The sequence below is a fragment of the Acidovorax sp. GW101-11A03 genome, from assembly GCF_059424825.1.
Map to the genome: position 1 here is coordinate 1 of NZ_JBWKZU010000046.1, position 43,561 is coordinate 43,561.

Below are 43,561 nucleotides of genomic sequence, written 5' to 3' on the forward strand. Positions count from 1 at the left end.
CCCTGGCCCATGCAGCGCCGGATGTACCCCCCGAGAAGTACACCGAGCTGGGCAACCGCTACCGCTTTCACTACATCCAGCACCAGGACGACCTGAGCCTGTTCGAGGGCGTGCTGCCTCTGCTGAACGACCTGCGCGAGCGTGGCCACCTGTTGGCCGTGGCCACCGGCAAAAGCCGGCGCGGGCTGGATGAGGCGCTGCATTCGGTGGATTTGCGCGGTGTGTTCGACGGCTCCCGCACCGCCGACCAGACCGCTGGCAAGCCCCATCCGCTGATGCTGCAGGAGCTGATGGCCGAATTTGACGTGGTGCCCGAGCGCCTCTTGATGATTGGCGACACCACCCACGACCTGCAGATGGCGGTCAACGCGGGCTGTGCGAGCGTGGGGGTGAGCTATGGCGCCCACGAGCCCGATGCCTTCCACGCGCTGAACCCGCTGTCGGTGGTGCATTCGGTGCGCGAGCTGCACGACTGGCTGCTGCAGCATGGCTGAGAAGGTGTGAACGAATCCGCCATGTCCACGCCCCCCGAACAATCCCTTCCCCTGTGCAACAGCGCCGACCTGGTCGATGGTGGCCGGGCGGTGGCATTTGATGTGCGTTATGCGGGGCAGACCTGCCGCGCCTTTGCCATCCGCTACCGGGGCGTGCCCCATGCCTACCTCAACCGCTGCACCCATGTGGCGATGGAGATGGACTACCAGGAAGGCCATTTTTTTGATGACACCGGCCAATGGCTGCTGTGCTCCACCCATGGGGCGGCCTACCTGCCCCACACGGGCCAGTGTGCCGGCGGCCCCTGCCGGGGCGGGCTGGTGAAAATTGCTTTGTCAGAAAGCGATGGTGTGGTGCACTGGCATACTGCCCACCACCTGCAGCCCGTGGAGTTCTAGACAATCCAGATGGAAAGCCTGGACTCACGCCATCTGCCACCCGCCGCCTGTGTGGGGGCGCCGGCCGCAGTGGTGCAGTGCCCAGGACACAAGACATGACCGACCCCCAATCGCCCGGACCCTCGGGCTTTGACCCCAAAAGCAACCCCGCGCCCGACCTGTGGGCGCAAGCAGCTACAAATTCAGGAGCATCTGTGAGCGACCCATCGCGTGAACCTGGCTGGGAACGCGCCACGCTGGAAAAGCTGGCCTTCTCCGCCCTCCAAGAACAACGCAGCGCCCGCCGCTGGAAGATCTTCTTCCGCCTGGCCTGGCTGGTGTTGATTGCCGCCGTCGCCTTCACGGCGCTGCGCCAGGCATCGCCCAGCGCCAGCAAAAGCACGCCCCACACGGCGGTGGTGGACATCAAGGGCGAGATCGCCAGCGGCGCCGAGGCCAGCGCCGAATTTGTCGTGGCCGCCATGCGCAGCGCGCTCGAAGACGAAGGCTCGCAGGCGCTGGTGCTGCTCATCAACTCGCCCGGTGGCAGCCCGGTGCAGGCGGGCATCATCAACGACGAGATCATTCGCCTCAAGGCCAAGCACAACAAGCCGATCTACGCCGTGGTCGAGGAAACCTGCGCCTCGGCGGCCTACTACATTGCCGCAGCCGCCGACGACATCTATGTGGACAAGGCCAGCATCGTGGGCAGCATTGGCGTGCTGATGGACGGTTTTGGCTTCACTGGCACCATGGAAAAGCTGGGCGTGGAGCGTCGCCTGCTCACTGCGGGAGAGAACAAGGGTTTCCTTGACCCCTTCAGCCCGCAGACCGAAAAGCAGCGCGCCTACGCGCAGACCATGCTCGACCAGATCCACCAGCAGTTCATCGCCGTGGTGAAAGCAGGCCGGGGCGACCGACTCAAGACCACGCCCGACACCTTCAGCGGCCTGTTCTGGACCGGCCAGCAGGCCGTGGAAATGGGCCTGGCCGACAAGCTGGGCAACCTGGACTACGTGGCGCGCGAAGTGGTCAAAGCCGAAGACATCATCGACTACACCCGCCGCGACAACGTGGCCGAGCGCCTGGTCAAGCGATTTGGTGCTGCGATTGGTGTGGGTGCGGTGAGGTCACTGTCACTGGCGGGCCCTCAGCTGCGCTGACCGCCTCCCACCCGGCCTGGTGGCCGATGGCAGAAAAAATGCCCCGGATGGAGTTTCCATTCGGGGCATTTTGCGTATGGGTTGCTGGTCTGGGTGGCACGGACGGCGTCTTCAGCTGTCTACCCCACCCGCCTTGCGCTGGCGTGATCCGTCTTCCAGGATGGCGTCGTCTGCAGTCAGCTTGCCGGTGTCATCCCACTGCTTGCGCGCCGTGAGCCGGGTGCGCCCTCGGCCGTCGGGGTCGGAATACTGCTCTTCCAGCGCCAGGCGGCCGTTGTCGTGGAAGGCCTGCTGGGTGCCCACAGGCCACTGGTCGGCGTTGAGCTGCTCGCGCCGGGCCAGTTTGCCGTCGTCGCGGTACATCTCGCGCAGCAGGCGGGCGTCCTTGCCGGTGCCGCTCCAGGCGCTGCGCTCGCGCACTGCGCCGTTCAGGTACCAGCGCTCCACCTGCACCTCGCGGCCCTCGGCAAAGCTGCGCTGCTCGATGAGCTGGCCCGACGCGCCATAGCGTTTGGCGCTCAGCAATTGGCCGCGCGTGTCCCGCAGCGTGCGGTCGTCCGGCGCGAAGACACGCTCCTCGCGCAGCACGCTCTTGCCGCCTTCGGTAGTGAAGCTTCTGTGCACCCGCCGGCCGTCCACCACCAGTTGCTGGGCAGAGACGATGCCGTCGGTGGTCCATTCGGTGGCGCTCAACAGTCGGCCCTGGTCGTAGCGCAGTTGCGCCGACCGCGTGCCGCTTTCGGCAAACAGTGGGGTGTCGGCGGCGCCATCAAAACCGCAGAGCTTGCGGTCCTCGGGCAGCACGCTGGTGCGCGGGCACAACAGGCGCGCTGGCTGGCCCTTGCTGGTGTACTCCACGTAAAAAAGCTCCTGCCCCTCGCCGTGAAAGGACACGCGCTCCACCCGGCCTGAGGTATCGAAGCGCCGCACCGCGCCCTGGGTGCGGCCGTTGTCGGCGGTTTCCTCGCGGCGCACCTGGCCGTTGGGCCAGAACTCCGCCACCCGGCCGTGGCTGTTGCCGCGCTCGTTCACGCTGCGTTCGCGCTGCAGGCGGCCTTCGCGGTCGAACATGCGCTCCAGGCCCATGAACTTGCCGTTCTGCAACTGCTGCTCGCGCTGCACATGGCCGGTGTTCTCGTCACGGCAGCGCACCAGGCCGGACTGGCCTGCGGTCTCGGCACCGTTGGAAATATTGATCGCCTTGCCATTCAATTCACAACGAATAATGGCCTCTGCGCTCGTTCCATAAGCGCTGATGGCTATCAAAAATATAGCAAAAGGGTAGGAATGCTTTGCCATGCTAGCGGCCTAGTGCAAACACGACCGGGGTGCGGTTGTCGGGCGGTGCGGGTTGCTGGCGCCATTGCCGCACCAGCTGGCTGTGGATGCGTGCCTCGGGCAGTGTCAGCCCGCTGGCCAGCGCCAGGCGCGTGTGGGGCTGCAGCGTCTGCACCAGGGCTTGCCACAGGGCGGGGTTGCGGTAGGGGGTTTCGATGAACAGCTGGGTCTGGCCCGTGCGCAGCGCGATGCTCTCCAGCTCCTTGATGCGCTGGGTGCGCTCCTGGCCGTCCTGAGGCAGGTAGCCCACAAACGCGAAGTTTTGCCCGTTCAGCCCACTGGCCGCCAGGGCCAGCAGCAGCGACACCGGGCCCACCAGGGGGACAACGGGGATGCCCAGGTCGTGCGCGGCGCGGACCACTGACGAGCCCGGGTCGGCCACAGCAGGCATGCCCGCTTCACTGACCAGGCCGATGTCGTGCCCGTTCAGTGCTGCCGCGAGCAGCGGGCGGGCGTCGAACGGGGCCGAGCCCTTGTCGCCGTGGTCGCCCTTCTTGTGGACTTCGCGCGGCAGCTCGGTGATCTGCTGCTGCTGCAGGGAGGCGGCCAGGGGGTGCAGTGCGTCGATGCGCTTGAGGTAGGCGCGTGTGCTCTTGGCGTTTTCACACACCCAATGGGTCAGGCGTGCGGCCGTCTGCAGCGTGGCTGCGGGCAGGGCGTCCTGCAGCGGGGCCTGGGTGTCGCAGCCAAAGTCGAGGGGGGCGGGGACCAGGTACAGCGTGCCGGTTTTCGCATTCATCGTTGGCCTCCATAGCGCTGCGCAGTGTCCGGTGCCGGAGAAACTGACGCGGTGCAGGCCAGCGCACCCGTGGAGCTGGCTTGGTCAGACCACTGGGTGTGTCTCCTTCCCGAAGGGGAGGGGGAGGGCGCGAAGCGACTCAGGGGGTGCTTCATCACGGCAGCACCAGCCCTGCAGCGCGCAGCATGCGGCAGGTGCGGATCAGCGGCAGGCCAATGAGGGCCGTGGGGTCGTCGCTGTGGATGGCGTCGAGCAGCGCAATGCCCAGGCCTTCGCTTTTGGCGCTGCCCGCGCAGTCGTAGGGCTGCTCGGCGCGCAGGTAGCGCTCGATTTCTTCATCGGACAGGGCGCGGAACCGCACTTCCACGGGGGCCAGTTCCACCTGTTCAAAACCCGTGGCAGCACACACCACGGCCACGGCGGTCTGGAAGACCACGGTCTGGCCGCTCATCTGGCGCAATTGCTGCACGGCGCGTTCGTGCTGGCCCGGCTTGCCCAGGGGCTCTCCCGCGAGGTCGGCCACCTGGTCGGAGCCAATCACCACGGCCCCGGGGTGCTGCTGCGCCACGGCGCGCGCCTTCGCCAGCGCCAGGCGCAGGGCCAGATCGCGCGGGGTTTCGCCGGGCAGGGGGGTTTCGTTCACATCCGGGGCTGCGACCTCGAAAGGCAGGTTCAGCCGCTCTAGCAATTCACGCCGGTAGCGCGAGGTGGAGCCCAATACCAGAGGGCGTTGCTGGGGGGGGGATTGATGCATGCGCCGATTCTCTTACACTGCCGCCATGACCAAGGAATTCTCCCCGCAGCGCCTGGACGTGAAAGCCTTCGCACAGGCGGGCGGTCGGCTGGCGGGCCACGACTCGCTGCTGAAGTACGAACGCCTGGCCCAGGAGGCCAAGGGCCTGCACCCCGACCTGCTGGTGGACTGGGAGGCCGTGGGCGAAGTGCGTACCGCGCTGGGTGGCATGGGGCAGGTGTGGTTGCACATCAAGGTGCGCGCAAGTTTCCCTATGGAATGTCAGCGCTGCATGACCCCCGTGGACGTGCCGCTGGAGGTGGACCGCGAGTTCCGTTTTGTGGCGGACGAAGCCACCGCCGAGGCGCTGGACGACGAGAGCGAGGAAGACCTGCTGGCCCTCAGTCGCGAATTCGACCTGCACGAACTCATCGAGGATGAGCTGCTGATGGCCTTGCCCGTGGTGCCCAAACACGATGAATGCCCCACGGCTGTGCCGCTGGCCTCGTCCGACGATGATTTTGAAGAAGCGAACGCCGAAAAGCCCAATCCTTTTGCCGCGCTCGCCGGGCTGCGCAAGGATCCCAAGGGGTGATTGGCTGACCCAAAAATCATTTGGGTTATAATCGTGGGCTTCACGCGAATCCCATCGTGTCTTTTGGGCTGATCGCGTTTTTACCAACCTACTCAAGATCAGGAGCCATCATGGCCGTTCAGCAAAACAAAAAGTCCCCTTCCAAGCGCGGCATGCACCGCTCGCACAATGCCCTGAACGTGCCAGGCATTGCTGTGGAACCCACCACCGGTGAAACCCACCTGCGTCACCACATCAGCCCCAACGGTTTCTATCGTGGCCGCCAGGTGCTGAAGAACAAGTCTGAAGCCTGATTTCAGCACCCATCAAGGCCCGCAACTACGTCGCGTAGTGCGGGCCTTTGTTTTGACCGTCGTATTTTTCTTCCGGCCCCATCTGCTGGCCGGACAAGTCGCCCATGATCACACTGGCTGTTGACTGCATGGGGGGCGACCATGGCCCCCGCGTCACGCTCGCGGCGTGCCGCCAGTTTCTCGAACACCATCCCGACGCCCGTTTGCTGCTTGTAGGTCTGCCGGCCAGCCTGCAAGCGTTTGCGCACGACCGTGCCGCCATCGTCCCCGCTTCCGAGGTGGTGGCCATGGATGATCCGGTGGAGGTGGCCTTGCGCAAGAAGAAGGACTCTTCGATGCGCGTGGCCATCCAGCAGGTCAAGGACGGCGCGGCATCGGCGGCGGTTTCGGCGGGCAACACCGGCGCGCTGATGGCCATCGCCCGCTATCTCCTCAAGACGCTGGATGGCATTGACCGTCCGGCCATTGCCACCCAGTTGCCCAACGCCACGGGCGGTGCCACCACGGTGCTGGACCTGGGAGCCAACGTGGACTGCTCGGCTGAGCATCTGCTGCAGTTTGCCGTGATGGGGTCGGCGCTGGTGTCGGCCCTTCAGGAGGGCGGGGAGCCCACCGTGGGCTTGCTGAACATTGGTGAAGAGGTCATCAAAGGCAGCGAAGTTATTAAAAAAGCGGGTGAATTGCTGCGATCTGCGGCCAGTTCCGGCGATTTGAATTTCTTTGGCAATGTCGAAGGCAATGACATTTTCAAGGGCACCGTGGACATCGTGGTGTGTGACGGTTTTGTTGGCAATGTCGCGCTCAAGGCCAGCGAGGGTGTGGCCTCGATGATCATTGGAGCGCTCAAGGCTGAGTTTTCTCGCCATATCTTCACGAAAATGGCGGCAATCATCGCTTATCCGATCCTAAAAGCGCTCATGAGGCGCATGGACTACCGTCGATACAACGGCGCGGCGCTGCTGGGCCTGCGCGGACTGGTGTTCAAGAGTCACGGATCGGCCGACGCGATGGCCTTCGAGCAGGCTTTGAACCGGGCGTATGATGCAGCCCGCAACAACCTGCTCGACCGTGTCCGGACCCGGATTGCGCATGCGGCGCCGCTTCTGGTGCCTGCAGATGCCCAGCCCCAGCCTGGCGTTGCGGCGACCGCACAATAATGAGACGTTATTCCCGTATTACCGGCACCGGCAGTTATCTGCCGCCCCGCCGGTTGACCAACGCCGATCTCGTGGCCGAACTGGGCCAGCGCGGCATCGAAACCTCTGACGAATGGATTGTGGAGCGCACCGGCATCCGGGCGCGCCATTTTGCGGCCCCCAATGTGGCCAGCAGCGATCTGGGTGTGGAGGCTGCTCGCAATGCCTTGCAGGCGGCCGGGCTGCAGCCGACGGATATCGACCTGATCATCGTGGCCACGTCCACGCCCGACATGGTGTTCCCTTCCACCGCTTGCATCTTGCAGAACAAGCTGGGGGCCAATGGTTGCCCGGCGTTTGATGTGCAGGCGGTCTGCAGCGGTTTTGTGTACGCGCTGTCGGTGGCAGATGCCATGATCCAGACGGGGGCGGCCAACCGCGCCCTGGTGATCGGCGCCGAGGTTTTCAGCCGCATCCTGGACTTCAATGACCGCACCACCTGCGTGTTGTTTGGTGATGGGGCCGGGGCTGTGGTGCTGGAGGCGTCCGAGACGCCGGGCATCCTGTCGAGCGACCTGCATGCCGATGGCAAACATGTGGGCATTCTGTGTGTGCCGGGCAATGTGTCGGGTGGCCAGGTGCTGGGGGATCCGCTCCTCAAGATGGATGGGCAGGCGGTTTTCAAGCTGGCAGTGGGGGTGCTGGAAAAGGCCGCCCATGCCGCATTGGCCAAGGCCGGGTTGACCGAGGCCGATATCGATTGGCTGATTCCGCACCAGGCCAACATCCGCATCATGCAGGGCACGGCCCGCAAGCTGAAGCTGTCCATGGACAAGGTGGTGGTCACCGTGGACCAGCATGGCAACACGTCTGCGGCGTCCATTCCACTGGCGCTCGACCATGCCGTGCGCTCCGGCCAGGTTCAAAAGGGTCAGACCCTGCTGCTGGAAGGTGTGGGTGGTGGCTTTACCTGGGGCGCTGTGCTCCTGAAGTTGTAGCTATCAGGCCAATGTGGACAGGCGGTAGCGCCAAATTTCTCTCAAATTTCTGGATTTTTTCATGACGTCTTTTGCATTTGTCTTTCCCGGACAAGGCTCCCAGTCCGTGGGCATGCTCGATGGGTGGGGCGACCACCCTGTGGTGGCGCAGACCCTGCAAGAAGCATCGGATGCCCTGGGTGAAGATGTGGGTGTCCTGATCAAAGAGGGCCCTAAGGAGGCGCTGGCGCTGACCACCAACACCCAGCCGGTGATGCTGGTGGCGGGTGTGGCGGCCTGGCGTGTCTGGCGTGCTGAGGGCGGGGCTGCCCCTGTGGCAGTAGCCGGGCATTCGCTGGGCGAGTATTCGGCCCTGGTGGCGGCCGGCGTGCTGACGCTGGCACAGGCGGCTCCGCTGGTGCGGCTGCGCGCTGCGGCCATGCAAGAGGCTGTGCCGGTGGGCACCGGCGCCATGGCCGCCATCCTGGGTATGGAAGCCTCCAAGGTCATCTCCGGGTGTGCCGAGGCGCTGGCATCGTTCGGGCCCGGCACCACCGAGGTCGTCGAGGCTGTCAATTTCAACGACCCTATCCAGACCGTGATCGCCGGAACCAAGGCCGGTGTGGACAAGGCCTGTGAAGTGCTCAAGGCGGCCGGCGCCAAACGTGCGCTGCTGCTGCCGGTGTCGGCCCCTTTCCACTCCAGCCTGATGAAGACCGCAGCGGAAAAGCTGCGTGTGGCGTTGGCTGGCGTGGCACTGGCCGCGCCCCAGATTCCAGTGCTCAACAACGTGGACGTGGCGGTGCAGCAGGACGCGGACGCCATTCGCGACGCGCTTTACCGTCAGGCCTTTGGCCCGGTGCGCTGGGTCGAATGCGTGCAGGCGCTGAAAGGCCGTGGCGTGACGCACATTGTTGAATGTGGCCCTGGCAAGGTGCTGGCGGGCCTGACGAAGCGCATCGACCCCGAACTGGTTGGCGCAGCATTGTTTGACTCGGCCACCCTGGCCGAAACCCGGGAGTTGTTGGCATGACGGAATCGACCCAGACAGCAGTGCAGGCAGCGCAAGTGGCGCTGGTGACCGGTGCATCGCGCGGCATCGGCGCGGCGATTGCCTTGGAGTTGGCTGCGCGTGGCTACCAGGTGGTGGGCACGGCCACCACCGACGAGGGTGCTGCGCGGATCAGTCAAGCGTTGGCGGCCTATCCGGGCTGCCGGGGTGCCAATCTGAATGTGAACGATGTGGCAGCGGTCGAGGCCTTGATGGACTCCATCGTCAAGCAGCAAGGCGGCCTGCACGTGTTGGTGAACAACGCTGGTATTACCCGCGACACCCTGGCCATGCGCATGAAGGACGACGACTGGGATGCGGTGATGGACACCAATCTCAAGGCTGTATTCCGCGTGAGCCGCGCCGCGATCCGTCCGATGATGAAGCAGCGTTTTGGGCGCATCATCAGCATCACCAGCGTGGTGGGTGCATCGGGCAATCCTGGTCAGGCCAACTACGCCGCCGCCAAGGCGGGTGTGGCGGGCATGACGCGCGCACTGGCCCGTGAGCTGGGCAGCCGCAGCATCACCGTGAACTGCGTGGCGCCTGGTTTTATCGAGACCGACATGACCTCCGTGCTGCCCGAAGATCAGCAAAAAGCACTCAATGCGCAGATCCCGCTGGGCCACATGGGCAAGCCTGCGGACGTCGCGCATGCGGTGGCTTACCTGGCTTCGCGCGAAGCAGGCTATGTGACGGGGCAGGAGTTGCACGTCAATGGCGGCATGTACATGTAATTAAGACAAGTTAACGCCGGTTCATCCGGACGGCGGGTCGTTTAGGGGCTTCTCCTTAAGCGGCTAGAATCGCGGATTCATTCACAACCCCCAGAGGGAAACCATGAGCGATATCGAAGCACGCGTCAAAAAAATCATTGCCGAACAACTCGGCGTGGAAGAGTCCCAAGTCACCAATGAAAAGGCCTTCGTGGCAGACCTCGGTGCCGACTCGCTCGACACGGTGGAACTGGTGATGGCTCTGGAAGACGAATTCGGCATCGAGATCCCGGATGAAGACGCCGAGAAGATCACCACGGTGCAAAACGCCATCGACTACGCCAATACCCACCAGAAGGCCTGAGCGGCGCCCTGCGCCTGACTCAAGCGATCAGCAGAAGGTTTTTACGCATGAGCCGTCGTCGCGTTGTCGTGACCGGCCTGGGTTGCGTCAGCCCCGTGGGTAACACGGTGGCCGATTCCTGGGCCAACCTCCTTGCCGGAAAGTCCGGCATTGATCTCATCACCAAGTTCGATGCGTCGAACTTCGCCTGCAAGATCGCGGGAGAGGTCAAAGGTCTTGACCTGGAGTCGTACATCAGCGCCAAGGATGCGCGCGCGATGGACACCTTCATCCACTTCGGCATTGCCGCCGCTGCGCAGGCCGTGCAGGATGCAGGCCTGCCCACGGGCGAGGCGCTCAGTGACGAGTTCGCCACACGCATTGCCTGTGTGATCGGTTCGGGCATTGGCGGCCTCCCGCTGATCGAAGACACCCATGCGGAACTGGCCAGCCGTGGGCCCCGGCGTATCACGCCGTTTTTTGTGCCCGCATCCATCATCAATATGGTGGCTGGTCATGTGTCCATGCGCTTCGGCTTCAAAGGGCCGAATCTGGCTGTGGTGACTGCCTGTACAACGGGCTTGCACTGCATCGGAGAAGCGGGCCGCATGATCGAATACGGGGATGCGGACGTGGTGGTGGCTGGTGGCACAGAGTCCACGGTGTCGCCGCTGGGCATTGGTGGCTTCGCCGCCATGCGCGCCCTGTCCACCCGCAATAATGACCCCCAGACTGCCTCCCGCCCCTGGGACAAGGACCGCGATGGTTTTGTGCTGGGCGAAGGCGCCGGCGTGATGGTGCTGGAAGAGTACGAACACGCCAAGGCCCGTGGCGCCAAGATTTACGCCGAACTCAGTGGCTTTGGCATGAGTGCGGATGCAGGCCACATGACGGCCCCCAACATGGATGGCCCCCGCCGTGCCATGCTCAGCGCCTTGCGCAATGCAGGCGTCAATGCCGACCAGGTGGATTACCTGAATGCGCATGGCACTTCCACTCCGCTGGGCGACATCAACGAGACCAACGCGATCAAGGCGGCCTTGGGTGCACATGCCTACAAGACCGTTGTCAGCTCCACCAAATCCATGACGGGCCATCTGCTCGGTGGTGCCGGGGGGATTGAAAGTGTTTTCACTGTGCTGGCCCTGCACGAGCAGAAGGTGCCTCCCACCATCAATCTGTTCAACCAGGATCCCGAGTGCGATCTCGACTACTGCGCCAACACGGCGCGTGACATGAAGATCGACGTGGCCGTCAAGAACAACTTCGGTTTTGGCGGCACCAACGGCACGCTGGTTTTCAAGCGCATCTGATCCTGCGGACTGCGTTTTCCATCGTGGCATCAATGCCCATGGACGCCATAGGTCGAGCTCGCAGAATGTCCGCCCCTTGTTCCGCAGGGTGGCGGGATGGCGCGTGCTGTGGCGCAGTTACAGCTTGACCTGCATGCCATGATCCGGCCCACACGGCGTGCGCCTGCAGTGTTGTACCCCGTGCGGCGCAGCATGGCCTTGGGCGCCGTTTTGGCGGTGTTGTTGTTTGCGGAGGCTGCGGTGCTGTGGGCCTTGCTCGCGGAAACAGCGACGCTATCCTGGATGTCTGCAAGCACTGCTATTGGCCTTTGGCTGGCGGCTGCGGCAGGTGCGGTGCATTTCTGGCGCCAGCAGTTCGTTGGATCCTTGCGCTGGGACGGGCAGGGGTGGGTTCTGGAAGGCGAGGGGCCTGAAAAAATATTCCGGGCACTTTCTGCACCGCCTGAAGTCCTTCTTGACCTGCAGGCCCATCTTTGGGTGTGTGTGTCTCCCTGGGGGCATCGCCGCACCTGGCTTTGGCTGGAGCGTGCGAGCCAGCCCGAGCGCTGGCTGGACATGCGCCGTGCGGTATATTCGCGCGCCGTACCAGGCGCTGACAACCCTGAAGCAAACGCCCCGGCCACGTCTGTGGGGCGTGAATCCTGAGTATCCATGACTGTAATTTCGCCTTCTCCCTCCGAAGACAGCGATCTCCACCTGGTGGAGCGCACGGTAGCGGGCGATCAGCGCGCTTATGAGTTACTGGTCATCAAGTACCAGCGCCGCATCGAGCGCCTGATAGGGCGGATGGTGCGCGACACCGATCTTGTCCAGGACATTGCCCAGGAGACCTTTATCCGCGCCTACCGGGCGCTGCATCAGTTCCGTGGGGATGCGCAGTTCTACACCTGGCTGTACCGCATTGCCGTCAATACCGCCAAAAAGGCGCTGATGGACATGAAGCGCAACCCGGTCATTTCAGAAAACGCCTTCCGAGGCAGCGAGGATGAGGATGAAACTTCCCGCCTCGGACATGAACTAACCAGCGACGAAACCCCCGAGACCGTTCTGGCCGCCCAAGAAATTGCGCAGGTGGTGAACGCGGCCATGGAGGCATTGCCCGATGACTTGCGCCAGGCGGTGACGCTGCGTGAGATTGAGGGTTTGAGTTACGAAGAGATCGCGGCGGCCATGGGATGCCCCATTGGCACAGTGCGGTCCCGGATTTTTCGGGCGCGCGAGGCTATCTCGGCCAAAGTGCGTCCTCTGCTTGAGAACCAGTCGGGCAAACGGTGGTGAGGTGATGGAATGAACAAGGCTGAAACAGGTATCAATGGACTGGCGGGCGGCTCTGTAGACCAAGGGATGGGCCATCGGGAGCGGCTGTCTGCGCTGGCCGATGGCCAACTTCAGGGTGAAGAGCTGAATGCTGCATTCGCGTACGCGGCGGACGACGAGGAAGGGGCCAAGACCTGGCAGCTGTACCACTTGGTGGGTGATGTGCTGCGTTCGGCGGACCTGGCGCAGCCTGCCAACCCGGCATTCATGGCCCGTTTGCGTGAACAACTGGCCCAGGAGGCGCTGCCTGAGCGCCCCCAGGTCCCGGTCCCCGTGGCAGTGGTTGCGGCCGGGCTGCCCGAGGCCGCCAATGCGTCTGTTTTCCGCTGGAAGATGGTGGCGGGCTTTGCCTCCCTGGCAGCGGTGGCGGCGATAGGTTGGACATCCCTGGCCAGTTTGCAAGGGGTAGGCCCTGCTGGGGCAGGGCCACAGATGGCGGCCGTGCCCGAGCGCAGCAGCCCGGCCCCAGGGGCTCCCGTGGTGGCTGTGGCCGACGCCGATGGGCAGCAGGTGATGCTGCGGGATCCCCGTCTGGATGAATTGCTGGCGGCCCACAAGCAGTTTGGCAGCACTTCGGCACTGCAGATGCCGGCGGGTTTTCTGCGCAATGCCACCTTTGAAACCCCTGGCCGTTGAGTTGGGAATAGGGATGCCTGCTCCAGGCGGTGAGATCGCGTGATGAACACATTGGGAGTGCTGGGCGCTGCTGAAGTCTTTCGCAATCGGTGGCTGATGTGGTGTGGGGCGGTGGTTGTGTGGGGCCTGGTGACATCGGTAGCCTTGGCTGCGGGCCCTGGCGGAGGCAATCCTGCTGCGTCTTCCTCGGAAGCAATATCGGTCCCTGCCGAGCGCGATGTGGCGCAGTGGATTGAGCGCATGCACAGTGCGCCCTGCCGCAAATCCTACGCCGGGGTGTTTGTGGTGATGTCGGCCAACGGGGCCATGTCCAGCTCGCGCATCTGGCACGCCTGCGACGGGCTCCAGCAGATGGAGCGGGTGGAGTCTCTAAGCGGCACGCCGCGCACTGTTTTTCGGCGCAACGATGAGGTGCGTACCTTTTTGCCGCAGGCGCGTGTGGTGCGCACGGATCGGCGCGATGCGGCCGGGCTTTTCCCGCGTGTGCCGGTGGTCAGTGGCACATCCACGGCCCAGTTTTATACCTCTCAGTTGATGGGCCAGGAGCGGGTGGCGGGGTTGGTGTCCGACGTGGTGTGGTTCAAGCCCCTGGATGCCCTGCGCTTTGGCTATCGCCTTTGGGTGGAGCGGGACACCGGGCTGGTGGTGAAGCTGCAAACCCTGGCCTTGGACGGGCGGGTTCTGGAGCAGGCTGCGTTTTCTGAGCTTGACTTGAATGCGTCGGTGCGGGTGGAGCAGCTCTCCCGCTCGATGGATTCGACAACGGGCTACAAGGTGGTCGCCCCCGCCGTTGTGAAGACGACGGCCCAGGCCGAGGGCTGGGTACTGCGGCAGCCGGTGGCGGGGTTCGTGCCTGTCAGTTGCCATCGCCGGGCGGTTTCTGGTGCAGACGATGCACAAAGTGTGCTGCAGTGTCTGTATTCCGATGGACTGGCTTCTGTGTCCTTGTTCCTGGAGTCCTTTGACCCGCAGCGCCACCCGGCGCAATCCCAGGTGTCGGGCATGGGCGCAACGCAGCTCCTGGCGCAGCGGGTGTCGCCGGATACCTGGGTAACCGCTGTCGGCGAGGTGCCCTTGCAGACGCTGCGCCTTTTTGCAGGACAGCTGGAGCGCGCCCGCTGAGCGGCGTCCGTCCTCGCGGGTTGTGAAAGCCCCTTTCTGGCCTTGTTGGCTCATGGAGAGGCGAAGAACCTGGGTCTTTGCCGGGAACCATTTGGCGGCACACTCTTCACAGTCACACCAAGTTGATGGACAGCATTTGCACAATTCACGAAAGGTCGAAGATGCCGAAGTTCGATGGAAGTAAGCTGCGCTCTGTAGCGCTCGCGTGCATGTTTGCAGGGGTGGCCAGCGCTGTGGCGCTGCCTCAGGCGGCGTGGGCCCAGCCAGCGGCCGTTGTCCGGGGGCTGCCGGACTTCACGGAGCTGGTGGACCAGGTGGGGCCGTCGGTGGTCAATATCCGCACGGTCGAAAAAGCATCCTCCCGCGCCGGCGCGAATGGCATGGATGAGGAGATGCTGGAGTTCTTCCGGCGTTTTGGTGTGCCCATTCCCAACCAGCCCCGCCAGCAGCGCCCCCAGAGACCGCAGCAGGAAGAGGAGCAGCAGCCACGGGGTGTCGGTTCCGGTTTCATCCTGACGGCGGACGGGTTTGTCATGACCAACGCCCATGTGGTGGATGGTGCCGATGAGGTCATCGTGACGCTCCCGGACAAGCGCGAGTTCAAGGCCAAGATTGTGGGCGCGGACAAGCGCACGGACGTGGCAGTGGTCAAGATCGAAGCCACGGGCTTGCCTGCGGTGAAGGTGGGAGATGTGAGCCGCCTGCGTGTGGGTGAGTGGGTGATGGCAATCGGCTCCCCTTTTGGGCTGGAGAACACCGTCACGGCGGGCATCGTGAGTGCCAAGCAGCGCGACACGGGGGATTATCTGCCGTTCATCCAGACCGATGTGGCGATCAACCCCGGCAATTCGGGCGGCCCGCTCATCAACATGCGCGGCGAGGTGGTGGGCATCAACAGCCAGATCTATTCCCGCTCAGGTGGCTTCATGGGCATCTCGTTTGCCATCCCCATGGATGAGGCCATGCGGGTGAGCGAGCAGTTGCGCGCATCGGGGCGTGTGACGCGTGGACGCATTGGCGTGCAGATTGGCGCGGTCACCAAAGATGTGGCCGAGTCCATTGGCCTGGGCAAGGCGCAAGGTGCGCTGGTCACGGGTGTCGAGGGCGGGTCGCCCGCCGACAAGGCCGGCGTGGAAGCCGGTGACATAATCACGCGTTTTGACGGCAAGCCCATCGAGAAGGTGGCAGACCTGCCGCGCCTGGTGGGCAATACCAAGCCCGGAAGCAAGAGCACGGTGACGGTGTTCCGTCGGGGAGCATCGCGTGATCTTGGCATCACCATTGCAGAAATCGAACCAGACAAGCCTGCTACCAAGCTGGCCGAGCGCGAGGAAAAGCCCAAGGCTTCTGCAGCCGCGCAACAGTTGGGGCTGTCGGTGACGGAACTGACGGACGCGCAGAAGAAGGAGTTCAAGCTCAAGGGCGGCGTGGTGGTGGCCGCTGCCACCGACGCTGCTGCCCGTGCGGGACTGCGCGAAGGGGACATCATTCTGTCGGTGGCCAATACCGAAATTTCGGGCGTGAAGGAGTTCGAGTCGGTGCTCGCCAAGGCCGACAAGAGCAAGTCCATCAACGTGCTGTACCGGCGCGGTGAGTGGGCCCAGTACGCCCTGATCCGGGCTGGTCGCTGACGCGGTGATGTCGGGAGAGGGCTGCCCAACACCGGGCTGATTCCCCTCTTCCTTGATCGGGCCTTTGGGCGATAGATTTAATTTTCGGCTTTTTTGCGTCGCCCTCGGAAGAGGACTAGATGTTAGCTTTTGCTAACTTTTGGAGAGCCTATCAACCAGATTCGATAGAATAGAGGCTTTCGTTAAACGCTTATCTGCATATTGACTGGCGTCGGGTTCACGATGCGGGATGGTTCTGTGCAATGCACAGCTGATCCACAGCTCACCCACAAGTTGTCCAGCGTTGTTGTTGTGCCAACTGTGAATAAACTGTGTATAAAATCCCTGTTGCAGACCGGCAACTCCCCCTCAGTGCAGTCGGGCGGGCTTTTCCAAGCGGCCTTTTTGCCTACAATGAAGCTCCAACTATCGCAGTTGCCAATGATTGTTGGTTCAGGGCGCGTCGCCACTCGACGCGCCCTTTTTTCTTGTGGGCGCCGTTTTAATTCAATCACTTGACGCTTTCCGTTGATGAATCACATCAGAAATTTTTCCATCATTGCGCACATCGACCATGGCAAGTCGACGCTGGCCGACCGCTTGATCCAGCGGTGTGGAGGGCTTGCGGAACGCGAGATGGAGGCCCAGGTCCTGGACTCGATGGACATCGAAAAAGAGCGTGGGATAACCATCAAGGCGCAGACCGCCGCGCTGCAATACAAGGCGCGTGATGGACAGGTCTACAACCTCAATCTGATCGACACACCGGGCCATGTGGACTTCTCCTACGAGGTCTCTCGTTCGCTCTCTGCATGTGAGGGCGCACTGCTCGTCGTCGATGCATCGCAGGGCGTGGAAGCACAGACCGTGGCCAACTGCTATACCGCGCTGGACCTGGGCGTCGAAGTGTTGCCGGTGCTGAACAAGATGGACCTGCCGCAGGCCGATCCCGAGACTGCCAAGGCCGAGATCGAGGATGTGATCGGCATCGATGCGACGGATGCGATCCCGTGTTCCGCCAAGACCGGCATGGGCATCGACGAGATCCTTGAACTGATCGTTGCCAAGGTGCCCGCGCCCCGGGGCAATCCCGAGGCGCCGTTGCGCGCGATGATCATCGACAGCTGGTTCGATCCCTACGTGGGCGTGGTGATGTTGGTGCGTGTGGTCGATGGTCGTCTGCTCAAGGGCGAGCGCTTCAAGATGATGGCATCGGGAGCCGCCTACAACGCCGATAACCTTGGTGTCTTCACGCCTGCCAATGAATCTCGCGATGCACTGCACGCAGGGGAGGTGGGCTACATCATCGCGGGCATCAAGGAGCTCAAGGCCGCGAAGGTAGGTGACACCATCACGCTGGAAAAGAAGCTGCCCAACAACATGGGGCCAGCCGAGCAGGCGCTGCCGGGCTTCAAGGAAATCCAGCCGCAAGTGTTCGCGGGGCTCTACCCCACGGAAGCCAGCGAGTACGACCAGTTGCGCGACGCGCTGGAGAAGCTCCAGCTCAACGATGCCTCGCTGCACTTCGAGCCCGAGGTGTCGCAGGCGCTGGGCTTCGGCTTCCGTTGCGGCTTCCTGGGCCTCTTGCACATGGAGATTGTGCAGGAGCGCCTGGAGCGCGAGTTCGACCAGGACCTGATCACCACCGCGCCCAGTGTGGTGTACGAAGTGGTCAAGGGCGACGGCGAAGTCATCATGGTCGAGAACCCCTCGAAGATGCCCGACCAGGGCAAGATCCAGGAGATCCGCGAGCCCATCGTCACGGTCCACCTGTACATGCCGCAGGACTATGTGGGCCCGGTGATGACGCTGGCCAACCAGAAGCGGGGTGTGCAGATCAATATGGCTTACCACGGTCGGCAGGTGATGCTCACCTATGAGCTTCCGCTGGGTGAGATCGTGCTCGACTTCTTCGACAAGCTCAAGTCGGTGTCGCGTGGTTACGCGTCGATGGACTATGAGTTCAAGGAGTACCGCGCATCCGATGTGGTGAAGGTGGACATCCTGCTCAACGGCGAGAAGGTCGATGCCCTGTCCATCATCGTGCACCGCAGCCAGTCGGCCTACCGGGGCCGTGCCGTGGCGGCCAAGATGCGCGAGATCATCAGCCGCCAGATGTTCGACGTGGCCATCCAGGCGGCCATTGGTGCCAACATCATCGCGCGCGAAACCATCAAGGCCCTGCGCAAGAACGTGCTGGCCAAGTGCTATGGCGGTGACATCACCCGCAAGCGCAAGCTGCTCGAAAAGCAGAAGGCGGGCAAGAAGCGGATGAAGCAGATCGGTTCGGTCGAGGTGCCGCAAGAAGCATTTCTGGCCATTTTGCAGGTGGAAGATTGATGCAGTTCATGCAAATTCTCACGTCTTTGGTGCTGGCCGGTTTTGCCGGCTATATCGGTGCCTGGTACTTTGGCGCCATCGAGGGCAACTTTGCATTGCTGCTGTTCCTGGCCACGGTGGTTACCGGGGCCTACTGGCTGGCGGAGCGGTTTTACTTTTTGCCAAGCCGCCGTCGCGCAGCGCAAGCGATAGAAGACGCCGCCGTGGCACGCCGCGCCGAGCTGGACCGCATGGGCATCCAGAAGGTGGATGTGGATGTGCAGGAGGCCAAAGGCCAGATCCTCATGCAGCCTTGGTGGCTGGACTGGACCGCCGGGCTTTTCCCCGTGATCGTGGCGGTGTTCTTCCTGCGCTCCTTTCTGTTTGAGCCATTCAAGATTCCGTCCGGATCCATGATTCCGACCCTGCTGGTGGGCGATCTGATCCTGGTGAACAAATTCACCTATGGACTGCGCCTGCCGGTCATCAACACCAAGATCACGGAGGGCAACAAGCCGGAGCGTGGCGATGTGCTGGTGTTCCGTTATCCGCCACAGCCCAGCATGGACTACATCAAGCGGGTGGTGGGCGTGCCCGGGGACGAAGTGGCCTATATCAACAAGCGCCTCACGATCAATGGCAAGGCTGTCGATACGAAAGCACTCCCCGATTTCTTTGAAGAAGATGCGATGCGCTACTTCAAGCAGTTCGAGGAAACACTGGGTGACAAGCCCCACCGCTTGCTGAACAACCCCGATGTGCCTGCTTTTGTGCAGGGCGCCAGCAATTTTGCTTACCGCGAAAACTGCCGCTACAGTGTCGAAGGCGTCGCCTGCAAGGTCCCCGAGGGCCACTATTTCATGATGGGCGACAACCGCGACAACTCGCTGGACTCCCGCTATTGGGGTTTCGTGCCAGAGGGCAACATCGTGGGCAAGGCCTTTTTTGTCTGGATGAATTTCGGTAATCTCAAGCGCATTGGTTCGTTCCACTGACGCGCAGTTGCCGCACACCACATAGTGAGGGGGTTATTTATGAACAAGAGTCGCACCGCAAGCCGTTCGCGCCAGCGTGGCCTGTCTTTTTTCGGCCTGATCTTTATCGGCCTGATCGCAGTGGCTGTGTTTGCCATCGGGGGGCAGTCAGTGCCGATCTTCCTGGAGTACACGTCCGCGAAGAAGGCCATTGAAAAGGCCAAGGTCGAGAGCACGGTGCCCGGCGTGCGGGCTGCCTTTGACCGCGCTGCAGCCATCGACGACATTCGCTCCATCCAGGGCAAGGATCTGGAAGTCACCAAGCGCGGCGACAAGGTCGTGGTGTCGTTCAAGTACGCCCGTGAGATCCCTCTGGCGGGGCCGGCCTATCTGGTCTACCGCTTTGAAGCGCAGACCAACTAGGTGCAGCCCGGTCTTGTAGCGCTGCAGGCTCGCCTGCAGCATGTCTTTTCTGATCCTTCGCTGCTCCAGCGTGCTACCACGCACCGCAGCTTTTCTGCGGACCACAACGAGCGGCTCGAATTTCTGGGCGACTCCGTCCTGAACCTGGCGGTTGCCAGCCTGCTGTACCAGCGGCTGTCGGCCTTGCCCGAGGGTGATCTGTCCCGGGTGCGCGCCAACCTCGTCAAGCAGGACACCTTGCACCAGCTGGCCCTGCGCCTGAAGGTCTCCGAAGTGCTGCGCCTGGGTGAGGGGGAGGCCAAGTCGGGCGGGCAGCAACGCCCGTCTATCCTGGCCGATGCCCTCGAAGCCCTGATTGGCGCGGTGTATCTCGATGCCGGATATGCCCATGCTGAAGCGCTGGTGCACCGACTGTTCGAAGGGGTGGAGATCAACCCCCAGATGCAGGCCGCGTCCAAGGATGCCAAAACCGCGTTGCAGGAGTGGCTCCAGGGCCGCAAAATGAAGCTGCCGCAGTACCGGGTGGTGGCGACCGTGGGCGCGGCCCACCGCCAGACCTTTGACGTCGAGTGCGATATTCCCGAACTGGGCCTGACCGAACGTGGCATCGGTGGCTCGCGCCGGGCCGGCGAGCAGGCGGCAGCTGCCGCCATGCTGGCCACATTGAAAGCAAAGAATTTATGAATGATGCTACTAAAAATGTAGCTGGTGACGAGGGTGCAGAAAGCGCCCCCGTGCAAAACGATCTGGAGGCCATGCTGGCCGCCGCTGCGGTGCCTGCGGCTGTGCCCGGCCAGCGCTGCGGCGTGATCGCCATTGTGGGCAAGCCCAACGTGGGCAAGTCCACGCTGCTCAACGCCCTGGTGGGGCAGAAGATCAGCATCACCTCGCGCAAGGCGCAGACCACGCGCCACCGCATTACGGGCATCCGCACGCGGGAGCAGACGCAGTTCATCTTTGTGGACACGCCGGGTTTCCAGACCCGCCACGCCACCGCGCTCAACAAGTCGCTCAACAAGACCGTGATGGGCGCGATCGGCGATGTGGACCTGATCCTCTTTGTGGTCGAGGCCGGCAACTTCACACTGGCCGATGCCAAGGTGCTGTCCCTGTTCAAGCCTGGCATCCCCACGCTGCTCGTGGCCAACAAGCTCGACATGGTGCACCGCCGGGCCGAGATCGCGCCCTGGCTCAAGAGCATGCAGGAGCGCCACCCGTTTGCCGAGTTTGTGCCCATGTCGGCCAAGAACAAGGGCGACATCGAACGCCTCTTCGGCATCTGCGAAAAGTACCTGCCCGAGCAGGGCTGGTGGTATGCCGAGGACGAGCTGACCGACCGCAGCGAGAAGTTCTTGGCCTCCGAAACCGTGCGCGAAAAGCTCTTCCGCTTCACGGGCGATGAGCTGCCCTACACCTCGACCGTGGTCATCGACAAGTTCGACGAGGAAAAGAGCAAGCAGCACAAGCGCCTCGTAAAGATCGCTGCCACCATCGTGGTCGAGCGCGACAACCACAAGATGATGGTCATTGGCGACAAGGGCGAGCGCCTCAAGCGCATCGGCACCGAGGCCCGCCAGGAGTTGGAAAAACTCATGGATGCCAAGGTGTTCCTCGAACTCTGGGTCAAGGTGCGCTCTGGCTGGGCCGACGACGAAGCGCGTGTGCGCTCCTTCGGCTACGAATGAGCCCCGCCCGGATGATCTGCTGGTCGCCCGACGCGGTGGCCGGTTTTTTCTGACCCCTCTCGCACCACTTCCCAATCAGCACCGTGGCTGCCGCCAAGCGCATTGCCGATGAGCCCGCCTTCGTGCTGCACAGCTACGACTGGAGCGAGTCCAGCCTGATCCTGGAAGTCTTCTGCCGCCGCCACGGGCGTGTGGCCCTGGTGGCCAAGGGCGCGAAGAAGCCCAGCTCCAACTTCCGCCCCGTGCTGCTGCCGCTGCAGCCGCTGCTGCTCACCTACACCCTGGCGGGCGACGGCACGGCCGACATCCACACCCTCAAGGGCGCCGAGTGGGTGGGCGGCCATGTGATGCCCACGGGTGATGCGCTGCTCTCGGGCCTGTACCTCAACGAACTGCTGCTGCGCCTGCTGGCGCGGGCCGATGCGCACACCGCGCTGTTCGACGCCTACGCCGGTGTGGTGCGCGTGCTGGCCAGTGAGCATGGCGACGCGCTGGAGCCCGTGCTGCGCAGCTTTGAATTGCTGCTGCTGCGCGAGATCGGCCTCCTGCCCAGCCTGGATGTGCAGACCATGACGCTGGAGCCGCTGAAGGCCGACGCCCGCTACACGCTGGTGGCCGAAGGCGGTTTGCGGATGGCCTCTGCCGCCGACCGCGCGGCGCTGCCAGGGCGCCAGTGGATCGCCCTGCAGCGCGCGCTGGACGATGACGCTGCCAGCTACACCGCCACGCTGCGCGCCTGTGCCCCCGTCGCGGCGGAACTCAAGCCCCAGCTGCGCACCGTGCTGCAATACCATTGCGGCAGCCCGATGCTGCGCACCCGCCAGCTCATGATCGATCTGCAGGCCCTATGAACCAGCCATCCAACGCTTCGCACCCGACCACCGCCCTCTCGGTCAACGTCAACAAAGTCGCGCTGCTGCGCAACACGCGCCACCTGGGCATCCCCAGCGTCACCCGTGCGGCCGAGCTGTGCCTGCAGGCGGGTGCCCAGGGCATCACCGTGCACCCCCGGCCCGACGAGCGCCATATCCGCAGCCATGACGTGTTCGAGCTGGCCGCGCTGATGAAGGCCTGGCCGGACCGCGAATACAACATCGAAGGCAATCCGTCGCAGAACCTGATGGACTTCATTCGCCAGGTGCGGCCCCACCAGGCCACCTTTGTGCCCGACAGCGAAGACCAGTTCACCAGCGACCATGGCTGGAGCTTTCCGCAAGACGCCGAGCGCCTCACGCCGCTGATCGCGGAATGCAAGGCCTTGGGTGTGCGCGTGAGCCTCTTCATGGACCCGGTACCCGAGCAGATGGCTGCCGCCCGGGCCGTGGGCGCCGACCGGGTGGAGCTGTACACCGAACCCTACGCCGCCGCCTGGGACACGCCGCAGCATGCGGTGGAACTGAAGCGCTACGCCGCCGCCGCGCAGGCCGCGCTGGATGCAGGCCTGGGCGTGAACGCAGGCCATGACCTCAACCGCGACAACCTGGCCGCCTTTGTGCGCGAGGTGCCCGGCGTGCTCGAAGTCTCGATTGGCCATGCCCTCATTGCCGACGCACTGGAGCTGGGCTACACCGCCACGGTCCAGTCCTATCTGGCGTGCATCCAGGCGGGGTTTGCAGGTTCGGCCAATAACTCCTGATTTGATAGCTGCCAAGGCATGATGGACGGGCGGTAGCAACCATTTTTATTCAAAAATTCTCATGATCTACGGCATTGGCACCGACATCTGCGACGTGCGCCGCATCGCCGCCAGTCTGGAGCGCCACGGCGAACGTTTTGCCCAGAAGGTGCTGGCCGATGGCGAGCTGGCCACCTGGCGCGAGCGGAGTGGCCGCTGGCCCGACCGGGGCCTGCGCTACCTGGCCACGCGCTTTTCGGCCAAGGAAGCGTTCAGCAAGGCCATTGGCCTGGGCATGCGCATGCCCATGACCTGGCGCCATTGCGAGGTGGCCAAGCTGCCCACCGGCCAGCCGGTGATCGTGCTGCACGGTGCGCTCAAGGAATGGTTCGAGGCCCGGGGGCTGAAGGCGCACCTGAGCGTGACCGACGAGACCGACTACGCCGCCAGCTTCTGCGTGGTCGAGAAAATTTAAAGAAAATTGGCCTCTGCCGCGCGACAGCTATGCCTTGATAGCTATATTTTTTATAGTAAATTCTGACGGACCCTGATGACTGAACACGCACCCCTGATCCTTGACGTGGCGGGCACCACACTCACCGACGTGGACCGCCGCCGCCTGGCCCACCCGCTAACCGGCGGCGTGATCCTGTTTGCCCGCAACTGGGAAAACCGCGCACAGCTGCTGCAGCTCACCAGCAGCATCAAGGCCGTGCGCGACGACCTGCTCATCTGCGTGGACCACGAAGGCGGCCGCGTGCAGCGCTTTCGCACCGACGGTTTCACCCACCTGCCGTCCATGCGCGCTTTGGGCGAGATGTGGATGGATGACGGCCCCGGTGCCAAGGCGGTGCCCGGCAGCGGCGCGCTGCGCGCCACCAATGCGGCCACGGCGGCGGGCTACGTGCTGGGGGCCGAACTGCGCGCCTGTGGTGTCGATTTCAGCTTCACGCCCGTGCTCGACCTGGACTGGGGCGAAAGCGGTGTGATTGGCGACCGCTCCTTTCACCGCGACCCGCGTGTGGTGGCGCTGCTGGCCAAGAGCCTCATGCACGGCCTGCTGCAGGCGGGCATGGCCAACTGCGGCAAGCATTTCCCGGGTCATGGTTTCGTGAAGGCCGACTCGCACACCGAAGTGCCGGTGGACAAGCGCAGCTTGAAGGCCATTCTGGCCGACGATGCTGCGCCGTACCCCTGGCTCAGCAGCACGCTCACCAGCGTGATGCCCGCCCACGTTATCTACCCCAAGGTGGACAGCCGCCCTGCAGGTTTCTCGCAGCGCTGGCTGCAAGACATCCTGCGCCGCCAGATGCGTTTTGACGGCGCCATCTTCAGCGACGACCTGAGCATGGAAGGGGCGCGCCGCCTCGATGGCCAGGTGGTCAGCTACACCGACGCCGGGATTGCGGCGCTGCAGGCGGGCTGCGACCTGGTGCTGCTGTGCAACCAGAGCCTGGGCGACGGCCAGGCCGTGGACGAACTCATCGATGGCCTGGAAAAGGCCCGGCAGCAGGGCCGCTGGCAGCCCAGCGTGGACAGCGAATCGCGCCGCCTGGCGCTGCTGCCCGAAACCCTGCCCCAGCCCTGGGACGAGCTGATGTACCAGCCGGCCTACCTGCAGGCGCTGGATCTGCTGCCCTGAGGGGGCTGTTCACGGCTGCGGGCGTTGTGCGTGGATTGCGGCCCGCACCATGTGCGCGCCAGCCGCAAGCCTCGGTTGCTAGTTGTCAGTTTTTCACTGCCGTCAGTGCGCCCCGCTGCACTGCGGCTCCTTCCCCGCAGCGTCCAGCAGGCCCCGGATGCAGCGCAATTGCGCTGCCAGCCCGGGGGCCGGGGCTGGAAACACGCCGTCCAGCGCTGCGGTCCCCACCGTCAGACCGGCGGCGCGGCCTGCGACGGCTGCCTCAATCCGTTCAGCCCGGTCAATAGAGCCCGCGATCACCACCGGCTTGTCCACCGCCGCAACCACGCGGTGGATCAGTGCTGGCACGTCACCTGCAAACCGATAGGCCAGCAGGTCCAGCCCATGTACGCCCTCCAGGGCTGCCATGCGTCTTGCGCTGGCCACGATGTCGTCGATGGAGCCGCCCAGCACGCTGGGGTGGCCGGTCACCGCGCCGGGGAACGGGTAGTAGCGGATGGGCGTGCCCCGCAGCAGGGGCAAGACGGCCTCGGGCCGCGTGCCGCCCATGAGTACATCCACCCCCAGTGCTACAGCAGCCTGTGCTGAGGCGGTTTCACTGGCCTCGTCCAGGCTCACCACCTCCAGGTAGCTCACGGCCCCGGCGGCGCGGATGGCGTCGGCCAGTTGCTGCAGGCCGGGCAGCGGCAGGCCCACGTCCTTGAAGCCGATGTGCTGCACGCCAGCGTCCAGCACATCGGGCAAGAGGTCCATGGCGTTGGCGACGGTGCGGTCCTGGCGGGTCAGCATGAAGATGAAGTCGGGGCGCCGGACGGCGGCCGGAGGGAGGAGAAGCGGCTCCGGCGCGGGGGGCGGTGCGCTGGCCGTGGAGGCCATGGACGCCGCGTACTGCAGCGCCTGCACCAGGCTGCTGGCACTGGCCCGGCCGGTTCCTGCAATGTCGAAGGCCGTGCCGTGGTCCACCGAGGTCCGTATGAAAGGCAGGCCCAGGGTGATGTTCACCCCTTGCTCCACGCCCAGGTACTTCACCGGGATCAGGCCCTGGTCGTGGTACTGCGCCACCACCACATCGAAGTCGCCCTGGCGGGCGCGCATGAACACTGTGTCCCCGGGCCAGGGGCCGGATGCATCAATGCCTTCGGCGCGTGCCGCGGCAATGGCGGGCGCAATCACCTGCTGGTCCTGGTCGCCAAACAGCCCGTTCTCTCCCGCATGGGGGTTGAGCCCGGCCACCGCCACGCGCGGGTGGGTCAGCCCCAAGCCCCGGCAGGCGGCGTGGGCGAGTCGGATCGCGCGCAACTCGTTGTCGGGGGTCACGGCGGCAATGGCTTCGCTCAGCGCCACGTGGATGGAGACCAGCACCACCCGCAGTTCCGGGTTGGCGAGCATCATCGCGAAGTCGCGGGTGCCGGTGCGGGCCGCCAGGATCTCGGTGTGCCCGGGGTGGGTGATGCCTGCGGCGCGCAGCGCGAGCTTGTGGATGGGGGCGGTCACGATGCCACGCACACGCCCTGCCAGCGCCAGGTCGATGGCCCGCTGCACATAGGCGTGGGCGGCGGCTCCCGCGCGCGCATCCACCAGGCCGGGTGCTAGGTCGTGGGGCAGGGGCGCCCCGGTGGGCAGAACGGGGATGGCCCCCTGGGCCAGCGCTTGCGTGAGCCCGCCAAAGTTCTCCCCGATGGGCATGACCGGGCAGGATCCTCCCATGGCATCAACCGCCCGTTGCAATGCACCGGCGTCGCCAATCACCACATAGGGCAGGTCAGGGCGGCGGGTGTCTTGCGCCAGCTTGGCGATGATCTCCGGGCCGATGCCCGCCGGGTCGCCCATGGTGATGGCGAAGGGAAGGCTGTTGTGGTCGGGTAGCGGTGGGGGAAGGGAGGGGTGGGTCATGGGCTTGGAATCTCCGTGGTTGGCAGGGTGTGCAATTGCTCAATGCAGCGGCGCAAGGTGTGTGGCTGGCCAAAGCCTCCGGCCTTGGTGGCAAAAGCCAGTGTTCGTGTGGGCAGCTGCAGCGCGCCGTAGGGCACGCCGGGCGCCACTTCGCCCAGCAGGTCGAGGTGGGTCGCCTGCAACACCTCGATCACGCGCCGGGCCGTGTCGCCACCGGTGGCCACCAGCCCGTCCCACTGCGCTGCGCATTGCCCGGCCAGCCACGCTAGCTGCTGTGCAGGCTGGGCCGAGAACCCGGGGGCGGGCGGCGGGGTGTGTCCGGGCGGCGTGGCGCTGGTCAGGCACACAACAGGGTGTGTGGCCAGGGCCTGGGCCAAGATGTTCTGCAGGGCCTGGAGCGCGGCCATGGCCAGGCCAGGCTCGCCCGTTGGGGGCGGGAGGCGCACCACAGGGATGCCTGCGCGCTGCAGTTCCTCCACCTGCCCGCCGTTGGCGGGGTGCAGGCTGCCCACCACCACCAGGGTGCACCGGGGCCGCCCCAGGTGCGGTGGGCTGGTGTGGCGTGCGGGGTGCGCTGAGCATGGGGGCGCCCCGTGGGCGCGGGCGAGTGCACTGGCCAGCCCTGGCGACCCCACCCAGAGCAGGTCTGGCCGGCGCAGGCCGGTGGTGGCGACGACGGCATCCAGGTCGGCATCGGTGGTGGCGTCGTGGATGCGCAGGCGCTGCGCGGGCACGCCGCGTGGACCCCCCATGCGGGCCATCACCACGCTGGACGTGATGGGTGTGCGCGGGTCGCTGGCAAACACGGTCTGCTCCAGCGGCATGCCGTGCAGCCATTGGCGTCCTTGTAGTGTGGTGCGCCCGGCCGCCGGGAAGGCCGGAGCCACCAGCGCCTGCTGCCGGCCCGCCCCATCCAGGGCACCGCAGGTCTCGGTGCCCAGGTGGCCGCGCAGGGTGGAGTCAATGGTCTTGAGCAGCACGGGCGCGTGTCGCAGTGCTTGTGCGGCGTGACGGAACCGCGCCTGCGCGCGCAGCGGGGACACAAACCGGGTGTCGAGGTCGATGGCCAGCACGTCAGTGCTGTGCGGCTCTGCCAGCGCGTTGGGGTGCAGCAGCACACGTGCAGACCGCCCGCAGGCGGCAAAAGGTGCCGCACCGTCGAGGGCGCTGGTCAGGTCGTCGGCCAGGATGGCGATCATGAAGGTTTCTTGTTGCTCAATGAATTCTGGGTACTATGCTTTCTTGAAGAGAATAAAAAAATCGATTTCGACTCAAGGTTTTATTGAGTAAAAATCAATTGGAGAGCGATGTGATGGATACGATTTCCAGGCTTCCCCACCTCTCGGCCCTGCGTGCGTTTGAAGCCACCGTGCGCCATGGCAGCGTCTCGCGCGCGGCGCGCGAGCTGCATCTGACGGATGGCGCTGTGAGCCGTGCCGTGCGTGACATGGAGGGGGCCCTGGGCTTTGCGCTGTTTCAGCGTGGCAACCGGGCGGTGGTGCCCACTCCTACCGCACGGGTGCTGGCCGATGATGTGGGGGCGGCACTGGGCCGTTTGCATGCCGCCATGGAGCGTGCGCGCCGGGCCGAGGGAGTGGGGAGGCCGCTGGTGCTGTCGTGCGAGCCCACCTTTCTCATCCGCTGGTTGATTCCCCGCCTGGCGCTGCTGCAGGCGGCGGTGGGGCCGGAGCGGGAGCTGCGGTTGGTATCGGCCGGTGGGCCGGTGTTTTTCAGCCGCGATGGCATCGACCTGGCGATTCGCCGCAGCGACTTTCCCTTGGCGCCCGATGTAGTGGCCGAGCCGTTTCTGGACGAGCGCATCGGCCCTGTGTGCCGACCTGATCTGGCGGCGGCCTGCGCGCAGCGGGATGAGGTGTTGCAAGCCGTGCTGCTGCACACGGCCACCCGACCTGGTGCCTGGGAGGGTTGGGCCGGGTTGACCCACACGCGGCTGCAGGCCCAGCGGGATGTGCGGTTTGAGCACTTCTACCAAAGCCTGCAGGCGGCGGTCGCCGGTGCGGGCATCGCCATCGGCCCGGTGGCCCTGGTGGCTGACGACCTGGCCACCGGTGTGTTGTGTGCGCCGCGCGGTTTTGTGGCAGATGGTTCCCGCTACCTGCTCATGGCGCCGACGGGGGAGGGGGATCGGGCAGCCTTTGCCGCAGTTCTGGCCTGGCTGCGTGGGGCCTGCCAGTCGCTTCCGGCTGGTCAGCCCTGAGAGCCGTTTGCGGAACCGGCGCCCGCCGTTGTGGGGGCTGCGGCGGCTGTTGTTGGCGCCGGTGGGGTTGGCGCCTCTGTAGCCTGTTCGGGCGCTGCGGGAGGCTGCGGCACTGCAGCCGGAACAGGTGGCACGCCCTGAAAGCGCCGCACCACCCGCTGGAATACCAGCGAATTCGGGATCTGCAGCCAGGCCACATGCTCGGCCGTGGCGCCATGGTCTTCCAGCGTGGTGTAGAGCAGGTTGATGTCCACCACGCGCCCCTTGGCGCCGGGTTTCTCTGCGGTGTCCAGCACCTCGATGTAGTCGCCGATGCGGAATGGCCGCACCGTGAAGATCAGCAGAGCGCAGAACAGGTTGGACAACACGCTCCAGGCGGCAAAAAACGCCACCGCACCCACCGTGGCAAAACCGGTGAACGCCGTCCAGAGCACGGTGGCGGAGACGCCCATGCGCTCCAGCACCAGCAGCAGCGCACTGGCCACGATGATCCAGCGGATCAGCCCGTTGAGGGGCACGACCAGCTCGTCCGGCACCTGGTAGTGGCTGCTGGCGCGGCGCACGATGCGGCGCAGCACGCGCTGCAGCAGCCAGGCCACAAAGAGGATGAGCAGGATCTGCGTGCCGGGGATGATGACCTCCAGCCAGTCCTGCACCCAGTCGGGCAGGCGGGTTTTCAGCAGCTGCATGCGGGAGGCCACGGTGCGCGCGCTGCGCTCGGTGGCGTCAAACGAGAAGGCGGAAAAGAAACTCAATTGCGCAGTTGCTCCACGGTGTCCATCTGCATTTCAAAACTGAAGAAACGGTTGCGACCCTGGGCCTTGGCCGCGTACAGGGCCTGGTCGGCGCGCATGATCATGCTCTCGGCATTGGTGCTGTCGTCGGGCACGCAGGTGGTGATGCCGCCGGACAGCGTAAGGATGTCGCCCAGGGGCGAATTGGCATGCGCGATGGCACGCACCTTGAGCAGCTGCCCCAGGGCCCGCGCGAAGGTCATGGCCCCCGAGCGGGGCGTGTTGGGCAGGATGAGGGCGAATTCTTCGCCGCCGTACCGCGAGGCCACATCCCGGGGGCGCACACACACTTCGCGCAGCAGGCGGCCTACCTCCTTCAGGCAGGCGTCGCCCTGCACATGGCCGCTGGTGTCGTTGAAGAGCTTGAAATGGTCCAGGTCGCACAGCATCAGCGTGAGCGGCGTGCCATCCCGCCGTGCGGCCAGGATCTCGTTGTGCAGGATGCGGTCGAAGCCCCGGCGGTTGACCAGGCCGGTGAGCGCATCGATCTCCACCATCTCGTTGAGCCGCTGGTTGGCGGCATGTAATTCGGCCGACATCAGCACCAGCCGGCGGCGCATGTCCAGCAGTCGCCGCATGGCGCGCAGCTTAGCCATGAGCACGATGGGCTTGACGGGTTTGACGAGGTAGTCGTCGCCCCCCACCTCAATGCCACGCCACACGTCCAGCTCGTTGTCCAGGCCCGACAGGAAGATGATGGGTGTCCAGTCGCCCGCCTCGCTCTCGCGCATCTGCTGGGCCACCCAGTAGCCGTCCTGGCCGGGCAGCTTGATGTCGAGCAGCACCAGATCCGGCCGGTGGGTCTTGAAGAGGTGCAGCGCCGCCTGCCCCTCGGGCGCCTCGAAAATCTTGGATACGCCTGCGCGCCGCAGCTCGGCCACCAGCGCTGCGCGCACGGAGCCCTGGTCTTCGACCACCAGCACCGAGAACGCATTGCCCGAGGGCAAGGGCTCGGCGGCGGGGTAGGGGGCGTTGCTGGAGCTGAAAGGCACAGGGGTCTCCTTGAGCGCCGTCAAGCGGCGCGGTCTCGGGCTCCCGGAGTGCATGACCCCGGGGCTTCGCTCAGGCTCAGGACTCGCGGCGCAGCGCCGGGAACAGGATCACGTCGCGGATGCTCGGGCTGTCGGTCAGCAGCATCATGAGGCGGTCAATGCCAATGCCGCAACCCCCTGTGGGGGGCATGCCGTACTCCAGCGCGCGCACGAAGTCGTGGTCGTAGAACATGGCTTCGTCGTCGCCGCTGTCCTTGGCGGCCACCTGGGCGTGGAAGCGCGCGGCCTGGTCTTCGGCGTCATTCAGCTCGCTGAAGCCGTTGCCGAACTCGCGGCCGGTGATGTACAGCTCGAATCGCTCGGTCACCTCGGGGCGGTTGTCGTTGGCGCGTGCCAGGGGCGAGATCTCCGTCGGGTGCTCCATGATGAAGGTGGGCAGCCACAGCTTGTCTTCCACGGTTTCCTCGAAGTACAGCACCTGCAGGCTGGCCAGCGAGCGGGCCGAGAGCTTGTCCTTCTCTTCCGTCATGCCCAGCTTCTTCAAGGCGCTGATGAGCCAGGCGGCATCGTCCACATGGGCGCCCGCCTCGGTGTACTGGAAGATCGCTTCGCGGATGGTCAGGCGCGCGAACGGCTGCGACAGGTCCACCGCGCGGCCTTGGTAGGTCAGCTGCAACGATCCGGTGGCCTTGAGCGCAACCTCGCGAATCAGCGTCTCGGTGAAGTCCATCAGGTCCAGGTAGTTCCAGTACGCCGCGTAGAACTCCATCATGGTGAACTCGGGGTTGTGGCGCACCGAGATGCCTTCGTTGCGGTAGCTGCGGTTGATTTCGAACACGCGCTCGAAGCCGCCCACGATCAGGCGCTTGAGGTACAGCTCCGGTGCGATGCGCAGGTACATCTCCTGCTCCAGCGCGTTGTGGTGCGTCACGAACGGCTTGGCATTGGCACCGCCCGGGATGGGGTGCAGCATGGGCGTCTCGACTTCGAGAAAGCCGTGGCTCACCATGAATTCGCGCAGGCCGCTCACGGCCTTGCTGCGGGCCATGAAGCGCTTGCGGGCATGCTCGTCGGTGATCAGGTCCACATAACGCTGGCGGTACTTCTGCTCCTGGTCCGCCATGCCGTGGAATTTGTCGGGCAGGGGGCGCAGGCTCTTGGTCAGCAGGCGCAGGCCGGTCACCTTGATCGACAGCTCGCCCGTCTTGGTCTTCATGAGGGTGCCCTCGGCGCCCACGATGTCGCCCAGGTCCCAGTGCTTGAAGGCGGCGTACAGCTCTTCGCCCACCGCATCGCGTGTGACGTAGAGCTGGATGCGGCCACCCACCTCGCCCAGCGAGCCGTCCTGCACCGTGGCGAAACTGGCCTTGCCCATCACACGCTTGAGCATCATGCGGCCGGCCACGCTGACGGTGACGGGCGTGGCTTCCAGTGCCTCGTTGGCCGTCTCGCCGTGGTCCTGGTGCAGCTGGGCCGCCTTGTGGGCGGGCTTGAAGTTGTTGGGGAAGGCCACGCCACCGCCATTGGCTTGCACTTCGCGCAAGGCGCGGAGCTTTTCGCGGCGCTCGGCGATGAGCTGGTTGTCGTCCTGGGGGGGGAGGGATGTGTTGTTGTCAGACATGGAGAGCCGCCAGCAAATCGAGGCGTTCAGAGGCGTTGTTCGAACCAAAACCCGTGATTTTAGTTTTTTGCACGTGCGGTGTGGGGTTTGTGTCTGCCCGAGCCCGGATAATTTGCCGCATGTTCCTCAAAGCTGGCCTCCTTTCGCTCTTGTTGCTGCTTGCCAGCCGCGTGTTGGGGGTGCTGCGCGAAACGGCGTTGGCTGCGGCTTTTGGCAGCTCTGGCATGGCCGACGTGGCCATCGTCATGCTGACCCTGCCCGACTGGCTCGCTGGCGTGCTCGTCAGTGGGGCCCTGGCCTATGTACTGTTGCCGCAGTGGGCCAAAGAGTCTGCCGCGCAGCAGAACACCACCCAGAACCATGTCGCCCGGCGTTTGTTGTGGGGGAGCCTTGCTTTGGCGGGCCTGATATGTATGGCCCAAGGCCCTGTGGCGGCCTTGCTGCTGCCCGGAGCCTCTGCCGCCTTGCAAGGCGCTGCCAGCAACGCTGTAGTCTGGAGCGCATTGGCCCTGCCTGCCGCCATGCTGGCCGGCCTGTGGGCCACGCGGTTGCAGCATGAGCGTGATTTTGTGGGCTTGTACAGCGCCAATCTGGTGGTGAATGGCGTGCTGATCGCCGCTCTGCTGCTTCTGGGGTCTCGTGGCGCTGGGCCGGGGGCGGGGCAGACGCTGGGCGTTTTCTTGTTGGCGGCTGTTGGTTTGCGCCTGCTCTGGCAAGGTTGGCGCATGCGGCATTTGCGCCAGAGCGCGCTGCCGTTGGCATCCCCGAGCGTGCCGCCGCCGCTGCCCGGTTGGCGTATCTGGATGTGGGCTGCCTTGGGGGCGGGGCTGCCCCTGACGCTGCCTTTTGTGGCCCGCACCTTTGCGTCCGGGGCGGGTGAAGGGGCTTTGGCCACCTTCAACTACGCCTGGAAGCTGGTGGAGTTGCCACTGGTCCTGGCCATCCAGCTCGTGGCTTCGCTCGCCTTCCCTGCGATTGCGCGTGCGCACGCGGCGTCGTCGTCCGATATGTTCCCCACCGGTGCTGACGCCATGACGGCGGCGGTGCGCAATGCGCTGGTGCTGGCTTGGACGCTGGCCTGCGCCGCCGCTGCGGCGCTGCTGGTGGGAGCTCCCATGATCGCATCCCTGCTGTTCGGCTGGGGGCGCATGGAGGTACCCGCTTTGGAGCAGATCGCTGCCTGGGGCCGTGTGGGGGCGTGGGGTTTGCTGCCGCAGGCGCTGCTGGCGGTGGCCTTGACGGTCCTGGCCTCGGTGGGGCGCATGCGTTTCGCCGTGCTGGCCTACGTGCTGGCACTGGCTCTGTTGCTGGCGGTGGGGGCAGCGGGCGGGACGGCCGGTGAGTCACTCATGTGGGGTTTGAATGCCGGGTTTGCGGTTGCCGCCCTGATTGCAGGGGGGGCGCTGGGTGCCCCTGCCTTGCGGCATTGGCTGCCGGTGCGCGCGCTACTGGCGCCATCGCTGGCGCTGGCTGTTGTCGCTTGGTTGGCGCACTGGTGGGGGGGCGCCGGTGCGGCTGCGGCTGTCCTGGTCCGCGATTTAGGGCTAAAACAGGCGCTGCCGCTTGTTGGTATTGCTTTTTCTGCTATCTTTGTAGTAGCGGTTGCTTGGTTCTCCGGCCCCGGTCTGCGCCAGGCCCTGCGGTCATAATCTGCGACACACCATGATCGACCTTCTCCAGATCACCAATGACCCTGCGCTGGCACGCCGCTGTGACGCGTTGCCGGGTATGCGCCTGTTTGTCGATCTGGAAGTCAATGGCAAGGCGGAGCGCCAGGCCGGACGCAACACCTTTATCAGCACCCACCAGTTGGTGGATGTCGGTCGCATCAAGTCCCAATTGCAACGGTCACTGCTGATGGTTCGTGTGAACCCCTTGCATGTCGGCACCCCGGACGAGCTGGATGCTGTATTGGCCCAGGGCGCCGACTGGGTCATGTTGCCCATGTTTCAAACGCCCCAGGAACTGCAAGCTTTCAGCCGCATCGTGGCCGGGCGGGCGCCCATCGTGGCGCTGCTGGAGACTGCGGGTGCGCTGCAGTCCTTGGACGATTGGGTGGGCACCCCGGGGTTGTGCGAGGTGTTCGTGGGGCTCAATGATTTGCATCTCTCGCTGGGCTGCCGATTCATGTTTGAGCCTCTAGCGCAAGGGATTCTCGACCAGATAGCTGCCAAGGTGCGTGCCCGAGGGTTGCGCTTTGGGTTTGGGGGGATTGCCCGGCTGGATGAGGGGCTATTGCCAGGGCGCGACGTCCTCGGTGAGCATTTGCGTCTGGGTTCTTCTTCCGTAATTCTCTCGAGAACTTTCCGTAATTCCGAAGGCGTGGCTGTGTTTGAGGACGAAATTGCAACCTTGCGCGCAGTTGAAGAGCTACTCGAACGCCGTACGCCTGCTCAAGTAGAGCAAGACGCCCTTCGTATTGCTGCCGCTATTGAAGCGATTGCAGCCAGACAGGCGCAGTCCGCATGAAACGGTTGATCGATGTCGTGCTTTCGTTGGTGGCGCTTGCGTTGCTTTGGCCGGTGCTTCTCGTGACTGCCGTAGCCATAGTGCTGGAAGGTGGCCCGCCAGTCCTTCTTCGTCAGACGCGTGTCGGCCTGCGGGGGCGAGCATTCGGTATGTACAAGTTCCGAAGTATGGTGAAGGACGCAGCCTCCATAGGTCCATATTTCACGGCTGTGGGTGACCCGCGCATTACCCGAGTGGGCCGCTTCATCCGCCGCACGAGCATCGACGAGCTGCCACAGATCCTCAACGTCCTTAAGGGTGAGATGAGCCTCGTTGGACCGCGCCCGGACGTTCCGCAGCAGCGCTCGAACTATACGGAAGCCGCCTGGAACGAGCGATGCAGCGTTCGTCCTGGCATTACGGGGCTTTCACAAGCTCTGATGCGATCAGAGGCGACTGAAGAACTGCGCCAGGCGACCGATCTGCGCTACGTCCGCGAGCAGAGCCTGCGGCTTGACCTGCGCATCATGTGGTGGACGATCGGGCGACTTACGGGCCGCGGCGGGAACTGAGGGCTCAGCAAAGATGTGTGGAATTTTCGGTTACTGGGACCGGGCGCGGCGAGCGATCGGCGATGACACGCTAGCGGCGATGTCGGCATATCTCGCCCATCGCGGGCCTGACGACAACGGCTTGTGGCACCGGCCGGAGCGTGGCGTAGGCATCGGCAACACGCGCCTTTCCATCATTGACATTGGGGGCGGACGCCAGCCCTTCGTTAGCCATGACGGCAAGATCGCCGTTGTCCAGAACGGTGAAGTTTTTAACCACATCGAACTCGCGGCGGACCTGCAGCGCGAAGGCGTGGAACTGCGCACACACTCCGACACAGAAGTCATCCTGCGGCTGTATGAGCGCGAAGGCATCGAAGGGCTGCGCAAACTCAATGGCATGTTCGCCATTGCTATCGATGACGCCCGTCAGGATGCCCTCTATCTCGTGCGCGACCGCATCGGTGTCAAACCGCTATATGTGGCCGACGATGGCAGTCGCGTGCTCTTCGGATCGGAGATCAAGGCGTTCTGGCCAGTGAAGGCGCGCGCCTCCTTTCCCATCGACCCCGAGGCGATCCATCACTACCTCACCTTCAACTACATTCCCGCGCCTTGGACAGTCTACGCTGGCGTGAAGCACGTGATGCCCGGCACATGGATGAAGTTCACCCGCTCGGCAGGGGCGCAGGTGCACCGTTGGTGGAGTCTTGCGGAACAGTGCGAGAAGGATCACGAGTTTGGTGATTGGTCCGAGGAGTTCATGTCCATTCTGGAAGACGCGACGCGCATCCGCCTGCGCGCTGACGTGCCTTGGGGCGCCTTCCTTTCTGGTGGCGTTGACTCCAGCACCATCGTTGGCCTCATGGCGCGGCACGTCGAGCGGCCGGTGAAAACCTTCTGTATCGGGTTTGCCGACTCGCGTTATGACGAGTCTGCCTTCGCAGCTGAGGCGGCGCGCCGTTTCGGTTGTGACCATACGAGTGAGATCGCCGAGCTCAACATGCTGGACTACTGGCCGAAGGTGCTGCACCACCTCGACCAGCCGCACGGCGACGCGTCCTTCATGCCCACGCTGCGCGTGAGCGAGCTTGCGGCGAAGCACGTGAAAGTTGTGCTAACTGGCGACGGCGGCGATGAACTCTTTGCCGGCTACGATAAGTACGCGCAGTATTTCGCGAGGCCGGAAGTGGCCTCACTCTCCGGTGAAGCGTTCAAGAGGAGTTACTTCGACTCGATCTCGCTCTTCACGCCAGCGGCGAAGAACGCGCTCTACCGCCCCGCGCTTCGCGAGCGGCTGGGCGGCATTGACAGCTTCGCCGCAGCCGCGACGCCCTGGTTCGACGAGGCGGCCCACTTCGACCGCGTGAACCAGGCGCTGTACCTCGACATGCAGCTGCTCCTCTCGGGCAACAACCTCGTGAAGCCCGACCGCATGGGCATGGCCGTGTCGATCGAGGCGCGTACGCCGTTCCTCGACTGGCGCATGATGGAGTTCGCGTTCCGCTCGCGCGGCGCCACCAAGCTCGACCCCGCCACCGGCGACAAGAAGCATTGGTACAAGAAGGCGGCCGCGCCGCTCATCGGGCAGGATCTCGCCTACCGCGAGAAGCAGATGTTCACCGTGCCCATCGGTGACTGGTTCCGCGGCGAAAGCTACCCGTGGCTCAAGGACGCGCTGCAGGACAGCGAACTGCTGAGCGAATGGTTCGAGCCCGCAGTGGTCGCCTCCATGCTGGAGAGGCACCGGGACGGCAGCGCGAACTTCACGCGCGAGCTGCGCGCCTTGGCCGCGATGGCGCTGTGGGGCCGGGGCGCGTGAGGGTTCTCTGTGTCACCTACGGTGGCGGGCACATCGCCATGATGCTGCCCGTCATCCGCGCGCTGCGCGCCGCGAAGCCCGGCATCCACATCGACCTGCTCGCGCTGACGACGGCGCGTTCGGCCGCCGAGGCCGTCGGCGAGAAGCCGCTCGGTTTCTCGGATCTCGCGCACCTGGCAGACACGGGGTTCACGCAGGAGTGGGGCGGCCGACTCGCCGAGGGCAACGTGCATCCGGCGGTGGACCCCGCCGAGACCGCGGCGTACATCGGTGTCAACTACTGGGATCTCACGCAGCAGCACGGGGCCGACGGTGCCTGTGAGCTCTACGAGCGCGAGGGGCGCTACTGTTTCTACCCGATCCATTTCTTCCGGCACGTCATCCGCGAGCTCGTCCCCGACGTTGTGGTCGCCACGAACTCGCCGCGCAGCGAGCAGGCGGCGCTCGATGCCGCGATGGAAGCAGGTATTCCGACGGTGTCGATGATCGACCTCTTCGCGATGGCGGGTGACGCGTACCTCCGGCGCGCGCGCCACGCGGACCGCGTGACAGTCATGCTGCCACAGGTGCGCGACAATCTCGTCGCGGCCGGCATGGACGCCTCGCGCATCGTGGTGACGGGCAACCCGGCGTTCGACAGCCTTTTCGACCTGGCGCAGCGCCGCGCCGCGGAGGAACTGCGGCGCTCGCTGGGGTGGGAAGGCCTCAAAATTTTCCTTTGGGCCGGCATCATCGAACGCCTGCCGAGCGAAGGCGGCGCCGTCGCCCCGGGCACTGCGTTCGGCGAGGCGGCGGAGGCCGCGTTGCGCCGCTGGGTCGCGCGCCGCGAGGACGTCGCGGCCATCGTGCGCTACCATCCGAACGAGGCGCACCATTTCGCGGCGCAGCCGCCGCAGGAACGCGTGTACCTTTCCTGCCCGCTGCGCGACCCGCTGCATCCGCAGATCCTCGTCGCGCACACGGTGCTCGTCACCGGTTCCACGGTGGGCGTTGAGGCGGCCAGCGCGGGGATCCCGGTGCTCTCGCTGGAATCGTCCGGTTCCAACGGCGTAATGAGCTATGAGAAGCTGGGCATCAGCCGCGGCGTGCCGAACCTCGCGGCACTTGAGGCCTGCCTCGACGAGGCGGCCGATTCGGTGCCGGGCGCCGCTTCCGCGCGGACACAGCCGGGGCCCGCCAGCCCGCGGATCGCGCAGGAAATCATCGCGCTCGCCGGGTGTCGAGCGCGGCCTCCCATCGGGCGGCCGGGCACTTCAGCCGAGGATGTCCCAGGAGACGGCGGTGCCCTTCTTTAGCTCGCCGCGCGCCTTGTGCTGCAACATGACGCCCAGGTACTTTGGGGGCAGGCCAAGGCCCGGCCGTATGGCACGCACGTTGCGTTCGGTGAAGGCCTCGCCGGCCGCCATGTCTTCCACTACGTAGAGCGAGCGCCGGTAGCGCAGCGACTTCAGTTCCGCTTCCGTGGGACCGTACTGCACGCCGCCCAGGCTGCGCCACGCGCGCTCCGTTTCGTCGACGAGCGAGCGGAACTCGTGCGGCTCCAGCGAGAACGTGGAATCCACGCCGCCGTCGGCGCGCGCTAGCGTGAAGTGCTTCTCGACCACGGTGGCGCCGAGCGCGACGCTGGCCACGGCGGCGCCCACGCCCATCGTGTGGTCCGACAGACCGACCTCGCAGCCAAAGAGCTCGCGCATGTGCGGGATGGTGCGCACATGAGTGTTGTCCGGCGTGGCGGGATAGGTGCTCGTGCACTTGAGCAGCACGATGTGCTTCGCGCCGGCGCCGCGCGCGGCGCGCACGGTTTCATCGAGCTCGGCGGCCGTGGCCATGCCGGTGGAGATGATGAGTGGTTTGCCCGTGGCGGCAACCTTGCGCACCAGCGGCAGGTCCGTGTTTTCGAAGGACGAGATTTTGTAGCAGGGGACGTCTAGGCTCTCGAGGAAGTCGACTGCGGTGGCGTCGAACGGCGTGGAGAAACCGGCCATGCCGTGGTGGCGGCAGCGCTCGAAGATGGCCCGGTGCCATTCCCAGGGCGTGTGGGCTTCCTGGTACAGGTCGTAGAGCGTGCGGCCTGTCCAGAGGTTCGCGGGATCGGACACGAAGAACTCTCCGGTGGACAGCGGCAGCGTCATCGTGTCGGCGGTGTAGGTCTGGATCTTCAGGCCATGCGCCCCGCTCGCTGCGGCGGCATCGACGATGGCGAGCGCGCGGTCCAGCGAATGGTTGTGGTTGCCGGACATCTCCGCGATCACGAAAGGCGCGTGGCCAGCGCCGACCTTGCGCCCGGCGATCTCGAAAGCTTGCGTGCTCATGGGGCCTCCTTCGGTGCCGCGGCGAGCGGGTAGGCGTCCTTTTCCTTGTAGAGGAAGGACATCGCGACGCGCTCGGACGGGTCGGTCGCGAAATGCCGGCCCGCGTGCGAGAAGCTGCGCTTGGCAAACAGGTGGTAGCCCGCCGAGCCGGTGAAGAGGGCCGGGTAGTCCTGCTTGTAGGAGAACAGGCCCGGCCGGTGGTGGTATTCCCGCCGGTGGGGCAGATGCGGGTCGAAATCGAGGATCACGAGGAAGCCGCCCGGCCTCAGGACGCGGTCGGCCTCGGCGACGGCAGACAGCAGCTCGGTGCGGCCGACGAGGTAGAGGCAGAAGCCGAAGTACACGACATCGAAGCTCGCGTCCGCCCAGGGCAGCTTGTCGGCGGTGCCGGTGCGCAGGTCGACGCGGCCCGAGGCGCCGAAGCGCTCGCGGCCGTGCCCGATGGCCTTGCTGGAGGGGTCGAGGCCCGCAGCCCGCGCGTCGAAGAAGCGGGCGAGCCATTCGGTCTTGTGGCCGTCGCCGCAGCCAATCTCGAGGATGTCGTTGATCGATTCGCGGAAGGGCGCCAGCTCGGAGACGAGGAGGTCGCACTCGAAATGATTCTCGCGCGCCTCGTAGGCGCTACGGTTGCGCTCGAACCAAGCGTCGCCTTCCTTGTCGAGGAAGACGCTGGTCTGCGGTGCGGCGGAAGTCATGCGGTTACACCCGGAGGAGGTTTAGCAGGAAGTAGACGACGGGATCGTAGCGGTTCGGCACGCGCTCGTAGTCCAGGAAAAGGGCAGCGTCGGCGATGTTCCACGAGACGTGGCCGAGCAGCATCATGATCATCAGGGTGCGGGGCGCGCGGATGCGCAGGAACGGGCCCTCGACGGCGTTATCGCGCGGCACGGCGGCTACTTCGGCACTTCCGAGCGGGAGCAGGAGGACCTGTGCCATCTCCGGGGTGTCGAGCACGAGCTTCCATTCAGGATGGACGTGATTGGCTTCCTGGTAGCCCCAGAGGCGGCTGCGCGCCTGGCGCACGAGGCGCTCGAGCGGCACGCCCGAGGCGAACTCGAACTTCTCATGGTCGTAGCGGTAGTTCGCGTTGATGCCGTCCAACCACGCCTGACGCTCCTCGTCGCTGTAGTCGCGGTAAGGCGCTTCGGGGCTGTGGCGACCGGTCTCCAGGTCGAAGCGCTGGCCGGAGTTGACGAGCAGCAGGCGGTCGGCGAGCCCGGCGCGGGCCATGGGCTCGCGCATGGCCGCCGGTGTCGCCGGGTGGGCCACGTATTCATTGAGCGCGGCGCGAGAGCCGGCGATCGCGTACTGGTCGGCAAAAGGGATCACGCGTTTCGGGTCAAGGGCCTTCACCGTGTCGATGAAGGCACCGCCGCGCATCTCGCGGATGCGGTCGCGCTCGGCGCGCTTTTTTTCATCGGTGAGGTTGATGTAGCACGAGGGGTAGCCCGAGCCGCCGGAGTACGGGAGCATGGCGAGATCGGGCCGACCGTAGGTGGAACGCACGTACTCGATCATCGCCGGGTGGGGCTGGCAGTCGTTGGCGTTGAAGATCACGTAGCCGTCCCAGCGCAGCACGAGCGCGGAGTCGATCGCGCTGGCCATCGCGTCGGAAGGGTCGGGCTCGACCATGTCGGCCACGAGACCGGGCCGCAGCTCCACCGGCGAGCGCGGCGGGATGATGCGGATGTCCTTGAAGCCCAGCTTGTTGCGGACGAGGAAATCGACGACGAAGTTAGGCTTGCGGCCCATCACCAGCACGGTCGCGTTGCGGTCCAGCTTTTCCAGCGTGCCGAGCGAGCAGTGGTCCTCGTGGATGTGCGAGATGTAGATGTAGTCGAGCCGACCGACATCCTCGACGTGCGCGCCGAGCGGCGGGAAATGCACCCATGAGCCGTGGAAGATGCCGTCGTCCAGCCACGGGTCCATCAGCATCCGCACGCCACGGTGCTCGAGGATGGCCGTCGCGCCGCCGAAATTGAAGAGTTCCATGCGCCCCGCGTCCCCTGGTTGTTCCGGCTTACCGCGCCACCGCGAAGGCGACCACCTGGCGGCCGAGGTTCAGCCCCGCCAGCGCGCGGTAGTAGTCGCGCATTTCCTTCGTCTTGCCCTGGGCCCGCAGGTTCGCTTCGAACGCCACGCGCTTGAGGTGACAGGCGCGGCCCAGCTCGGCGTCGCTCACGTAGCGGTCGCCCATGAGGAGGAATATCTCCAGCGGGAAGGAGGCCTCCAGCACGCGCACGGAGAAGCCGCTGCCTTCCAGCAGCGCGGTGAGCGTGGTGCCGCTGAAGTAGTTGAGGTGGGCCGGCGGCGCCACCCACCATTCGGTCAGGCCGTGCACCGCCTGGCCGACGGTCTGGAAGGTGTTGAATTCGTTGGGCACGTCGATGACGAGCACGCCGCCAGGGCGGATGACCTTCTCGCGGATCTCGCACACGACGGCCTCGGGATCGGCCAAGTGTTCCAGCACGTTGAGCAGGGTGACGGCATCGAAGCGCTCGCCGAAGACGTCCATGCGGTCCATGCCGGCCTGCTTCACCGTGAGGCCGGTCTTCGCGCCGTGCGCGATGGCTTCTGGCGCGGGGTCGAAGCCGTGGCCCACGACGCCGCGCGACTGCCAGCGCGCGAGCGCCTGGCACCAGCCGCAGCCCACGTCCAGCAGCTTCAGGCCGTCGGAAGGCTGGCCGGTGAGCTCCACGATGGTCTCGAGGAGGTCGTCATAGTGGCCTTCGTAGAAGTCGCGGTCGCGGTCGATCGCCTGCAGGCCGGAGTCGTTCAGGCCCTGGTAGCTGGCCGCGTAGAACTCTTGCGCGTAATAGTGTGAGATATCCTCGGGCGAAGGCGTCGGGTCGATCTGTAGGAAACCGTAGCGGGGATTTTTTTTCAGCGGGTGGGTCATGGGTCAAGGCTTCGCGTTGTCCGGCCCGGCGATGTACCGCGCAAGGCCCTGCCAGCCGATGTTGGCGACGACGTCGAGCACGGAAAGGTGGCTCACGAAGCCGGAGGCGCCCTGCTGCGGGTAGGCGGGAGCGGGGAACTCGTCGAATTCTAGTTTGATCGCGTACTGGTCCCCGAAACCGTCGGCCTCGAGGTATTCCCGCGCACCGGGCGGGGAAATGTAGGTGGTGGCGCCCAGGTGCGCGCAGAGGGCCAGCACGCGCCCGGTGCGCGCTCCGCCGACGCCCAGCTCGCTGGCGCGCAGGCGCTCGGTGGCGAGGCCCAGCGCCTCGCAGCAATGCTCGATGAGCGCGATGTTGAGAAGGGCGAGCGAGGTGATGCCGGTGCTGTCTGCGGCCCGGCGCATGAGGCCAAGCGCCTCTTCCGCGTGCGGGTGCCTGCCGTAGGCGTTCGTGACGAGGGCGAGATGCTTGCGGCGCCAGCGCGCGGCGTCGTCCACCTGCACCTCCAGCAGCGATTCGCCCAGCCGCTGGCGGCGCGCGGGCACGGTGAGCCAGCGCGGCTGCCCGTCCAGCAGGACGCGGTTGCGCTGGTGCCAGGTGCCGCGCTCGTACTGCGCGTCGTCCAGGTACACGAAGCGGCCGGCGCGCGCGATGAGCCGCAGGTAGCCCGCCCATGGCATGTAGGTGGGCTGCATGATCGCGACGTTCATGGCGCCTGCCACTCCGCGCGCAGGAGTGCCCAGCGTTCCTGGTCGAGGAAGCGGCCGCCTTCCCGGATGGACTCGCGCTCCGTGCCTTCGCTGCGGAAGCCCAGGCTTTCGTAGAGGTGCCGGGCGCGCGGGTTGTCCTGGCGCGTGTGAAGCCAGACACGGTTCATCGCCAGCGGCCCGAACGCTTCCGCGAGGCCCAGCGCCATCGCCTGGCGCCCGATGCCGCAGCCCTGCACGAGGGCATCGCCGATGTAGATCTGCAGGTACGCGCTGGCGTGGCGGCGGTTGAGGTCGAGCAGGAAATTGCCGCAATGGGCGCTGTCCACGTCGATGGCCCACGCGGCGAGACTAGCGTGCCGCTGCCGCCATTGCCGGTGGCCTTCCAGCGTGACGGCGCTCGTGATGCCGAAGCTCGCGCGGATGGTGGGGTCGTTCAGCCAGCGCACGGTGGCCGCGTCGTGCTCGTCCGCCCAGGGGACGAGGCGCACGCTGGTGGCCGCGCGGATCATCGTGCGCGCTCCGCCATCCAGCCGGCCAGTCGGTCCGCGCCCAGGCCGTCGACGGCTTTCATCAGCCGGCCGCGCTGGCCGCGCAGCGCGTCGGGGTCGCCCAGCCAGCGCGCCAGCGCCGCGCGCGTGCCTTCGCCGAAATCGCTGGCCTCGCCGAGGTCGAGCAGCCAGCCTTCGCG

Annotated in this window: 46 protein-coding genes; 31 read left to right on the forward strand and 15 right to left on the reverse strand. The window is 65.1% G+C overall.

Annotated elements, in window-relative coordinates:
* The 3 genes from AC07Z7_RS17915 to AC07Z7_RS17925 form a co-directional block, all read left to right on the forward strand.
* Positions 1-494, forward strand: a 494-nt coding sequence (locus AC07Z7_RS17915) for an HAD-IA family hydrolase (RefSeq protein WP_494767117.1), incomplete at its 5' end; no start/stop codon positions are given.
* 21 nt (positions 495-515) lie between these two features.
* On the forward strand, positions 516-893 hold the full coding sequence (locus tag AC07Z7_RS17920) for a Rieske (2Fe-2S) protein (RefSeq protein ID WP_094285889.1): 378 nt from the start codon (positions 516-518) through the stop codon (positions 891-893).
* Between the two features lie 95 nt (positions 894-988).
* Positions 989-2,035: a S49 family peptidase gene (locus AC07Z7_RS17925; RefSeq protein WP_494767118.1), complete on the forward strand. Its 1,047-nt coding sequence runs from the start codon at positions 989-991 to the stop codon at positions 2,033-2,035.
* Between the two features lie 111 nt (positions 2,036-2,146).
* Here the strand turns inward: AC07Z7_RS17925 and AC07Z7_RS17930 are convergent, their stop codons facing one another.
* The 3 genes from AC07Z7_RS17930 to AC07Z7_RS17940 form a co-directional block, all read right to left on the reverse strand.
* A complete protein-coding gene (locus AC07Z7_RS17930) occupies positions 2,147-3,334 on the reverse strand; it encodes a toxin-antitoxin system YwqK family antitoxin (RefSeq protein WP_494767119.1) in 1,188 nt (395 codons plus the stop codon).
* Between the two features lies 1 nt (position 3,335).
* Positions 3,336-4,112: an SAM-dependent methyltransferase gene (locus AC07Z7_RS17935; protein WP_094285479.1), complete on the reverse strand. Its 777-nt coding sequence runs from the start codon at positions 4,110-4,112 to the stop codon at positions 3,336-3,338.
* A gap of 154 nt (positions 4,113-4,266) precedes the next feature.
* Positions 4,267-4,866, reverse strand: a complete 600-nt coding sequence (locus AC07Z7_RS17940; protein WP_494767120.1) for a Maf family nucleotide pyrophosphatase — start codon at positions 4,864-4,866, stop codon at positions 4,267-4,269.
* 25 nt (positions 4,867-4,891) lie between these two features.
* Here AC07Z7_RS17940 and AC07Z7_RS17945 point away from each other — a divergent pair, with 25 nt between their 5' ends.
* The 22 genes from AC07Z7_RS17945 to nagZ all read left to right on the forward strand — a co-directional run bounded on the left by AC07Z7_RS17945 (position 4,892) and on the right by nagZ (position 24,612).
* The gene (locus AC07Z7_RS17945) at positions 4,892-5,440 is read left to right on the forward strand and encodes a YceD family protein (protein ID WP_094285481.1); all 549 of its coding nucleotides are present in this window, start codon (positions 4,892-4,894) and stop codon (positions 5,438-5,440) included.
* A gap of 110 nt (positions 5,441-5,550) precedes the next feature.
* Entirely contained in the window at positions 5,551-5,733 is a 183-nt protein-coding gene (gene rpmF, locus AC07Z7_RS17950; protein ID WP_005794249.1) for a 50S ribosomal protein L32, read from the forward strand.
* A 104-nt stretch (positions 5,734-5,837) separates the two neighbouring features.
* A complete protein-coding gene (plsX, locus tag AC07Z7_RS17955; RefSeq protein ID WP_494767121.1) occupies positions 5,838-6,890 on the forward strand; it encodes a phosphate acyltransferase PlsX in 1,053 nt (350 codons plus the stop codon).
* The gene (locus AC07Z7_RS17960) at positions 6,890-7,867 is read left to right on the forward strand and encodes a beta-ketoacyl-ACP synthase III (protein WP_094285483.1); all 978 of its coding nucleotides are present in this window, start codon (positions 6,890-6,892) and stop codon (positions 7,865-7,867) included. Before plsX ends, AC07Z7_RS17960 begins: the two co-directional genes overlap by 1 nt.
* A gap of 61 nt (positions 7,868-7,928) precedes the next feature.
* Positions 7,929-8,879, forward strand: coding sequence for an ACP S-malonyltransferase (gene fabD, locus AC07Z7_RS17965; RefSeq protein WP_494767122.1), 951 nt, complete (start codon positions 7,929-7,931; stop codon positions 8,877-8,879).
* A complete protein-coding gene (gene fabG, locus AC07Z7_RS17970) occupies positions 8,876-9,634 on the forward strand; it encodes a 3-oxoacyl-ACP reductase FabG (protein ID WP_494767123.1) in 759 nt (252 codons plus the stop codon). The genes fabD and fabG overlap by 4 nt, the downstream gene beginning before the upstream one ends.
* A gap of 103 nt (positions 9,635-9,737) precedes the next feature.
* Positions 9,738-9,977 carry an acyl carrier protein gene (acpP, locus tag AC07Z7_RS17975; RefSeq protein ID WP_003058049.1) on the forward strand — a complete coding sequence of 80 codons (240 nt, stop codon included), beginning with the start codon at positions 9,738-9,740 and terminating at the stop codon, positions 9,975-9,977.
* Positions 9,978-10,024: 47 nt separating this feature from the next.
* Positions 10,025-11,269 carry a beta-ketoacyl-ACP synthase II gene (gene fabF / locus AC07Z7_RS17980; protein WP_494767124.1) on the forward strand — a complete coding sequence of 415 codons (1,245 nt, stop codon included), beginning with the start codon at positions 10,025-10,027 and terminating at the stop codon, positions 11,267-11,269.
* A gap of 138 nt (positions 11,270-11,407) precedes the next feature.
* Entirely contained in the window at positions 11,408-11,914 is a 507-nt protein-coding gene (locus AC07Z7_RS17985; RefSeq protein ID WP_494767125.1) for a hypothetical protein, read from the forward strand.
* Positions 11,915-11,920: 6 nt separating this feature from the next.
* Complete coding sequence (gene rpoE, locus AC07Z7_RS17990; protein WP_094285487.1) at positions 11,921-12,547, forward strand: RNA polymerase sigma factor RpoE; 627 nt, start codon at positions 11,921-11,923, stop codon at positions 12,545-12,547.
* A gap of 9 nt (positions 12,548-12,556) precedes the next feature.
* Complete coding sequence (locus AC07Z7_RS17995; RefSeq protein ID WP_494767126.1) at positions 12,557-13,222, forward strand: sigma-E factor negative regulatory protein; 666 nt, start codon at positions 12,557-12,559, stop codon at positions 13,220-13,222.
* A gap of 42 nt (positions 13,223-13,264) precedes the next feature.
* Positions 13,265-14,344 (forward strand): MucB/RseB C-terminal domain-containing protein, encoded by a 1,080-nt coding sequence (locus AC07Z7_RS18000; RefSeq protein ID WP_494767127.1) that lies wholly within the window; start codon positions 13,265-13,267, stop codon positions 14,342-14,344.
* Between the two features lie 161 nt (positions 14,345-14,505).
* Entirely contained in the window at positions 14,506-15,975 is a 1,470-nt protein-coding gene (locus AC07Z7_RS18005; protein WP_494767128.1) for a DegQ family serine endoprotease, read from the forward strand.
* Between the two features lie 510 nt (positions 15,976-16,485).
* Positions 16,486-18,294 (forward strand): translation elongation factor 4, encoded by a 1,809-nt coding sequence (gene lepA / locus AC07Z7_RS18010; RefSeq protein ID WP_094285491.1) that lies wholly within the window; start codon positions 16,486-16,488, stop codon positions 18,292-18,294.
* Positions 18,294-19,268, forward strand: coding sequence for a signal peptidase I (lepB, locus tag AC07Z7_RS18015; RefSeq protein WP_094285492.1), 975 nt, complete (start codon positions 18,294-18,296; stop codon positions 19,266-19,268). The genes lepA and lepB overlap by 1 nt, the downstream gene beginning before the upstream one ends.
* Positions 19,269-19,307: 39 nt before the next feature.
* The gene (locus tag AC07Z7_RS18020; protein ID WP_094285493.1) at positions 19,308-19,670 is read left to right on the forward strand and encodes a DUF4845 domain-containing protein; all 363 of its coding nucleotides are present in this window, start codon (positions 19,308-19,310) and stop codon (positions 19,668-19,670) included.
* Complete coding sequence (gene rnc / locus AC07Z7_RS18025; RefSeq protein WP_252657781.1) at positions 19,671-20,354, forward strand: ribonuclease III; 684 nt, start codon at positions 19,671-19,673, stop codon at positions 20,352-20,354.
* Complete coding sequence (era, locus tag AC07Z7_RS18030; protein WP_094285495.1) at positions 20,351-21,355, forward strand: GTPase Era; 1,005 nt, start codon at positions 20,351-20,353, stop codon at positions 21,353-21,355. The genes rnc and era overlap by 4 nt, the downstream gene beginning before the upstream one ends.
* An 83-nt stretch (positions 21,356-21,438) precedes the next feature.
* Positions 21,439-22,206 carry a DNA repair protein RecO gene (gene recO / locus AC07Z7_RS18035; protein ID WP_494767129.1) on the forward strand — a complete coding sequence of 256 codons (768 nt, stop codon included), beginning with the start codon at positions 21,439-21,441 and terminating at the stop codon, positions 22,204-22,206.
* Positions 22,203-22,991: a pyridoxine 5'-phosphate synthase gene (locus AC07Z7_RS18040; protein WP_252657784.1), complete on the forward strand. Its 789-nt coding sequence runs from the start codon at positions 22,203-22,205 to the stop codon at positions 22,989-22,991. Before recO ends, AC07Z7_RS18040 begins: the two co-directional genes overlap by 4 nt.
* A 61-nt stretch (positions 22,992-23,052) precedes the next feature.
* Positions 23,053-23,445, forward strand: a complete 393-nt coding sequence (gene acpS / locus AC07Z7_RS18045; protein ID WP_440112824.1) for a holo-ACP synthase — start codon at positions 23,053-23,055, stop codon at positions 23,443-23,445.
* Positions 23,446-23,520: 75 nt separating this feature from the next.
* The gene (gene nagZ / locus AC07Z7_RS18050; RefSeq protein WP_494767130.1) at positions 23,521-24,612 is read left to right on the forward strand and encodes a beta-N-acetylhexosaminidase; all 1,092 of its coding nucleotides are present in this window, start codon (positions 23,521-23,523) and stop codon (positions 24,610-24,612) included.
* A gap of 102 nt (positions 24,613-24,714) precedes the next feature.
* Here the strand turns inward: nagZ and pdxA are convergent, their stop codons facing one another.
* Positions 24,715-26,505 carry a 4-hydroxythreonine-4-phosphate dehydrogenase PdxA gene (gene pdxA, locus AC07Z7_RS18055; RefSeq protein WP_494767131.1) on the reverse strand — a complete coding sequence of 597 codons (1,791 nt, stop codon included), beginning with the start codon at positions 26,503-26,505 and terminating at the stop codon, positions 24,715-24,717.
* Positions 26,502-27,704, reverse strand: coding sequence for a four-carbon acid sugar kinase family protein (locus tag AC07Z7_RS18060; protein WP_494767132.1), 1,203 nt, complete (start codon positions 27,702-27,704; stop codon positions 26,502-26,504). Before AC07Z7_RS18060 ends, pdxA begins: the two co-directional genes overlap by 4 nt.
* A 113-nt stretch (positions 27,705-27,817) precedes the next feature.
* Between AC07Z7_RS18060 and AC07Z7_RS18065 the strand changes: the two genes are divergently transcribed.
* Positions 27,818-28,723 (forward strand): LysR family transcriptional regulator, encoded by a 906-nt coding sequence (locus tag AC07Z7_RS18065; protein WP_094285894.1) that lies wholly within the window; start codon positions 27,818-27,820, stop codon positions 28,721-28,723.
* Here AC07Z7_RS18065 and AC07Z7_RS18070 read toward each other — a convergent pair.
* From AC07Z7_RS18070 to lysS, 3 genes are all read right to left on the reverse strand, one after another.
* A complete protein-coding gene (locus tag AC07Z7_RS18070) occupies positions 28,714-29,412 on the reverse strand; it encodes a mechanosensitive ion channel family protein (protein ID WP_240515545.1) in 699 nt (232 codons plus the stop codon). The two genes, AC07Z7_RS18065 and AC07Z7_RS18070, sit on opposite strands and share 10 nt — an antisense overlap.
* Positions 29,413-29,474: 62 nt before the next feature.
* On the reverse strand, positions 29,475-30,509 hold the full coding sequence (locus AC07Z7_RS18075) for a GGDEF domain-containing response regulator (RefSeq protein ID WP_094285896.1): 1,035 nt from the start codon (positions 30,507-30,509) through the stop codon (positions 29,475-29,477).
* A 76-nt stretch (positions 30,510-30,585) separates the two neighbouring features.
* The gene (gene lysS / locus AC07Z7_RS18080; protein ID WP_494767133.1) at positions 30,586-32,130 is read right to left on the reverse strand and encodes a lysine--tRNA ligase; all 1,545 of its coding nucleotides are present in this window, start codon (positions 32,128-32,130) and stop codon (positions 30,586-30,588) included.
* 119 nt (positions 32,131-32,249) lie between these two features.
* On the opposite strand from lysS, the gene AC07Z7_RS18085 reads away from it, so the two are divergent.
* From AC07Z7_RS18085 to AC07Z7_RS18105, 5 genes are read left to right on the forward strand one after another with little or no spacing between them, the layout of a single operon-like run.
* Positions 32,250-33,779 (forward strand): lipid II flippase MurJ, encoded by a 1,530-nt coding sequence (locus AC07Z7_RS18085; RefSeq protein WP_494767134.1) that lies wholly within the window; start codon positions 32,250-32,252, stop codon positions 33,777-33,779.
* A 13-nt stretch (positions 33,780-33,792) separates the two neighbouring features.
* The gene (locus tag AC07Z7_RS18090) at positions 33,793-34,599 is read left to right on the forward strand and encodes an aldolase/citrate lyase family protein (RefSeq protein WP_494767135.1); all 807 of its coding nucleotides are present in this window, start codon (positions 33,793-33,795) and stop codon (positions 34,597-34,599) included.
* Positions 34,596-35,150: a sugar transferase gene (locus AC07Z7_RS18095; protein WP_494767136.1), complete on the forward strand. Its 555-nt coding sequence runs from the start codon at positions 34,596-34,598 to the stop codon at positions 35,148-35,150. Before AC07Z7_RS18090 ends, AC07Z7_RS18095 begins: the two co-directional genes overlap by 4 nt.
* A 13-nt stretch (positions 35,151-35,163) precedes the next feature.
* Entirely contained in the window at positions 35,164-36,951 is a 1,788-nt protein-coding gene (gene asnB / locus AC07Z7_RS18100; RefSeq protein ID WP_494767137.1) for an asparagine synthase (glutamine-hydrolyzing), read from the forward strand.
* Between the two features lie 38 nt (positions 36,952-36,989).
* Positions 36,990-38,246: a glycosyltransferase gene (locus tag AC07Z7_RS18105; protein WP_494767138.1), complete on the forward strand. Its 1,257-nt coding sequence runs from the start codon at positions 36,990-36,992 to the stop codon at positions 38,244-38,246.
* Here AC07Z7_RS18105 and pseI read toward each other — a convergent pair.
* The 7 genes from pseI to AC07Z7_RS18140 form a co-directional block, all read right to left on the reverse strand.
* Positions 38,205-39,263 carry a pseudaminic acid synthase gene (gene pseI, locus AC07Z7_RS18110; protein ID WP_494767139.1) on the reverse strand — a complete coding sequence of 353 codons (1,059 nt, stop codon included), beginning with the start codon at positions 39,261-39,263 and terminating at the stop codon, positions 38,205-38,207. The genes AC07Z7_RS18105 and pseI overlap by 42 nt on opposite strands.
* On the reverse strand, positions 39,260-39,958 hold the full coding sequence (locus tag AC07Z7_RS18115) for a class I SAM-dependent methyltransferase (RefSeq protein ID WP_494767140.1): 699 nt from the start codon (positions 39,956-39,958) through the stop codon (positions 39,260-39,262). The genes pseI and AC07Z7_RS18115 overlap by 4 nt, the downstream gene beginning before the upstream one ends.
* 4 nt (positions 39,959-39,962) lie before the next feature.
* Entirely contained in the window at positions 39,963-41,255 is a 1,293-nt protein-coding gene (locus AC07Z7_RS18120; RefSeq protein WP_494767141.1) for an MBL fold metallo-hydrolase, read from the reverse strand.
* Positions 41,256-41,283: 28 nt separating this feature from the next.
* Complete coding sequence (locus tag AC07Z7_RS18125; protein WP_494767142.1) at positions 41,284-42,162, reverse strand: class I SAM-dependent methyltransferase; 879 nt, start codon at positions 42,160-42,162, stop codon at positions 41,284-41,286.
* 3 nt (positions 42,163-42,165) lie between these two features.
* Positions 42,166-42,873, reverse strand: coding sequence for a WbqC family protein (locus tag AC07Z7_RS18130; RefSeq protein WP_494767143.1), 708 nt, complete (start codon positions 42,871-42,873; stop codon positions 42,166-42,168).
* Positions 42,870-43,382 carry a GNAT family N-acetyltransferase gene (locus AC07Z7_RS18135; protein ID WP_494767144.1) on the reverse strand — a complete coding sequence of 171 codons (513 nt, stop codon included), beginning with the start codon at positions 43,380-43,382 and terminating at the stop codon, positions 42,870-42,872. Before AC07Z7_RS18135 ends, AC07Z7_RS18130 begins: the two co-directional genes overlap by 4 nt.
* On the reverse strand, positions 43,379-43,561 hold a 183-nt coding region (locus AC07Z7_RS18140; RefSeq protein ID WP_494767145.1), incomplete at its 5' end, for a hypothetical protein. The genes AC07Z7_RS18140 and AC07Z7_RS18135, both read right to left, overlap by 4 nt.

Coding starts and splice junctions, on each gene's coding strand:
- rpoE (WP_094285487.1), top strand. CDS start 11,921: ATGACTGTAATTTCGCCTTCTCCCTCCGAAGACAGCGATCTCCACCTG.
- pseI (WP_494767139.1), bottom strand. CDS start 39,263: ATGAGCACGCAAGCTTTCGAGATCGCCGGGCGCAAGGTCGGCGCTGGC.
- AC07Z7_RS18130 (WP_494767143.1), bottom strand. CDS start 42,873: ATGAACGTCGCGATCATGCAGCCCACCTACATGCCATGGGCGGGCTAC.
- acpS (WP_440112824.1), top strand. CDS start 23,053: ATGATCTACGGCATTGGCACCGACATCTGCGACGTGCGCCGCATCGCC.
- AC07Z7_RS17945 (WP_094285481.1), top strand. CDS start 4,892: ATGACCAAGGAATTCTCCCCGCAGCGCCTGGACGTGAAAGCCTTCGCA.
- lepB (WP_094285492.1), top strand. CDS start 18,294: ATGCAGTTCATGCAAATTCTCACGTCTTTGGTGCTGGCCGGTTTTGCC.
- AC07Z7_RS18125 (WP_494767142.1), bottom strand. CDS start 42,162: ATGACCCACCCGCTGAAAAAAAATCCCCGCTACGGTTTCCTACAGATC.
- era (WP_094285495.1), top strand. CDS start 20,351: ATGAATGATGCTACTAAAAATGTAGCTGGTGACGAGGGTGCAGAAAGC.
- AC07Z7_RS18135 (WP_494767144.1), bottom strand. CDS start 43,382: ATGATCCGCGCGGCCACCAGCGTGCGCCTCGTCCCCTGGGCGGACGAG.
- AC07Z7_RS18000 (WP_494767127.1), top strand. CDS start 13,265: ATGAACACATTGGGAGTGCTGGGCGCTGCTGAAGTCTTTCGCAATCGG.
- AC07Z7_RS17935 (WP_094285479.1), bottom strand. CDS start 4,112: ATGAATGCGAAAACCGGCACGCTGTACCTGGTCCCCGCCCCCCTCGAC.
- AC07Z7_RS17920 (WP_094285889.1), top strand. CDS start 516: ATGTCCACGCCCCCCGAACAATCCCTTCCCCTGTGCAACAGCGCCGAC.
- rpmF (WP_005794249.1), top strand. CDS start 5,551: ATGGCCGTTCAGCAAAACAAAAAGTCCCCTTCCAAGCGCGGCATGCAC.
- lysS (WP_494767133.1), bottom strand. CDS start 32,130: ATGTCTGACAACAACACATCCCTCCCCCCCCAGGACGACAACCAGCTC.
- AC07Z7_RS17925 (WP_494767118.1), top strand. CDS start 989: ATGACCGACCCCCAATCGCCCGGACCCTCGGGCTTTGACCCCAAAAGC.
- AC07Z7_RS18040 (WP_252657784.1), top strand. CDS start 22,203: ATGAACCAGCCATCCAACGCTTCGCACCCGACCACCGCCCTCTCGGTC.
- fabG (WP_494767123.1), top strand. CDS start 8,876: ATGACGGAATCGACCCAGACAGCAGTGCAGGCAGCGCAAGTGGCGCTG.
- AC07Z7_RS18085 (WP_494767134.1), top strand. CDS start 32,250: ATGTTCCTCAAAGCTGGCCTCCTTTCGCTCTTGTTGCTGCTTGCCAGC.
- AC07Z7_RS17985 (WP_494767125.1), top strand. CDS start 11,408: ATGATCCGGCCCACACGGCGTGCGCCTGCAGTGTTGTACCCCGTGCGG.
- acpP (WP_003058049.1), top strand. CDS start 9,738: ATGAGCGATATCGAAGCACGCGTCAAAAAAATCATTGCCGAACAACTC.
- lepA (WP_094285491.1), top strand. CDS start 16,486: ATGAATCACATCAGAAATTTTTCCATCATTGCGCACATCGACCATGGC.
- AC07Z7_RS17960 (WP_094285483.1), top strand. CDS start 6,890: ATGAGACGTTATTCCCGTATTACCGGCACCGGCAGTTATCTGCCGCCC.
- AC07Z7_RS17995 (WP_494767126.1), top strand. CDS start 12,557: ATGAACAAGGCTGAAACAGGTATCAATGGACTGGCGGGCGGCTCTGTA.
- AC07Z7_RS18105 (WP_494767138.1), top strand. CDS start 36,990: ATGATGCTGCCCGTCATCCGCGCGCTGCGCGCCGCGAAGCCCGGCATC.
- AC07Z7_RS18020 (WP_094285493.1), top strand. CDS start 19,308: ATGAACAAGAGTCGCACCGCAAGCCGTTCGCGCCAGCGTGGCCTGTCT.
- pdxA (WP_494767131.1), bottom strand. CDS start 26,505: ATGACCCACCCCTCCCTTCCCCCACCGCTACCCGACCACAACAGCCTT.
- AC07Z7_RS18090 (WP_494767135.1), top strand. CDS start 33,793: ATGATCGACCTTCTCCAGATCACCAATGACCCTGCGCTGGCACGCCGC.
- AC07Z7_RS18095 (WP_494767136.1), top strand. CDS start 34,596: ATGAAACGGTTGATCGATGTCGTGCTTTCGTTGGTGGCGCTTGCGTTG.
- AC07Z7_RS18005 (WP_494767128.1), top strand. CDS start 14,506: ATGCCGAAGTTCGATGGAAGTAAGCTGCGCTCTGTAGCGCTCGCGTGC.
- nagZ (WP_494767130.1), top strand. CDS start 23,521: ATGACTGAACACGCACCCCTGATCCTTGACGTGGCGGGCACCACACTC.
- AC07Z7_RS18120 (WP_494767141.1), bottom strand. CDS start 41,255: ATGGAACTCTTCAATTTCGGCGGCGCGACGGCCATCCTCGAGCACCGT.
- AC07Z7_RS18065 (WP_094285894.1), top strand. CDS start 27,818: ATGGATACGATTTCCAGGCTTCCCCACCTCTCGGCCCTGCGTGCGTTT.
- plsX (WP_494767121.1), top strand. CDS start 5,838: ATGATCACACTGGCTGTTGACTGCATGGGGGGCGACCATGGCCCCCGC.
- asnB (WP_494767137.1), top strand. CDS start 35,164: ATGTGTGGAATTTTCGGTTACTGGGACCGGGCGCGGCGAGCGATCGGC.
- AC07Z7_RS18060 (WP_494767132.1), bottom strand. CDS start 27,704: ATGATCGCCATCCTGGCCGACGACCTGACCAGCGCCCTCGACGGTGCG.
- AC07Z7_RS18115 (WP_494767140.1), bottom strand. CDS start 39,958: ATGACTTCCGCCGCACCGCAGACCAGCGTCTTCCTCGACAAGGAAGGC.
- AC07Z7_RS17930 (WP_494767119.1), bottom strand. CDS start 3,334: ATGGCAAAGCATTCCTACCCTTTTGCTATATTTTTGATAGCCATCAGC.
- fabD (WP_494767122.1), top strand. CDS start 7,929: ATGACGTCTTTTGCATTTGTCTTTCCCGGACAAGGCTCCCAGTCCGTG.
- AC07Z7_RS18070 (WP_240515545.1), bottom strand. CDS start 29,412: ATGCAGCTGCTGAAAACCCGCCTGCCCGACTGGGTGCAGGACTGGCTG.
- fabF (WP_494767124.1), top strand. CDS start 10,025: ATGAGCCGTCGTCGCGTTGTCGTGACCGGCCTGGGTTGCGTCAGCCCC.
- AC07Z7_RS17940 (WP_494767120.1), bottom strand. CDS start 4,866: ATGCATCAATCCCCCCCCCAGCAACGCCCTCTGGTATTGGGCTCCACC.